At 68.5% G+C, this 57671-nt stretch carries 43 protein-coding genes (2 of these 43 cut by a window edge); 11 read left to right on the forward strand and 32 right to left on the reverse strand.

Going from position 1 to position 57671, the window contains the following annotated elements:
• The 13 genes from SROT_RS11945 to SROT_RS15780 form a co-directional block, all read right to left on the reverse strand.
• Positions 1-26, reverse strand: the beginning of a protein-coding gene (locus SROT_RS11945; protein ID WP_013139285.1) for a hypothetical protein. It extends 1003 nt beyond the left edge of the window; the window shows 26 of its 1029 coding nt (coding positions 1-26); the start codon lies at positions 24-26; its stop codon lies off the left edge, out of view.
• A gap of 3 nt (positions 27-29) precedes the next feature.
• On the reverse strand, positions 30-3578 hold the full coding sequence (locus SROT_RS15770; RefSeq protein ID WP_013139286.1) for an alpha/beta hydrolase: 3549 nt from the start codon (positions 3576-3578) through the stop codon (positions 30-32).
• Positions 3579-3601: 23 nt separating this feature from the next.
• Positions 3602-3922 carry a hypothetical protein gene (locus tag SROT_RS11955; RefSeq protein WP_013139287.1) on the reverse strand — a complete coding sequence of 107 codons (321 nt, stop codon included), beginning with the start codon at positions 3920-3922 and terminating at the stop codon, positions 3602-3604.
• 31 nt (positions 3923-3953) lie between these two features.
• Positions 3954-4451 (reverse strand): YbaB/EbfC family nucleoid-associated protein, encoded by a 498-nt coding sequence (locus tag SROT_RS11960; protein ID WP_013139288.1) that lies wholly within the window; start codon positions 4449-4451, stop codon positions 3954-3956.
• Positions 4448-5701 (reverse strand): hypothetical protein, encoded by a 1254-nt coding sequence (locus SROT_RS15775; RefSeq protein ID WP_013139289.1) that lies wholly within the window; start codon positions 5699-5701, stop codon positions 4448-4450. The genes SROT_RS11960 and SROT_RS15775 overlap by 4 nt, the downstream gene beginning before the upstream one ends.
• Before the next feature lie 9 nt (positions 5702-5710).
• Entirely contained in the window at positions 5711-6214 is a 504-nt protein-coding gene (locus SROT_RS11975; protein WP_013139290.1) for a hypothetical protein, read from the reverse strand.
• Positions 6211-6576 carry a hypothetical protein gene (locus tag SROT_RS11980; RefSeq protein ID WP_013139291.1) on the reverse strand — a complete coding sequence of 122 codons (366 nt, stop codon included), beginning with the start codon at positions 6574-6576 and terminating at the stop codon, positions 6211-6213. Before SROT_RS11980 ends, SROT_RS11975 begins: the two co-directional genes overlap by 4 nt.
• A gap of 46 nt (positions 6577-6622) precedes the next feature.
• On the reverse strand, positions 6623-7909 hold the full coding sequence (locus SROT_RS11985) for a hypothetical protein (RefSeq protein ID WP_041407277.1): 1287 nt from the start codon (positions 7907-7909) through the stop codon (positions 6623-6625).
• The gene (locus SROT_RS11990; protein ID WP_013139293.1) at positions 7821-8552 is read right to left on the reverse strand and encodes a hypothetical protein; all 732 of its coding nucleotides are present in this window, start codon (positions 8550-8552) and stop codon (positions 7821-7823) included. The genes SROT_RS11985 and SROT_RS11990 overlap by 89 nt, the downstream gene beginning before the upstream one ends.
• A complete protein-coding gene (locus tag SROT_RS11995; protein WP_013139294.1) occupies positions 8549-9508 on the reverse strand; it encodes a hypothetical protein in 960 nt (319 codons plus the stop codon). The genes SROT_RS11990 and SROT_RS11995 overlap by 4 nt, the downstream gene beginning before the upstream one ends.
• The gene (locus SROT_RS12000) at positions 9505-9843 is read right to left on the reverse strand and encodes a hypothetical protein (protein ID WP_013139295.1); all 339 of its coding nucleotides are present in this window, start codon (positions 9841-9843) and stop codon (positions 9505-9507) included. The genes SROT_RS11995 and SROT_RS12000 overlap by 4 nt, the downstream gene beginning before the upstream one ends.
• Positions 9844-10092: 249 nt before the next feature.
• Positions 10093-10431 (reverse strand): hypothetical protein, encoded by a 339-nt coding sequence (locus tag SROT_RS12005; protein WP_013139296.1) that lies wholly within the window; start codon positions 10429-10431, stop codon positions 10093-10095.
• Positions 10428-10709 (reverse strand): hypothetical protein, encoded by a 282-nt coding sequence (locus SROT_RS15780; protein WP_148223434.1) that lies wholly within the window; start codon positions 10707-10709, stop codon positions 10428-10430. The genes SROT_RS12005 and SROT_RS15780 overlap by 4 nt, the downstream gene beginning before the upstream one ends.
• Positions 10710-11043: 334 nt before the next feature.
• Between SROT_RS15780 and SROT_RS12020 the strand changes: the two genes are divergently transcribed.
• Entirely contained in the window at positions 11044-11490 is a 447-nt protein-coding gene (locus SROT_RS12020; protein WP_013139298.1) for a helix-turn-helix transcriptional regulator, read from the forward strand.
• Here the strand turns inward: SROT_RS12020 and SROT_RS17165 are convergent.
• The 15 genes from SROT_RS17165 to SROT_RS12100 form a co-directional block, all read right to left on the reverse strand.
• Entirely contained in the window at positions 11487-11939 is a 453-nt protein-coding gene (locus tag SROT_RS17165; RefSeq protein ID WP_049773360.1) for a DUF3263 domain-containing protein, read from the reverse strand. The two genes, SROT_RS12020 and SROT_RS17165, sit on opposite strands and share 4 nt — an antisense overlap.
• A gap of 289 nt (positions 11940-12228) precedes the next feature.
• Complete coding sequence (locus SROT_RS12035) at positions 12229-13365, reverse strand: acyl-CoA dehydrogenase family protein (protein WP_013139300.1); 1137 nt, start codon at positions 13363-13365, stop codon at positions 12229-12231.
• Positions 13366-13376: 11 nt separating this feature from the next.
• Positions 13377-14372, reverse strand: a complete 996-nt coding sequence (locus SROT_RS12040) for an NAD-dependent epimerase/dehydratase family protein (RefSeq protein ID WP_013139301.1) — start codon at positions 14370-14372, stop codon at positions 13377-13379.
• The gene (locus tag SROT_RS12045; protein WP_245535294.1) at positions 14369-15622 is read right to left on the reverse strand and encodes an aminotransferase class I/II-fold pyridoxal phosphate-dependent enzyme; all 1254 of its coding nucleotides are present in this window, start codon (positions 15620-15622) and stop codon (positions 14369-14371) included. Before SROT_RS12045 ends, SROT_RS12040 begins: the two co-directional genes overlap by 4 nt.
• A 362-nt stretch (positions 15623-15984) precedes the next feature.
• Positions 15985-18201 carry an MMPL family transporter gene (locus tag SROT_RS12050; RefSeq protein WP_013139303.1) on the reverse strand — a complete coding sequence of 739 codons (2217 nt, stop codon included), beginning with the start codon at positions 18199-18201 and terminating at the stop codon, positions 15985-15987.
• 10 nt (positions 18202-18211) lie between these two features.
• Positions 18212-18976 (reverse strand): enoyl-CoA hydratase family protein, encoded by a 765-nt coding sequence (locus tag SROT_RS12055; protein WP_013139304.1) that lies wholly within the window; start codon positions 18974-18976, stop codon positions 18212-18214.
• A 9-nt stretch (positions 18977-18985) separates the two neighbouring features.
• On the reverse strand, positions 18986-20140 hold the full coding sequence (locus SROT_RS12060) for an acyl-CoA dehydrogenase family protein (protein WP_013139305.1): 1155 nt from the start codon (positions 20138-20140) through the stop codon (positions 18986-18988).
• Positions 20137-22179 carry an acetyl/propionyl/methylcrotonyl-CoA carboxylase subunit alpha gene (locus tag SROT_RS12065; protein WP_013139306.1) on the reverse strand — a complete coding sequence of 681 codons (2043 nt, stop codon included), beginning with the start codon at positions 22177-22179 and terminating at the stop codon, positions 20137-20139. The genes SROT_RS12060 and SROT_RS12065 overlap by 4 nt, the downstream gene beginning before the upstream one ends.
• A gap of 2 nt (positions 22180-22181) precedes the next feature.
• A complete protein-coding gene (locus SROT_RS12070; RefSeq protein ID WP_013139307.1) occupies positions 22182-23780 on the reverse strand; it encodes an acyl-CoA carboxylase subunit beta in 1599 nt (532 codons plus the stop codon).
• Between the two features lie 34 nt (positions 23781-23814).
• Complete coding sequence (locus tag SROT_RS12075; protein ID WP_013139308.1) at positions 23815-24963, reverse strand: acyl-CoA dehydrogenase family protein; 1149 nt, start codon at positions 24961-24963, stop codon at positions 23815-23817.
• A 16-nt stretch (positions 24964-24979) separates the two neighbouring features.
• The gene (locus SROT_RS12080; protein ID WP_013139309.1) at positions 24980-26677 is read right to left on the reverse strand and encodes an acyclic terpene utilization AtuA family protein; all 1698 of its coding nucleotides are present in this window, start codon (positions 26675-26677) and stop codon (positions 24980-24982) included.
• The gene (locus SROT_RS12085) at positions 26674-27483 is read right to left on the reverse strand and encodes a TIGR03084 family metal-binding protein (protein ID WP_013139310.1); all 810 of its coding nucleotides are present in this window, start codon (positions 27481-27483) and stop codon (positions 26674-26676) included. Before SROT_RS12085 ends, SROT_RS12080 begins: the two co-directional genes overlap by 4 nt.
• Positions 27484-27884: 401 nt before the next feature.
• Positions 27885-28091 (reverse strand): cold-shock protein, encoded by a 207-nt coding sequence (locus SROT_RS12090; RefSeq protein WP_013139311.1) that lies wholly within the window; start codon positions 28089-28091, stop codon positions 27885-27887.
• Between the two features lie 192 nt (positions 28092-28283).
• Positions 28284-29642 (reverse strand): DEAD/DEAH box helicase, encoded by a 1359-nt coding sequence (locus tag SROT_RS12095; protein WP_013139312.1) that lies wholly within the window; start codon positions 29640-29642, stop codon positions 28284-28286.
• 252 nt (positions 29643-29894) lie between these two features.
• The gene (locus tag SROT_RS12100; protein ID WP_013139313.1) at positions 29895-31190 is read right to left on the reverse strand and encodes a PucR family transcriptional regulator; all 1296 of its coding nucleotides are present in this window, start codon (positions 31188-31190) and stop codon (positions 29895-29897) included.
• 261 nt (positions 31191-31451) lie between these two features.
• Here SROT_RS12100 and SROT_RS12105 point away from each other — a divergent pair, with 261 nt between their 5' ends.
• From SROT_RS12105 to SROT_RS12115, 3 genes are read left to right on the forward strand one after another with little or no spacing between them, the layout of a single operon-like run.
• Positions 31452-32423: a fumarylacetoacetate hydrolase family protein gene (locus tag SROT_RS12105; protein WP_013139314.1), complete on the forward strand. Its 972-nt coding sequence runs from the start codon at positions 31452-31454 to the stop codon at positions 32421-32423.
• Positions 32420-33094 carry a VOC family protein gene (locus tag SROT_RS12110; protein ID WP_013139315.1) on the forward strand — a complete coding sequence of 225 codons (675 nt, stop codon included), beginning with the start codon at positions 32420-32422 and terminating at the stop codon, positions 33092-33094. The genes SROT_RS12105 and SROT_RS12110 overlap by 4 nt, the downstream gene beginning before the upstream one ends.
• A gap of 3 nt (positions 33095-33097) precedes the next feature.
• Positions 33098-34909: an FAD-dependent monooxygenase gene (locus SROT_RS12115; protein WP_013139316.1), complete on the forward strand. Its 1812-nt coding sequence runs from the start codon at positions 33098-33100 to the stop codon at positions 34907-34909.
• 57 nt (positions 34910-34966) lie between these two features.
• Here SROT_RS12115 and SROT_RS12120 read toward each other — a convergent pair whose 3' ends face one another.
• Positions 34967-35779 carry a phosphosulfolactate synthase gene (locus tag SROT_RS12120; RefSeq protein ID WP_013139317.1) on the reverse strand — a complete coding sequence of 271 codons (813 nt, stop codon included), beginning with the start codon at positions 35777-35779 and terminating at the stop codon, positions 34967-34969.
• Between the two features lie 90 nt (positions 35780-35869).
• Positions 35870-37294: an MmgE/PrpD family protein gene (locus tag SROT_RS12125; RefSeq protein WP_013139318.1), complete on the reverse strand. Its 1425-nt coding sequence runs from the start codon at positions 37292-37294 to the stop codon at positions 35870-35872.
• A gap of 242 nt (positions 37295-37536) precedes the next feature.
• On the opposite strand from SROT_RS12125, the gene SROT_RS12130 reads away from it, so the two are divergent.
• From SROT_RS12130 to nei2, 4 genes are all read left to right on the forward strand, one after another.
• A complete protein-coding gene (locus tag SROT_RS12130) occupies positions 37537-38586 on the forward strand; it encodes an NAD(P)H-binding protein (RefSeq protein WP_013139319.1) in 1050 nt (349 codons plus the stop codon).
• Complete coding sequence (locus SROT_RS12135) at positions 38583-39239, forward strand: CPBP family glutamic-type intramembrane protease (protein ID WP_013139320.1); 657 nt, start codon at positions 38583-38585, stop codon at positions 39237-39239. Before SROT_RS12130 ends, SROT_RS12135 begins: the two co-directional genes overlap by 4 nt.
• 100 nt (positions 39240-39339) lie before the next feature.
• Positions 39340-43827 carry an ATP-dependent helicase gene (locus tag SROT_RS12140; RefSeq protein ID WP_013139321.1) on the forward strand — a complete coding sequence of 1496 codons (4488 nt, stop codon included), beginning with the start codon at positions 39340-39342 and terminating at the stop codon, positions 43825-43827.
• Positions 43828-43837: 10 nt separating this feature from the next.
• Complete coding sequence (gene nei2 / locus SROT_RS12145) at positions 43838-44602, forward strand: endonuclease VIII Nei2 (RefSeq protein WP_041407285.1); 765 nt, start codon at positions 43838-43840, stop codon at positions 44600-44602.
• Positions 44603-45052: 450 nt separating this feature from the next.
• Here nei2 and SROT_RS12150 read toward each other — a convergent pair whose 3' ends face one another.
• Both SROT_RS12150 and SROT_RS12155 read right to left on the reverse strand, forming a co-directional pair.
• Entirely contained in the window at positions 45053-46831 is a 1779-nt protein-coding gene (locus SROT_RS12150; RefSeq protein ID WP_013139323.1) for an ABC transporter ATP-binding protein, read from the reverse strand.
• A complete protein-coding gene (locus SROT_RS12155; RefSeq protein WP_013139324.1) occupies positions 46831-49431 on the reverse strand; it encodes an ABC transporter ATP-binding protein/permease in 2601 nt (866 codons plus the stop codon). Before SROT_RS12155 ends, SROT_RS12150 begins: the two co-directional genes overlap by 1 nt.
• 446 nt (positions 49432-49877) lie before the next feature.
• Between SROT_RS12155 and SROT_RS12160 the strand changes: the two genes are divergently transcribed.
• The 3 genes in view from SROT_RS12160 to SROT_RS12170 are tightly spaced (at most 8 nt apart) and all read left to right on the forward strand, a layout consistent with a single transcriptional unit that may run on beyond the window.
• Entirely contained in the window at positions 49878-53117 is a 3240-nt protein-coding gene (locus tag SROT_RS12160) for a non-ribosomal peptide synthetase (RefSeq protein WP_013139325.1), read from the forward strand.
• An 8-nt stretch (positions 53118-53125) separates the two neighbouring features.
• Entirely contained in the window at positions 53126-56950 is a 3825-nt protein-coding gene (locus SROT_RS12165; RefSeq protein ID WP_013139326.1) for a type I polyketide synthase, read from the forward strand.
• Positions 56951-57671, forward strand: the start of a protein-coding gene (locus SROT_RS12170) for a type I polyketide synthase (RefSeq protein ID WP_013139327.1). It continues 4322 nt past the right edge of the window; 721 of the gene's 5043 nt are visible here — the first part of the coding sequence; its start codon is at positions 56951-56953; the stop codon falls past the right edge of the window.

A 57671-nucleotide genomic window follows, 5' to 3' on the forward strand; every position in this document is an offset into this window, starting at 1 on the left:
AGCTTCGCGTAGTACTTCGTCGCCATCCGTCAGTCCTTCCAAGGCGTGCCGGGCGGAACCGGCACTTGGTCGAATATAGCTCGCATTATCTGCCTCAGCCGCCGCTTCTCCTCCAAAGGTGTCGAAGGGAGCCGCTCGACCTCGTAGAGCCGGTGGGCCTGCTCAGCCGCGTCCAGGCTCGCCCGCGTGTGGACCTGCACCTCGAACTCCACGTCATCGGGGCCCTTGAAGGTCATGTTCCGGCCTTTGTACCCGTCGCGCGCCCACCCTGGCGGGGACTTCTGTAGCGCGTAGCCCCGGTCGGACAACGCGGTAGCGACGGCGTAGCCGCTCGACCAATACCCCTCGTCTGGCACAACTGCCGTGTAGCGCACGGAGTCCTTGATGCCCGCCTGCACCTTGGCGATCTTCTCGTGGTCGGAAGGGTCCACGAACTCCAGCTCGCCGTCGAGCTTGCGCGCCAAGGAGTGCTCTGTCTTCAACCGGGAATCGAACCGCTCCATGTGTCCGTCCACGGAGCTGACCGCTTCCACGACAGATTTTGAGATCGCTGGCTCCGCCATGGCAGCTCGCTCGTAGATCGAGCGCGCGGCTTCTCTCGCTGTGTCGCTCGCCTCGTAGGACTCGTCGGGCGAGGGATGCGGGGGCTCGGTGTCCGGGGCGCTGTGCGCCCCCTGTTCGGATAGCGGCTCGGGGAGATGGTCGAGCCTGGCTGCGATCTTCCCGATGTTCTTCATCTCGACGCCGCGCTCGTCGAAATACGCGCTGTGGGGGTCGCGATGCTTCGGGCCTGTGGGGTCGAAGCCTGTCGAATGGACCGTGCCGCCGAACTCGTCGTGATGCGGCATGAGCCCGTGCCCGATCCCGAACCGGTCGAGGTGCAGCTTGCGCGCGAGGTCGACGACTCGGATCGGGTCGTCGGGGCGGGTCATGGTGTGCGCGCGCCCGTCGTCGAACGTGAGGCTTTGGCCTTTGAGCTTCACGCCGGTCACGTCGGAGACACGCAGGCCGGGGCTGCCGAGGTTGAGGACGCCGTCCGCGTTGAGCCCGTGCCCGCCTTTCGCGGCTTCGCCGACGAGCACGGTGCCGTAGGAGTGCCCTGCGACCATGAGCTTGTTGCCCTCGACCTCGTTGGTTCTTTGGAGCCGGTCGCAGTGATCCCGCAGCGCCTGCGCGCCCTCCCGCGCGTACCGCGACCTCGCGGCGCCGGGGACGAGGCTCTGCGGCGCGTGGTAGTTCTGGTAGTCGATCACAGAGATGTTGCCGTGGTCTAACTCATCCGCTATCGAGTGCCACATTCGTCGGCTGACTTCCATGTAGCCTGGCCGCTCCGCTCGCTCCCCGAGCCCGAACCAGTTCTTCAGGCCGCGTGGCTCAAGCCTCGGGTTGAGCTTCTCGTGGCCGGTGAAGGTGCCCGGCGCGAAGACGAGGGTGTGGGTGGCTTTGTCCGGGTCGCCGATGCTGGTGATGCTCCGCCCATCGTGCTCGAAGCCGAGGAGGAACCTCGGTGGCTGTTTAGGGCGCTGTTTGACGGATTCGAGGATGTCGTCGAGCGTGTGAAGGCGGTTCCGCTCGTCGCGTGTTAGGCCCTCGCCCTCCTGTTTGGCCCGCAGCTCGTCGCGGAGGGACTCCGCCGCCTGCCGGGCGTGGTAGTCCGCCTCGCGAACGGGTAGCTCCGCGTGCTCGCCGAACATCGGATGCTGCTTGAACAACTCGACGCGCTCCTGGGGGCTCGCGTAGTCCCACATGTCGCGGAGCGCTTGACGGTCGGCAGGAGTGTGCTCGTCGCCAGAGAACAACGGCTCGCCGCCCTCCAGCACATCCTGCAGTCGAAGAGCTGTCTCCGTGGCGTGCTCGCGCGGAGGCAGGTCGCCCCCGCGCTCTCCGACCACGGTGTCGGCGGCGGTCGACGGCGCGGGATCTAGAAGGCCCTCGCCGACGTGTCCGGCCAAGCCTGCAGGGCGCGCGGCATCCACGATATGCGCCTCGCTAAGCTTCGACACGGCGGCCTCGGGGAGCCCGCTCTCACGCCCGGCGAACGCCTTGGCTTCTCCCGCGCCGTGCTCAACGGCTAGCCTCGCCTCAGATTGCCCGGCTGTGGCTCTGAGCTGTTCGCCCGGTTTCGCGACAACGGGCTCAGTGGCTTTGACGGGCGGGAATTCGCGCATGCCAGCGGCTGCGCCCGTGTGCGGTTTATCACCAGCAGTGCTACTGAGGCTTGCGGCGGGCTGCTCCGGCGTTCGTTGGCTTGACGCGGCTGTGGGGCTTTCAACGCCGCTTGTGTTCGACCCAGGTTGGTCGCGGCCTGCCGGTTGGCGTTCCACGCTGGGGGGGCCGCTGCGTGAGGGCTCGCTGCTCGGGGCGGCTCGCTGCTGTTCGGGAGCGGGCTTCGCCTCTGGCGCGGTTTGCCTGGCCTCAGTGACTGGGACTGCTCGCTGTTCGTGTTGCGACTGCGCGTCGCGCGTTGGTGTGGCTGCGGGCTGGTGCCCATGCTCTTGTTGGCCTGTAGCTGGCTCGTGTCCGCCTGTGGTCGCGGCGAGTTCCGGCTTCGGCTCGGCATGGCTCGCGCCGTCATGCTCCAGCTGCTTCCCGTTCACAGCTGCCTCACCGAGCGGCTTCGGCGGACTGCCCTCGATACCGCCGCTGCCAGGGGTATCGATGTGGGGTCGGCCTCGGAATCCCGCCGCCGCGCCCATCCCCGCGCCGAGCCCGACGCCGCTGGCCCAGGTGTGCATGTCGGAGAGGTCGCCGCCTTGTGCTGCTGCCCCGGCCCCCGCTCCGGCCACGCCGCCAGCGAGGCCGGAGATCGCTCCGGCCGCGATCTTCCCGCTCGTGGTCCCGGCGTGCTCTCCTAGCGCTGCGGCGATCCCGTGGCCCGCTCCGCGCCCAGCGAGTCCGCCAACACTGCCGCCCGCGAAGCCCCCTGCGAACGTTTTTCCGGCCTGCCCGAGGTCCACGCCGTGGCGGTGCCCCTCTGCTGTCTGCTGCAGTTGGATGCCGAGGTCGAGGCCAGCGCCGATGCCACCGGCGATCATGCCTTCTTTGAAGCCGATCTTCAAGCCTTGGAGCATGAGCTTGCCGAGCGCTTTCATCCCGGCCTTGGTGACGAGTTCGCGGAAGAACCCCATGATCGCGGCGCGGGTGATCGCTATCGACCCGGCCGCGGCGATGCTGGACGTCCCGAGCGAGCACCACTCCAACGCGAGTTCCGCGCCAAGCTGGACCGCGAGCGCGATGAGCGACCCGATGATCATCTCTTTGGTGTATTCGACGTTGGTGGCGAAGTCGCCGGTCGCTGCGGCGAGCTTGCCCTGGAAATCGCCCTGTTGACGGGCCGCGTCGATCAGGTTTCTCAGGCTCTCGGCTATCGCGTCGTGCGCTTTTCCCGAGATCGCGTCGGCGAGCGCGTCGAGCTCGCGCTCTAGCTCTTGGACGAACGCCTCTGCTGCTTCCTGGTCCTGGCTGTGGTAGCCCGCGACCCGGCGCGCGGCTTCCTCGTCGGCCTCCGGCCACGGCGCGCCGCCGAGGAAGGTGAGCACCCACTGCACCCACCCTGGGATCTGCCGCCCGCCAGCCATAGCCTGTTACCTGGTTCTTCCGCTCACGCCTGCGCGGTGAGGCCCTGCTGGTTCGCGCGCTCCTGCTCCTCTAGCAGACGCGCGCTGTCGGCGAGGTCCGCGCCGAACGTCTTGCCCGCCTCCGCGATCTGCGGGCCGGACTCGTCGCCGCTCACGAGCCCGGTCTTGTAACCGTCGGCGCCGTTGGCGAACTGCTCGCCCTCCTCGCCGTGCCCCCACCACTCGCCCTCGCCGTCGCGGGCGCGCTTCGCGCCATCGTGCCCGGCCTGGTACTCCCCGGCGCGGCCCTTCACCCGCTCCGCTATCGCCTGAATCTTGCCGAAATCCGCTTCCAGATCGCCCATCGCCACTCTGCTCCTATCCGTCGTCGTTGGTCTACTTGTTCCGGCGCAGCCAGCCTGCGGAGTCTTCCGGCTCCTCGGGCGCCGCCTCCGCCTCGCCCGGCCGCGGCGTGGCCGGTGGGACTTGGCCCTCGCGGACCTGCTGGAGGAACTTCTCCGCCTCGTCCGCAGCGCCCGGGTCGACCATCCGCAGATAGTCCACCGGCTGGCGCCCGCCCTCCAGGGGCCCGGCGATCTCGTCCTTGATCGCCTGCTGCTGGGCGCGCAGCACCCCCACCGCAGAGTCGACCGCCTCCTTGACGTCCCTCTCCAGCACGCGGCGTTGCTGCTCGGGCATCTTCGGATCGACCACCCGAGCCTCCTTCACCGTCCCGTTCGCGTTCAGCACCACGACCACGTTCCCGTCGCGCGAGGTGCCCCGACCCGTGGTCTGCACAATCTTCTTGACCGCGTCGCCCATCCCTTCGAGCATGGCGGCGATCCCCGGCTCCCACGAGTCGTTCTCCTGCCGCTTGCCGCCCGGATCGGTCATGCCCTCGCCGCCCCGGACTGCTCGGAGTCGGCGAGTTCGAGCGACTGCTGCTCCCGCTGCTCGACCTCTTGCGCGCTCAGCTCGCCGATCACCGCGTCGACCGCCTGGTCCGCAGGGTTGTCAGAGAGCAACGCCTGGTCTTTCAAATAGTCGGGGACACGCCTCTCCCTCCCGCCCGCGCCTTGCTGCCCGTGCGGCATCCCGCCCATCGGCATCGACCCCATCCCGCCGCCATCGCCCGCAGCGGGGCGCTGGACCTGCTGCGCGGGAGAGGACGGCTGTGAGGCGGGTTGCGACTGTTGCGTGGGCCCGCCGTGCCCAGTCGCGGCCGAGAGCGGGCGCACGGACTCCGCGACGCCCCCACCGCCTGAGCCGAGCCCGCCGACCGGGGCCGCGAACCCAGCCGTGGAGCCCGGCAGGCCGGTCTCCGCGTCGCTCACGTCCAGCGCCTCGCCCGCCCCCGCGCCAAGCCCGTCGCCTTTGGTTTTGAGCGCGTCCGCGAGCCCCGAGGCGAGCTGGGAGGGGTCCATGCCCTTCCCAGCCTGGCCCGCGCTCTGCGCGGCCTGCCCGGCGGCCTGCCCTGCTTGTCCGAGCGCGTCAGTGAGACCTTTCGCCGCTTGGGACGGGTCCGCCCCGGTCGCGGGCGCTGCGGCCTCGTGTCCCGCGCTCGGGGCGTGCTGCGACTCCCGTTTCGCCTGATCGGCGAGGGCTTGGAGCGCCTCCGGTGATGGCGCGCCGCCCGATGGCGAGGAGGCCCCCTCACGGGTCACACCGGACGAGGCGTTCGGGTCTCCGGGGCTCTGAGGCTGCTGGAGCTCGCCGAACGGCGTGGGGTCTGTGTCGTAGAGGGCGTTGAGCTGTTCGCCGATGGCTCGCGCGGCGAGGCGCGCGGCGCCGGGGTTGGGCGGGCTGGTGTTGACCAGCTCACCGGTCGCCTTCACCGCGCTCGCCGCCTGGTCCGCGAACGGGCGCAGTTTCGCCCCGGCGTTCTTCATGGCGTCCGCGTTCGCGTACGCGCACCAGGCGATCTTCCACAAGGCTTCGAGGAACATCTCACGGAACTGTCCGTCGAAGTCGTTGTGGTCGACGGCGGAGCACGCTTTGACGGCGTCGCCGAACGCCTCTTCGAGCTTGCCGCCGTGCCCGGCCATCGCGTCCGCGATGTTCGCTATGGCGAGCGGGTTGATCGATTTGACCACCCCCTGGAGCGTGTCGAACCGCTGGCTCGTGTAGTCCTCGCGCCTGCCCATCGCGACCCCCTACTTCTTGATCCCGCACGCGGGGTTCACGTCGTTCGCCGCGCCGCTCATTGCGTCCGCGTGCTCGTCGAACTCCGAGTTCGAGCCATGCCGCTCCAGGACGTCGGCGAAGCTGCGGACGATCTTCACGTAGGAACGCAGGTTCTCCGCGAGGCTGTCGGCGAGCTGCGGCGTGATCGCGGCCTCGATCTTCGCCGCGCCGTCGCGGAACTCCTTGGCGAGGGCGTCCGCCTTCGGAGCGGCCTGGGGGTCCGAAAGCGGGACGCTCTCGGGCACCTCCTTGGTGAACTGCTTCTCTGCCTTCGCAATCTCGTGGGCGGTCTTGTCGAACACTTCGCACACCGCGCTCGCGGCCTCCATCGCGGACTCGCGCCCGGACTTCGCCGACGATGCGGGCGCAGCAGGGCTCGATGTGGTCGCGGCCTGTTGCGGCGCGGCTGCGCGGGAGCATCCGGCTGCCGCGAGCGGTACGACGAGGAGCGCGAGGGCGCGGCGTGCGTTCACGGCTTGTACTCCTCGTAGGCGTGGATGATCGAGGCGACGTTGTCGTAGTCCTGCTCAGTCAGGTCGCGGAAGCCTTTGTGCGCGATGTCTTTGAGCGCGTCCACCGCCGAGGCGAGCCCTCCCAAGGTCATCACCCAGCTTTGCGGGGAGTTCTCCAGCATATTTTTGATCGCGCCGTCCACAGCGCGCCCGTCCGAGCTCGACCCGCACGCAGGGGTCGAGGACCACTCCACGAGCGTGTTCGCGCCCTGCGCGAGGCCGTCCACCGCGACCGACAACGCGTCGAGCGCTCCGGTGATCGCCGAGACCCCGTGGTCGGTTACCTTCACCACCCCTGTTGCGGTCTGACTGTCGCCGCCCATGCCGTTCTCCTTCCCGCCGCAGTGCGCGGCTTGCCACTAGTATTGTTCATCGCCGCGCGTCCTTCCACGCCAGGCGCTTGGCCCGCTCCACCAATCCTTGCACCAGGTCGAGATCTCCTCCGACCGCGAGCCGCTCGTAGCCCAAATCCGACAGCGCCATGCGCGCCTGCGCCTCGCTCCGCGCGCCCGCTGTGGCGCTCGCGATCAGCACGGAGACCCCCGCCACAAGCATCGAGAACGGCTCGAAGCACGCCTGGACCGCGCCCGCCCGTTCCTCGAGCCCCAGCTGGGCGACCGACTCCCGCCATTCGCCCAGCTCCCACGCGGCCTGACGCACCACGTCCCGAACACGCCCGGCCAGCTCCGCGCCGAACGGCTCCGAACGGCGCAGCACCCCCACCGCCTCCAACAAGGCCGGGCTGTCCTCGGCGTAGCTGTCCTCGACGCACGAGACCGCCAGCTCCTTCGCGACCGGCACCACAGCGGCAGGGGGCAACGCCCCCAAAAACGCCGACACCCCCGGATCGACTGCCTGCAAACGGCTCGCGCCGCCTGAGCCCCAGCCCGGGGCCGCGACAAGTGTGACGGCCTCCCTGCGCAGCTCATCGGTGGGATTTCTGGCGTTGACCCATCGGATCGCCCCGGCCAGATCCTCCGAGACCTGCGCGCTAACCGCGACCGCCACCAACGCCGCCTGGCCTCCCCGCTCCCCGACATGCCAACTCGCCCACGCCCAGGCGTCCGCCGCCGCCTCGGGCCACCCCGAGACCTCGGCAGGAGCGGCCCCCGAGCCCGCCGCGACCCCGTAGGGCACCACAACGCCCGGCGGCGCCCAGTTCAACCCCTCCTCGAAGAACGCCCGGTAGTACGCGTGCCCGCCCTCGTCTTTGAACACCGCGACAGCCGACCCGGTCGGCGGCAGCCCCCACACCGCCCTCGCCGCGTCCAAGCTCCCCGCCAAAGCCGAAGCGCGCGCGACCGCCTCGTCCAACAGCCCTTGGTCCGGGTCCGCCCCCGCGAGGAGATACCCGTCGCGGACCCCGGCTGCCCCTGTGCCACTGGCCCCGAGGAAATGCCCGGACGGGGCGACCCGGTTCGGATCAGCCGCCGACCAAGGCGTGTGGTCCGTGGACATCGGCGGCGGCGCGAGCGCGGCAGCGCCCATCGCGGTCGTCGTCGCGCCAGGGTCCAGCTGCGCTCCCGCGTGGTGGCGCTCGTCCGAACGGTCCTCTTGCGCCTGCCGCTCAGGCGAGGGGCGGCTCGCGGGCGTTTGCGTCCCACCAGCCTGCGCCCCTGTGGAGGTCTGCTTCGGATCTGTCGGGCGCGCCGTCACGATGCACGGGTGCGTCCTCTGCGGCCTTCGGTGCCTCTCCCATGACCCGGCTCTTGGCCTCGTGCTGCTCCGAGGCGGTCGCGACGCCTCCTCCGCGCCGGGAAGCCGCGTCGCTGTCGTCTTCGGAGTCGCCGCCGCTGTTGGACGCGATGGTCTTCGCGGAGTCGCGGAGCTGGTCTGCGAGTTCTTGGCAGGCTTTGCGGCCTTGGGCGATCTGGTCGGCGATCTCCGCGTCGACGAGGTTGCCGGGTTTGTTCTGCAGCTTGGCCCGGAACCGGATCGCGTCCACACGGGACTTCACAGTGCTGGCGACCTGGGCCATCTTGACTTTCGTGGTGCGGATGTCGTCGGCGAGCTTCTGCGCGTGCGCGCGGTCCTGCTCGGAGGCGTCGCTGTTGTCCTCGTAGTCTTTCGCCCGGCGCTCGAGCGCGTCGCGGGCGGCGTGCCCGCCGTCCCCGGTGAACACCTCGGCAAGCAGCCTCGCCTTGCCGTCGAGGGCTTGCGAGCAGCCGAGCTGGCAGTCGCGCACGTCGGCGAAGCGGTCGGCCCATGCCTGGACGAGGAGTTCGCTCAGCTCGACCCACAAGCCGTCGACGACCTGTGCTTCTATCTCCCCGGTCGGGCGCGGGTACCCGGCGCTCACAGCTCGCCCGCCGCCCTGCGCTCGGCCTGCGCCGCGAGCGCGCGCTCGACCTGGTTCTTCTCCGCGTCCCCCGGCGCGAACCGGAACAATCGGACCTCCGGTAAGAACTCCTCGTCGCGCTCGCGCATGTACTCAGGATCGTTCACGACCGGCCAATCAGCGACCCCGTAGGTCAAATCCAGCCCCAGTTCCTCCCCGAACCCCGGCACAATATCCCCGACAGAGGGCACTCGCGCGAGCAGCGGCGCGACGACCTCGACGCACCAGGCTTGCGCCTCGATCCCAGCCTTGCGCAACGCCCACCCGAGTTTGCGCCCCAGCTCGGGCTCGCGCTGCAAGAACACCTCGCGCACCAGGCCCCGCCCGTCGACCTCGACCATCACATCCCCCACCGCAGGCGTGGTGTGCAGCGTGAACCGATACGTCTTTTTGCGGTCGCGGTGCGCCGCGAGGTCGTCCAAATCGCCCTTCCCGCGCCTCGCGCTCGCGCGCTCCAAGAGGAGTTTGAAATCCTCGACCGCGCCCTCCACCTGGTCGCTCACCCGCGCGCCTGCGGGCAGGTACGGCGATTCCCCCGCTTCCGGCGCGGGGACGCCCGGTTCGAGGAACGCGGTCGCGTGCGCGACGCAGCGCCGCGCCAGCCACATCGCCCCCTCGTAGGCCGCGATGACGAACTCGCACCCGCCCACCGTCAACCGCAGCAGCCCGAAGCCGGGGTCGTGGGAGGTGCCGCGCTTGGGAGCGCCCCCGATATCGACGGCCCCGGTGAAGGCGGGCGCCTGGAACGACACCCCGCCGCCCGCGATGAAATTCTCATGCTGGTCGAACTCGGCGGCGAGCCTGTCCCCGGCCTCCGCGAGCTTGACCTCGCTCTCGTCGCGGCCCTCGTACCAGTCGTCGGGCCGCTTGCGGACCATGTATTCGTTCGCGAGCCCCTGCCACACGCCATCGGTCATCTCATGACCTTCCCGATGTCGTCCCCCGAGGCGGTGTCCGTGCCCGTGGTGAGGTCGATGCCCGAGAACGTGGACGCCAAAGTGTCGTCGGCCTTCTCAGAAGCCGCCTCGTCCCGACCCCGCGACCCCTCCAACAGAGCGAGCAGAGCCTCCTTCACCGCGACGCTGGCCTCGTCGGACGCTCCGCCCAGCTCCGGGCGGCGCTCCCGCGCCTCGTGAGAGTCTTTCGAGGCGTTCTTCACCGCCTCCTGCGCTTCCAGCGCGAGCGCACGAGCGCGATCCGGGTCAAGGTACACGTCGGCCGGGTTCGCAGGCGCGGGGGTCGGGTCAGCCATGTGCCGCCCCCCGAGGGGCAGGCGGCGGCGCATGGAGCCTGTGGAGCCGCGCGCCGCCCCCCGACGTGGGGAGGGAAGGGGGCGGCGCGGGCAGACCAAATAGCGGCGCGGGCAATACTGCTGTTCGCGCGGCCATACTTGCTTCTCCCAATGCTTGGGCCGAGACGCGAGGGTTTCCGCTCCCCGACGATCCGGCGTTCTTTCCGAGCACTCTAGCCACCGCCACAGCACCGCGCAAGCCCGGCGCGCTCACCGCAGCGCCCAAGCCAAGCCAGCAGCCACAACCAACGCGAAGCCGCCAGCCGCGAATCCTGTGGACAGCGGTCGGCCGAGGAAGAATTCCGGCAGCCGCTCGACCCCTCCGAGCTGCCACTGCGCCCGGTGCTTCACCAACAACCAGACCGCCCATACCACGGCGAAGAACGCGAGCACGCACTGCGCCACCTCCTCGCCGGGACTGCCCACACCTCGGTCGAGCCGCCAGAAATCGAAAGCCAGGATGAACACCTGCATCACGGCCACCACTATCGGCACCCAGGGGGAATCCCACACCGAGCGCCCGCCGCTTCGCCCTTTGGCCTCGCTCATCCGCAGAACCACGCGACCATCACGGACGGGTAGGAGACCAAGCCCGCGACCGCGAACGCCGTGAGCGCCGGGCGGTCCAAAAAGAAGTCCGGGATCTCGGGAAACACCTCGTCCCTGCCCTCGTCCTGCATCCTCACGAACAGCCACGCCGCCACAGCTGCGAGCAGATAGGCCCAGGCCCAGCAGAACATCGCCACCCACGGGTCGAGCAAGTCGTGATAGAACGCCCACGACTCCCAAAACATCCCCACGCCCATCGCGACGACTATCCCAGCCATCACCACCGGCCAACCCCTCCACATGTGGGTGTCCGTCCGACTTTCCGCTTCCCTCGCCATATGGCTCCGCCTCTCCGTCTCTCCCGCAGGAGTCCCAGTCGTTCTGAATTTGACGCGATCCCCGAGCCGCACGGCGCGCCGAAGCGCCCCGTGAAACGTCACCGGAGAACGCGATTGACAGGGACCATAGCATGCGGAATCGCCCTTGGCTAGTCTCCGATATACCGGAATCTAAATATGGATACTTACACGTAGCCTGATAGACGGAAACTCTCCGGGTTGGGACGATGCTGACCATGCAGCCCCGTCCCAGCACCAACACCACGAGCCGCTGATGGGCCGCAGGGAACTGCGCGGCTTCAACCCCGAGGCGCTCGCCGCCAGGCGCAAGAAGCTCGGCATGGCCCGCCAAGACATCGCCCGCCTCGCGGAAGTCTCCACCAAGACCATCTGGTCATGGGAGACCGGCGCGAAGAGCCCGCAGATCGACCGGCTCGCCCGCGTCGCCAAAGCCCTGCGCACCACCCCCGCAGCCTTCATCGCCGTGCCCAAGGGGCAGCGCACCCTCGCGGACCTTCGCGCGATGGCCGGGCTCACCCAGCCCCAGCTCGCACGAGACGCAGGGATGAGCACCACCGCGCTCCAAGACCTCGAACGCGCAGAGACCCGGCTCACCGAGCATAAGGCCGAACTCCTCGCCCACGCGCTCGGGCTCACGCCCGAGATTGTCCGCGCGGCCTACGAACGGGCCCGCGTCCGCCCGCCAGGGGCTCCCGCCTAAGCCGCCCGCCTGACGCGCTCACGAGCCGAGCGGAGCCTCCGCAGCCGCTTCACCAACACCGGATCCGCACGGTAGGCGGCGGGATCGTCCAACAGCCGGTTCAGCGCCTGGAAATAGGCCACCGGGCTCTCCCCGAATCGAGCCCGGATCGCGGATTCCTTCCCCGCGCCGGTCTTGAACCACAGGCGCTCGAAGGCGAGCCGGTCGGCAGAGAGCGGATCGAGACCAAAGGCGTTCTTCATGCCCGCGATCATCACACCGGCCACCGACAACCCCTGGATTCCAGGGAGCGTGCGTGGAGCAAACGTGGAGCAGAGCCGCGAAAACAGGCCCGTGGAGCAGGAAATGGAGCAACCCGACCTACCCACAGTCGTGGAGAAACGCACAAAGACTGCAATCACGTCCAGCAGCTCATCCCCGAAAATGCACAAAGACTGCACCACGCTCACCCATACTCGCAGGTCAAAGACACACTGCTAATGTGTTGCCCGGGCAACCGGGCCGAGGGTTCAAATCCCTCCGTTTCCGCCAAAACCTCATGCAGAAGGCATGTTTTCGCATCGCCCATTACTCTTGTTCGCGAAGAAGGCTGTTTCGTGGCGCACACGTAGCGCAGAGAGCGCGAGATCCACAGGCCGCGGCGGGCGGGGGCAGGGCGGTTTGATCTGGCAGCGCTTTGCCGGACGGCGGCCCGTCCGGCTGCGACAAAGCGCCGTCAGCCCGAAACCCCGCTGCAGGCTATGTCGCGGTGAGCTCGACTTTGTTCCCGGTCTCATGGTCGACCAGGAAGAGCCCCGATTCGCGCAATGTGGGCGGGTGGAACGAGTAGGCGGCGACGCAGGAGGCCAAGTAGGCGACCTCGGGGTCGGTGGCGAACGCGACCCCGCCGACGCGGGAGACCAGACGCGCCACCGCTGGCTGCAGCGCGTCGCGCAGGCCCAACCGGATCCACAGGAGGTCGGCGAAGAGGTCGTCGCTGCGGTCTCCCCCGTCGTAGCGGGCGGCGATCATGCGCAGCGCCCGCCAGACCCCTTCGACGGGCGAGAGGAGCTCTGCGAAGTCGGCCTCTGAGAATCCGGGGCGGTCGGCGAGCTTGAGCGCGATCCGGGTCGCCGCGCCGATGTAACCCGCGGTGATGAGCAGGCCGAACAGGACGTATCCGGCCTTTTCGCTGACTTCTTCGGGGTCGTCTTGTTCGCTGATGATGAGCAGGTCGTCGGGAACGAAGACGTTTTCGAAGACCACTTCGTCGGTTTGCGCGGCGGCGAGGGGGCTGGTGGTCCAGAGCGGTGTGACCGAAAGCCCTTCGACGCCGTTCCAGATGAGCGCGATCGCGCGTTGCCCTGTGTCGGCCAATTGCGCGCTGGCCATGATGCAGTCCATGCTTTTGGCGAGGCTGCAGGGTTTTTTGCGCCCGGTGAGGGTGTATCCGCCCGATGCTTTGACCGCCTGCATTGTGGGATGGAAGACGCTGCCGGCGATGGTGCCTTCGGAGAAGCCGGACGCGAAGACGGTGCCGTTGCCGATCAACATTTTCACCAGGTTCTTGGTGTCTTCGTCCGCGGTGACGGCGTAATCGACGAGCCCCGCGACGGAGAGGTAGTGCATGGTGGTGGCAGCCGCGAGGGAGGGGCTCAGGTAGCCGACGCCGCGTTGCAGCTCGACCGCTTCCAGGCAGGTGGCTCCGAGGCCGTCGAGTTCTTTGGGCGCCGTCAATCGGGGGCCGCCGTGCTGCTTCCAGCGCCCGATGACGTCGTTCGCCGGGTCTTCTGCGGCAAGAAGGCCGAGGGTGGTGAGTTCGTCCGCCAGTTCGGGCAGGTGGCGGCGGACGGCGGCGAGGTGGTCGAGCTGCGCTGCGAGTCGTGCGCGTTCCATCGGGTTCTCCTTCAGATTGCGGCCGTGCGGCCAGGGGTGCGGGGGCTGCGGCAGCGGGCTGCCCGGTACTGGGAAAAGGCTTCAGCCGAGCTCATCGATGGTCGCCATCCGGTTTGGGAACGAAGTTTCTCCGCGGTGATCAAGGGGTCGCCGAGGGTGGCCCAATGGCCGGAGTAGGGCGTGAGCCGAAGCCGGAAAAGGATGTCCGCCGCCGCTTTGAAGAGGCCGAGCGGGCCGGGGAGCAGCCATGCCTTGGTCTGGGCGCAGATCTCCGCGACGCTGGTGGAGTCGTGGGGGGCGACGTTGTAGAGGCCGGTGAGCCCTTGTTGGAGGATCACGGCGTAGGCGGCCACGAGGTCGGCGTCCCAGAGGAATTGGTAGCGGGAGCGTCGCGGTTCGGGAAAAGCGACAATTTTGCTCAAGAAGGTCCGCAAACCAGAGTTGTCGAAGTGTTCTCCGACGATGTAGCAGGGGCGCACCACCGCGAGTTTGGCGGCGTCTTCTGGCGCGTTGGCCCAGTACCAGTTGGCGAGGTGCTCGAGCAGGGCTTTGTGCTGGAAGTAGTAGTGGCCGTTGTCGGAGTCTCCGGCCGGGTAGTGCGCCTCGGTGGCGTAGTGGCCGGTGCCGCAGGCCGCTGTGCCCAAGGCGTCCGCGCTGGAGGTCAGCACCAAGTGGCGCACGCCCACCCGGTTCGCCTCCTCGATGAGCGCTCTGGTCGCCAAGACGTTGACGCGGTGCGCGAGGCGTTTGTCCCTGGGCTCTTCCACGCAGTAGGCCAGGTGCACGAGGGCGTCGTAGCCCCGGACGGGCTCCAGGTTGATGGCGCCGCCGAGGTCGAGGGCTCCCTCGCGCAGTTTGGCGTGCGCCACCCCTGTCGCGCGTCTGCCGAGCGCGGTCACTTCGGAGATGTCGTCGTTCGAGAGCGCCCAGGAGAGGACTGCGCGGCCGAAGTCGCCTGTCGCGCCGGTGAGCGCGAGGCGGAGGCCCCCGCTGCTTTTCGCGCTCATGCCGGTTCGAAGATCCAAGAAAGCTCGGCGTGGAGCAATGCCGCGCATTGTCGGACATCGTCCTCGCTGAGCTCGGAGTTCATGCAGACCCGCAGGATTGGTTTGCCGAGCGGGACCGCCGGATAGATGGCCGGGGTGACGAAGAGCCCTTGGTCTTTGAGCTGGTTCCAGCTCAAAGCGGTGCGCAGCTCGTCGCGCAACCGGATCGGGATGATCGGGGACCAGTCCGGGCTGCGCTCGTCCGCGCGATGCAGCGCGACGTCCAACGGCGCGAGCAACGCGCGCATGAGACGCGAGTTGCGTTCGAGCCGTTCGCGGCGCTCTTTGCCCTCTTGGCTTCGGATGAGGCCGATCGAAGCGGCGGCGGCGGCGATTGCTCCGGGGGTGCCCGACGTGCTGAACCAGAACGCCCGCGCGGCAAGGCGCACCTCGTCGACGAGGTCTTGTGAAGCTGCGATAAACCCGCCGAGGCTGCCTGCGGATTTCGACAAGGACCCCATGATGATGTCGGCTTTTTCGCGGACTCCGGCGTGTTCGGCCAGTCCGGCCCCGGTCTCGCCGAAGACGCCGAGCCCATGCGCCTCGTCGACGAAAAACAACGCGCCGTGCTCTTTGCAGACCGCGCCGATCTGTTCGAGCGGCGCCGTGGAGCCTTCCATGGAGTAGAGCGAGTCCACGATCACCATCGTGCGGCGGAACGAGGTTCCCGCGTGGGCGCGCAAGACTTCGACGAGCGAGCCGAGGTCGTTGTGCGCGAATTTCGCTTCGACCGCCCGGCTCAGCCGGACTCCGTCGCGGATCGAGGCGTGCGCGTAGGAGTCGACCACGGCGAGGCAATCGGGGCCGAGGAGTCCTTGCAGCGCGCCCACGTTGGTTTGGTAGCCGGTGGTGAAGAGCACCGCGTCCTCTTTGCCCATCCAATCGGCGAGCGATCGCTCGATCTCGGTGTGCATCCGGTAGGTGCCGTTGAGCAAGCGGCTGCCGGTGGTGCCGACGCCGAATTCCTGGGTCGCTTCGACCGAGGCCGCGATGACTGCGGGGTGGGTGGCGAGGCCGAGATAGGAATTCGATCCGAGCAGCACGCAATCGCTGCCTTCGACGTTGACTCTGGGCGCGTGGACTGAGTCGATGCGCCGGAAGAAGGGCAGCTGTCCGATGTCGCGGAAATACCGCATCATCGCCACACGCTGATCGATGTCCTTCGAGATATCACCAGATTCTACAAACTGAACGGCTGGTTCGTTCATCATGCGCGACCTTACTCAGGGCTCAACGGCACACATGCCAAGGAGCGGATGGGGAAGCAAAGACAGCGGCGGAAGATCAGGGCGAATCCATGCCCAGACGCGTCCGTCCTTGCGTCGACGTTTGCTGATGAGCCGCCACGGCGGAAAGCGCTGAGGCTGCTCGGACTGCCAAATCTGCAGATCCGACTTGGCCGAGGATAGCACTGCGCGTATAAAGATTTGATCTCGGAGAGGAAACCGGACGATAACTTTCATCGCACACGATGTTTTTGGTGGGTTTCCCCCGCCGGAAGCGGGCGGAAAAACCCAGCAACAACGGGGCAGGCCCCCGCCCGAACGCCCTCGGCGGCGCCCCGGGACGGGGGTCAGCCCTCCCTGAGCCCGACGCGGCGGTGCAACCGCGCCAACGGCTCGGGGAGCCACCAGTTCCATGTGCCCGCGAGCCGCATGAACGCGGGCAGCAGCACCATGCGGACCAATGTCGCGTCCACGGCGACCGCGACGGCGAGACCAAGGCCGAACATCCGCATGAACGAGACCTCGCTCGTGATGAGCGAGACGAAAACGACGAACATCAGCAGGGCGGCGGCGGTGACGACCCGCCCGGCGCGGGAGACGCCGAGCGCCACCGCTTCGGCGTTGTCTTCGGCCCGGCGCGCGGAGGCAAGCCAGAACTCGCGGATCCGAGACAGCAGGAACACCTCGTAGTCCATGGACAGGCCGAACGCCACGGTGAAGAGGAACACCAACATATCGGAGACCAACGTGCCCGTGGTCGTCGTGCCGAACCCGCCCACATGCCCCTCTTGGAAGATCCACACCAGCGCCCCGAGGGTGGCGCTGAGCGAGAGCGTGTTGAGCACCAGTGCCTTCAACGGGAGCAGAATGCTGCCCGTGAGGAGGAACAACAGGAGGAACGTCGTCACCGCGACGAAGCCGAACACGAACGGCAACTGGCGCATGATCGCGGCGACTGTGTCCTCATTGAGCTGTTCTGTGCCCGTGAACAGGACTTCGACGCCTTTCGGCCGCGGAACCGCCCGCACATCCGCAAGCGCCGCCCTGGACTGTTCGGTGAACGCGGGAGCGCGGAGCACTGCCGTCAACCACACGCTCGCGTCCTTCGTGCCCGCCGCCGCTCCCGAGGGGCCCGCGAGCCCGCCGCGCACATGGGAGCCGTCCGGCGCGTCGACAACAGCGACGCCGGGGACCTTGGAGAGCTCGTCGGCGTACCCAGAAACCTCCTGCGCGGCGATCCCCGACGCGTCAGGGATCACGATGGACACCGGGACTGCCGCGTTCTGCGGGAACTCCGCGCGCAACGCGTCGCCGACCTGGCGGGACTGCGCGGTAGCGGGAAGGACGCGGTCGTCGGGGAGGCCGAATTGCGCGCGCGTGAACGCGGACCCCAGCAGGAGCAAGGCCGCTGTGGCGGCAAGGGCGCACGTCGCCGCGTGGCGCATCACGAACCTCGTCGTCCGATACAGGACGCCGCCCTGCGGGCCGGACTCCGCGGCAGGGGCCGGGTTTCTGCTTTTCCTGCGCAGGAGCCGACGGACGTCCAAGCCGTCGATCCGGTCGCCGAGCAGCATTATCATCGCGGGCGCGACCACCACCGCGTACAGCGCCGCGAGGGCGACGACGGCGCATCCGGCGTAGGCCATCGAGCGCAAGAAGTACATCGGGAAAACCCCGAGGGCTCCCACCGCGAGAAACACCGTGCACGCGGAGAAGGCGACCGTGCGACCAGCCGTGTCGACCGCCCGCCGCAACGCCGCGGCGCGGTCCTTGGTCCTCTCGTGCTCTTCACGGTAGCGGCTGACCAGGAGCAGCGTGTAGTCGATCGCAAGAGCGAAACCCATCGCGGTGGTGAGATTGAGCGCGAACACGGACACATCGGCGAACACGGTGAACAGCCGGAGCGCGCCAAGGGTCGCCGCGATGGACAGCAGCCCGACGACCAGGGGCAACAGCGCCGCGTACAACCCGCCGAACACCCACATGAGCACGAGGAAGGTCAACGGGACGGCCACTGCTTCCGCGGAGACCAGGTCGCGCTCGGACTGCTCGTTGATCTCCGAGAGCACCATCGACATGCCGCCCGCCCGCACGGTGAGCGCGCCGTGCTCACCGGCGACCTTGTCGGACACTTCCTTCGCGTGCTTCTGCGCCTCGCTTTCGCCGCCGGAGACCCTGGCGAGGATCAACGCCGCTTTCCCGTCTGCGCTCACCATGGCGTTCGCCTCGGCGGGAGCGAGCCCCCACGGGTCCAGGACCGACGCGACATGCGGGGCGTGTCGCACCGTCGACACGAGCTCGCGCGCCTGCGCTGCGGCTTGCGGCGCGAAAACACCGTCCGGGGAGCGGACCACGAAGGTCAGATCCGCATCGCCTTGGCCGAATTTCTCAGCGAGAAGTTCCGCCCCTCGGACGGACTGGGAGCCGGGGTCTTGAAAACCCGCCGCGCTGAGGTGCTCGGCCACGGTCGCGCCGTACCCCGCCGCCGCCATGGTGCACACCGCGGCGGCGAGGAGCACCCTCCTCGGCGCGCGGATGGCCAATCGAGACACGTGGCGGAGCATGTGACGGATACTACATCGCCCACCGGGGCTCGCGTTTGCGCAGAAAAGCGGTGACGCCCTCGCGCGCCTCCTCGGACTGGAAGAGCCGGGCGGAAAGGGCAGCCAGGTCCGGCAAGTCGCGGAAGCGCTCGACGGCTTGGGCGTTGACCAGGCGCTTGGATTCGGCCAAGCCTTGCGGGGAGGCTTTGAGCAGGGCGGCTTTGAACGCGGCGAGCTGTTCGTCGTGGTTGTCCTCGGCAGCGGTGATCAGACCGATGCGCTGCGCCTCGCCGGAGCCGAACGTCTCGCCGGTGAGGAAGTACCGGCTGGCCGAACGAAAATCGAGCCGGGGCAGCACGGTCAGCGAGATGACGGCGGGCGCCACGCCGAGCTTCGCCTCGGGCAAGGCGAAACTGGCGTTCGGCCCGGCAACGGCGATGTCCGCGGCGGCGACCAATCCCATCCCGCCGCCCCGGACATGCCCGTCGACGGCGGCGATGACCGGCTTGGGCAACTCGAGGATCTGGCGCAGCAGCTCGCCGAGTCCGTGGGTGGCGAAATCGGCGTGCTCCCCCGAGGCGGACGCGAGGTCCGCCCCGGCGCAAAAGGTTTTCCCCGCGTGGGTCAGCACGACAGCGCGGACCGACGGGTCCTCGCCCGCCGCTTGCAGACCGGCGCGCAATTGTGCGATCAAGGCGGGCGAGAGCGCGTTGCGGTTGTGCGGGGAGTCGAGCGTCAGGGTGGCGAACCCGTCTGCGGTCTCGCTGCGCACGAGGGTGTGCTCGGATGTGGTCATCGCGCCGCCTCAGTAGGACTTGGGCAGGCCGAGTGTGGTGCTGGCGATGTAGTTGAGCGCCATTTCCCGGCTGACCGGGGCGATCCGCATGAGCCGCGAGTTCGCGAGCTGGGTGCCGAGGTCGTATTCGACGGTGAGGCCGTTGCCGCCGAGCGTCTGCACCGCTTGGTCGACCGCTCGTGCTCCCACTTCCCCGGCGGCGTACTTCGCCATGTTGGCGGCCTCTGCCGCGCCCGTGTCGTCGCCCGCGTCATAGAGCGTCGCTGCCTTCTGCATCATGAGTTTCGCGAGCTCCATCTCGACTTTGATCTGCGCGAGCGGATGCGCGATCGCCTGGTGCGCGCCGATGGGCGTTCTGAACACCGTGCGGGTTTTGGCGTAGTCCACGGCGCGGCGCAAGGCGTACCGGGCGGTGCCCACGCCGCCGGCCGCCGCCATGATCCGTTCAGGGTTCAACCCGGCGAACAACTGCATGATGCCCGCGTCGGGGTCGCCGACAAGGGACTCGGCGGGCAGCCGGATGTTGTCGAAGGCCAGCTCGAACTGGTGCTCAGGGATGCGCAACGCCATCTCGATGGCGCGGTACTCGAAGCCAGGGGTGTCGCGGGGCACGATGAACAGCGCCGGTTTGAGGCTGCCGGTTTTCGCGTCCTCGGTGCGGGCGACGATGAGCACGGCGTCGGCGACGTCCACTCCGGAGATGTAGACCTTGCGCCCGGTGAGCAACCAGTCCGAACCGTCGCGCGTGGCGGTGGTGGTGATCCGGTGCGAATTGGAACCCGCGTCGGGCTCGGTGATGCCGAACACGAGGATCTTCGAGCCGTCGCCGAGGCCGGGCAGCCACTGCTGTCGCTGCTCGTCGGTGCCGAATCTGTTGATGACGTTGCCGCAGATCGCTGGCGAGACGACCATGAGCAGAAGGCCGCTGCCTTGGGCGTTGAGCTCTTCGGCCACCAAGGACAGCTCGTACATGCCCGCGCCGCCGCCGCCGAACTCCTCAGGGATGTTCACGCCGAGGAAGCCGAGCTTGCCCGCCTCCCGCCACAGATCCCACGGGTACTCGTCGGCTTTCCAACATTGGTCCATGTACTTCGGGCCGTAACCGGCGGCGAATTTGCTCACCGCTGCCCGGAGTTCTTGGCGCTCCCGCGTCTCCGACGTCATTGCGTGCTCCTTTTCTGTGTTCCTGCCTCTTCGGCGGGGTTTGTTTCTTCGACTCTGGCAAGCATCGCGCCTTGGTTGACCTGGTCGCCGACCGCGACGTCCAGCTCGACGAGCGTCCCGTCGGCCGGGGAGTTGACAGCGTGCTGCATCTTCATCGCCTCCAGCCACAGGATGGGCTGTCCGGCGCGCACGCGCTCGCCGACCTGGGCGCCGAGCTTGATGACCGACCCCGGCATGGGCGCGATGAGCGACCCGGCGACGATCTGGTCGGCGGGGTCGGTGAATGCCGGTTTGCGCCGCAGCGCGACCGGCCCCAGCGGCGAGTCGACGTCGAAAACGTCGTGCCCGCCGTCCGCCGCCGCGCAGGACACCGCAAAACGCCGGAGCACGCCGCCTGCTTCGAAAAGGACTTCGTGCGCGGCGGCGCCGCTGCCGAGACGCACGTCGAGCAGTGCGACGTCCGGGTGCTCGGGCGCGAGGAGGCGGCCGCGCTCGAACCGGTACCGAACGGCGATCTCCTGTCCGTCCGCGGTGATGAACGCCTTCTGGACCAGCTGCGAAGGCAGGTTGCGCCACCCGGTGGGCAGCGCCGCGAGGACAGGGTTGGCGACCTGGTTGGCTTTCGCGTCCGCGACTGCCGCCGCGAGCGCCGACAACGCGATGGCCTGCGCGTCGGCGACCGGCGCGGCGAGCGTGTCGAGGCCGATCCTGTCGAGGTAGCCGGTGTCCGTTTTCCCTTCGAGGAATTCCGGTTCGGCGAGGATATTGGCCAGCAGCTCGCGGTTGGTGACCAGTCCGTGCACTTTGGCGCGCAGGAGCGCCCCGCGCAAAATCCGGGCCGCTTCCCCCCGAGTCGGGGCGTACGCGATCACCTTGGCGAGCATCGCGTCGTAATACGGGCTCACGTGCGATCCCGATGCGAAACCCGCGTCCACGCGCAGCCCGCCCCTCCCGGACGGGCCCTGGAACTGGGCCCCTTCCAGCTCGAATCGCCGCAACACGCCGGTCTGCGGCCGGTAGTCGTTCGCGGGGTCTTCAGCGTAGAGGCGCACTTCGATGGCGTGCCCCCGGGTCTTGGGCGGCTCGGGGCCGAGCGCCTCGCCGTCCGCGACGCGCAATTGCAGCTCGACCAGGTCGAGGCCGGTGGTGGCCTCAGTGACCGGATGCTCGACTTGCAGGCGGGTGTTCATCTCCAAAAAACGCACATCGCCGTTCTCGGAGACCAAGAACTCGAAGGTGCCCGCCCCCTCGTAGCCGATGGCTTTCGCGCCGCTGCGCGCGGCTTCGAAAAGCCGCTCGCGCAACGCGGGCCCGATTCGTTCGACCAACGGAGCCGGGGCCTCTTCGACAACCTTCTGGTGGCGGCGTTGCAGAGAGCACTCGCGCTCCCCCACTGCCCACACCGTGCCGTGCCGGTCGGCCATCAATTGGACTTCGATATGGTGCGCGTTCTGCAAATACGGCTCGCAGAACACGGCGCCGGAGCCGAACGCCGAAAGCGCTTCGGCTGCGGCCGAGTCCACCGCTGCGGCGAGCTCGCCCACGTCGCGCACCACCCGCATGCCGCGACCGCCGCCACCTGCTGAGGCTTTGACCAGAACGGGGAAGTCGGCCTCGGCGACCGAAGCCGGATCGAGGTTCGTGAAGATGGGGACGCCGACCGCGGCCATGCGCTCTTTGGCGGCGATCTTGGACCCCATGAGTTCGATGGACTCCGGGCTCGGCCCGATCCAGGTCAGGCCAGCTTCGCGCACGGCGCGGGCGAAATCGGCGTTCTCGGACAAAAAGCCGTAGCCGGGGTGGACGGCGTCCGCCCCGGCGCGCTTCGCAGCGTCGATGATGAGATCCCCGCGCAGGTAGGTGTCCGCCGGGGCATTGCCGGGCAGGCGCACCGCGGAGTCCGCCTCCGCGACGTGCGGGCTCGCCGCGTCCGCGTCGGAGAACACCGCCACCGTGGCGACGCCGAGCCGACGGCAAGTGTGGAAAACCCGGCAGGCGATCTCGCCCCGGTTCGCGACCAATACAGACGTCATTGCCATGTTCACATCCTGAAGATTCCGAAGCCGTCCGCGCCTTTGACCGGGGCGCCGTGCAGAGCTGATAACGACATTCCCAACACCGTCCTCGTGTCGCGCGGGTCGATGATGCCGTCGTCGAACAACCGCCCGGACAGGAACAGCGGCAACGACTCGGCCTCGATTTGCGCCTCGATGGCGGCGCGGACCGCCGCGTCGGCGGCCTCGTCCACCGCCTGTCCCCTGGCCTCGGCGGCGGCGCGCGAGACGATCGAGACCACCCCGGCGAGCTGGGCGCCGCCCATGACGGCGCATTTCGCGTTCGGCCAGCTGAACAGGAACCGGGGGTCGAACGACCGCCCGCACATCCCGTAATGCCCAGCCCCGTACGAGGACCCTATGAGCAGGGAGATGTGCGGGACTTTGGAGTTCGAAACGGCGTTGATCATCATCGAGCCGTGCTTGACGATGCCCGCCTGCTCGTATTGTTTGCCGACCATGTAGCCGGTTGTGTTGTGCAAGAAAAGCAGCGGCGTGTCGAGCTGGTTCGCGAGCTGGATGAACTGCGTGGCCTTCTGCGACTCCTGGGAGAACAGCACGCCTCGTGCGTTGGCGAGAATCCCGACGGGGTAGCCGAAGATCCGGGACCAGCCGGTGACCAGGCTCGACCCGTAATCCGGTTTGAACTCGTCGAAGTCCGAGTCGTCCACGACTCGGGCGATGACTTCGCGCGGGTCGAACGGGATCTTCAGATCGGCGGGAACCACGCCGAGCAGTTCCTCGCTGTCGTAGCGGGGCGGGACCGGAGCCGCTTGCGGCGCAGGGCCCTGTTTGCGCCAGTTGAGCCGCGAGACGATACGCCTGCCGATGCGGATCGCGTCGAGTTCGTCATGCGCGAAATAGTCGGCGAGGCCGGAGATCTGGGCGTGCATCTGCGCGCCGCCGAGCTCCTCTTCCCCGGACTCCTCCCCGGTCGCCATCTTCACCAGCGGCGGGCCGCCGAGGAAGACTTTGGAGCGCTCCTGAATCATGACGATGTGGTCGCTCATACCGGGGATGTAGGCCCCGCCCGCTGTGGAGTTGCCGAAGACCAGCGCGATGGTGGGGATACGCGCTTGAGAAAGCCGGGTCAGGTCGCGGAACATCCGCCCGCCAGGAATGAACATGTCCTTCTGGCTGGGCAGATCGGCCCCGCCGGATTCGACGAGCGAGATGAGCGGCATCCGGTTCTGCAGGGCGATCTCTGCGGCCCGGAACACTTTGCGCATTGTCCAGCCGTTGGAGGTGCCGCCTTTGACCGTGGGGTCGTTGCCGCTGATGACGCATTCCACGCCCGAGACGTAGCCGATGCCGAAGACAGTGGAGGCTCCGACCGTGTACTCCGACCCCCAGGCCGCGTACGGGCAGAGCTCAAGGAACGGCGTGTCCGGGTCGAGCAGCGCCTCGACGCGCTCGCGGACGAGCATTTTGCCGCGTTTGCGGTGGCGGGCGATTTTCTCTTCCCCACCGCCCGCGAGGACTTTTTCCTGCTCGGTTCTGAGTTCGGCGAGTTTCTCCAGCATCGATTCCGCGGCCTCGTGGTACGCGGGCGACGCGGTGTCGAGCGTGGAGCGCAAGAGTGTCATCTGCTCGCGCCCCTCGTCCTGCGTTGTGCTCTGTTCATGCGGTGTATCCCAATCTTCTCGCGGCCAATGTGGTGAGGATTTCGGTGGTTCCGCCGCCGATCCCAAGAATGCGCATGTCCCGGTACTGGCGCTCGATCTCGCTCTCGGCCATGTAGCCGAGCCCGCCGAAGAGCTGCAGCGCCTGGTTCGCGACCCACTCCCCCGTCTCGACGGCGGTGTTCTTGGCGAAACAGACCTGCGCGATCAAGTCCTGGTCGCCTGAGGCGGCGCGCTCGGCGACGTGGCGGGTGTAGACCTTGGCGACGTCGATCCGCCGCGCCATTTCCGCCAGCGTGTTCTGCACGCTTTGCCGTGAGATGAGCGGGCGCCCGAACGTGCTCCGGTCCCGGCACCATTGCAGGGCGAGGTCCAGGCAGCGCTGCGCGCTCGCGTACGCCTGGACGGCGAGGACGACCCGTTCGGCGACGAACGCGGCGGCGATCTGCGCGAAACCGGTGTTCTCCGCGCCGACGAGGTTCGCGGCGGGGACTCGGACGTCGGTGTAGGACAGCTCTGCGGTGTCGGAGGAGCGCCAGCCCATCTTGTCGAGCGCGCGGCTCACGATGAAGCCCGGCGCGGTTTTCTCCACGACGATGAGCGACACACCGGCGGAGCCTTCGCCCCCGGTGCGCGCGGCCGTCACGACGTAGTCGGCGCGCACGGCGGAGGTGATGTAGGTCTTCGCGCCGTTGATGACGTAGTGGTCTCCGTCGCGGCGCGCGGTCGTGGCCAGGCGTCCCACGTCGGAGCCGCCGCCCGGTTCGGTGATGGCGAGCGAACCGATTTTCGCCCCGGCGAGCGTGGGCCGCACGAACTCGTCGATGAGTCGGGGGTCTGCTGACGCGATGATGTGCGGGACAGCGATCCCGCAGGTGAACAGGGAGGCGAACACGCCGCCCGGCACCCCGGCCTCGTGCAGCTCCTCGCAGACGACGACGCTGTCGGCCACATCGCCGCCGCCACCGCCCGCCGATTCGGGGAACGCCACGCCCAACAGGCCTGCGTCTCCCGCTGCGCGGTGCAGTTCGCGCGGGATCTGCCCGGCTTTCTCCCATTCGGCCGCGTGCGGCAGGATCTCGCGCTCGGCGAAGGCCCGCGCTGTCGCGCGCAGCGCGACGCGCTCCTCGCTCTTCCACATGGTCATCGGACCAGCCCGACGCTCATAGCAGCTCCTGGGGAATGTCGAGCTCGCGCGAGCGCAGCCATTCGCCGAGGCCCTTGGCCTGGGGGTCGAACCGGACCTGTTCGGCGACGCCGCGGCCAAGGATGCCTTCGATGACGAAATTGACAGCTCTCACGTTGGGGAGCACATGCCGGCGCACGGCAAGCCCCGAAGCCTCGGGCAGGAGCTCTTTGCATTTCTCGACGGTCAGTTCGTCGACAAGCCAGGAGAACTGTTGCGCGGTCCTCACCCAGAGCCCGATGTTCGCGGAACCGCCTTTGTCCCCGCTGCGCGCGCCCGCGATCACGCCGAGCGGCAAACGGCGGGTCTCCCCGCCCAGCCCGGGGCGCGGCACTGCCGGCTCGGGCACGTCGGCGAGCTCCTGCGTCGTGGGCGCGGGAGGGATCGAGACCGCAGCGCCGTCGGGCAGCACCGCCTCGTGCGCGACCTCGCCGTGCGCGACGTACCCCGCCGTGAACACGCCGTAGGGGGAGCCGTTGCCGGGCGGGGTGGTGAGCGCGAACCCCGGGTAGCTCGCGAGCGCGAGCTCCACGGCGGCGCTGGAGAACTGTCTGCCGACCTTCTCGGGGTCGGGGTCGCGGACGACGCATTGGAGCAAGGCGCTGGCCTGCTGCTGGGTCGGGGCGTCGGGGCGGTCGACGCGGGCGAGGTTCCACACCACCTCGGCAGGGCGCTTGGCCAAGAGGGATTCGAGCTGGCTCTTCGCCAACGCGGCTTTCTCCTCGATGTGCAGACCGCTGAGGATGAACGTCATCTCGTTGCGGAACCCGCCGATCGTGTTGAGCGAGACTTTGAGCGAGGACGGGGGCGGCTCGCCCTTGACGGAGGAGACGTGCACGCGGTCGGGGCCGTCCTGGGCCAACGCCACCGTGTCGAGCCGGGTCGTGACGTCCGGTCCGGCGTATCGGGCGGTTTGGATCTCGTAGAGCAGTTGCGCGGTCACCGTGCCCACGCTCACCTCGCCGCCGGTGCCGGGGTGCTTGGTGATGACGCTTGTGCCGTCGGCGTGGATTTCCACAATCGGGAAGCCCGCGTGGCGCAGGTCGGCGATTTCCTGGAAAAAAGCGTAATTCCCCCCGGTGACCTGGGTGCCGCATTCGACGAGGTGCCCGGCGACCACCGCCCCGGCAAGCTGGTCGTAGTCTCTCTGCTGCCAACCGAAGCGCCACGCGGCAGGGCCGACCACGAGCGAAGCGTCGGTGATGCGGCCAGTGACCACGACATCCGCCCCGGCGTTGAGCCCCGCCACGATCCCGAACGCGCCGAGGTAGGCGTTCGCCGCGGCGGGCGAGCCGAAGCCGAGTTCGCGGGAGCGCGCGACGAGGTCGTCGCCGCGGACATGCGCGATCTTTGCGGCGAGGCCGAGTCGCTCGGCGAGCTCGGCGAGCTTGTCCGCGAGTCCCTTCGGGTTGAGGCCGCCCGCGTTGACGACGACTTTCACCCCTTTGTCCAGGGCGAGGCCGAGGCTCTCCTCCATTTGCCGCAGGAACGTTTTCGCGTACCCGAGGCCGGGGTCTTTCAGCCGGTCGCGGCCCAGGATGAGCATGGTGAGTTCGGCGAGATAGTCGCCGGTGAGCACGTCGAGCTCGCCGCCGGCGAGCATCTCGCGCACTGCGGAGAACCGATCCCCGTAAAAGCCGGAAGCGTTGCCGATCCGGAAAGCCTCTGCGCTCATACTGGCGCCTTTCGCCGTGTCGTTTCTTGATCTTCGCGGCGCGACCCTGGCGGGCCTGCGAAAGCTTGTGCGACCGTGAGCCAGCGTCGCGCGTCGTCCCCGTCGGCGACGAGGCCGAGCGTGCTGGGCGGGCGGCGTTGGCAGACGAGGTGGCAGAAGTCGAGGGCGCTGCCGGCGACCCGCTGGGCCGCGTGTTCCGGGCCCCAGGCCCACGTCTGCCCGTCCGGGGCGGCGAGCTCGACGCGGAACGGCTCGGCGGGCGGGGTGAGGCCGTTGACCAGGAACGCGTAGTCCCTGGCCCGCACACCGATGTGCGCGACGTGCTGGAGCCTGTTCGTCGCGGGCCACGCAGCCCCGAGCGCGTCGGCGATGTCGAGCCCGTGCGCCCACGTCTCCATGAGCCGGGCGGTCGCGAACGACGCGGCGCTCATCGGCGGGCCGAACCACGGCACGGCGGCCCCCTCGGGCAATGCCGCTATCTGCTCGGCGAGTTCGCGGCGCCCATGCCGCCACGCCTGGAAGAGCTCATGGGGCGGGCGGGCGGCGTGCTCTTGGGCCCCGATGTCCACCATGGCCGCCCCGAGCGCTGCTTTTTCCTGCACGAGCCGCGCGAACCGGTCGGGGCCGGCGACGGCGACAGCGGCGACGGCGTCCGTCCACAGCAAATGCCCGATCTGATGCGCGACAGTCCATCCGGCGGACGGGGTCTGCGTGCGCCACAGAGGCGGCTCTAGGGCGGCGACCAACGCCTCGACCGCATCGCCCTCAGCGACGAGATCGGCGAGAACGGCAGCGGGTGAAACCATAACCACGAGGCTAACAGAGAGTCACTTATCATTGTTATAGAACCCCGTTATAATTTAAAAAGCCTTTTCAGGGGCTATATTTTGTTTATTGTTGAGTTAGATCACAGAAAACGGGGGTGTGGGGTTCGCGCCCACGCCTCGCTGGCATGCCCACGACAGATCGGGCACAGCGCGGCGAAGGCGGACGACAGCGCACTGCTGATCCGCGAGGGACCGCGGGAAGACGCGCGCGGATGGGCCACAGGCCGTGGCGACCCCTGGGAAACCAGGACATCCGCCACAACAGCGCTTCAACAAACAGGGCATAAAACAGCAGAAGAGCATGTCGGGGCTTCACGAAGCTCCGACATGCTCTTCTGGCGGGGACGGGCTGTGTCCCCGTCGATTCGGTTTGCTCTTGGTCAGATCACGGTGACCGAAACGGCCTGAGGGCCTCGGTCGCTGGCCTGAGTCTCAAATTTCACGCGCTGGTTCTCCTGCAACGTGCGGAATCCGCCTTCGCTGACGATCCCGGAGAAGTGGACGAAGAGGTCCTTGCCGCCGTCATCGGGAGCGATGAAGCCGAAACCCTTCTCCTCGTTGAACCATTTCACGGTGCCTTGGGGCATTCTTTCTTTTCCTTTTGTTGGGTTCATAGACATGCGGCCATAGCGCAACCGCATATCAAGAGAGGATGGCCGATCTGTCGATCAGTCCATGACCGCCCTGCTGGATGAAATATCCCCGCGAAAGTCACTGAGGGTTTCAACCGCTCGAATCCTACCAGTTCCGAATGTCCGTCCGCGCGCTGAGTGCCAGACTCAGCGTCCGCCGGGCGCTCGCCGCGCTCCAGAGCGCGACCGGGCGGCAGGGGGCTGCGCGCCGCCGACCGGCGCGGCGGAACCGCGCTTATGCCGAGGAGCCCACCCGGCAGCGGCCTGCCGGACAGAGCGGGTCCGGGCGGGTTTGCGCGGCGTCGAAGGCGCTGGGGCCGCCGCTGCGACAAGCGCGACGCCCGAGGGCTGGCGCGCTCCGCTGACTCGGACTAGCTCCGCGTCGCCAGCGCGAACAGGCACGCCCTTGACGACCACGCCCGCCGCCCGCGCCATCGCCTCCGCGTCTCGCCGCTCGGCAGGGGTCACCAACGTGATCACAACGCCGGACTCGCCAGCCCGCGCGGTGCGGCCCGCGCGATGGAGGTAGTCCTTCGGGTCTGCGGGCGGGTCCACATGCACGACGAGGTCCACCCCGTCGATATGGACGCCGCGGGCGGCGACGTTCGTGGCAACCAGAACCGCGACGTCGCCCGATTTGAACGCCTCCAGCGTGCGAGTGCGATTGTTCTGCGCTTTCCCGCCGTGGATCGCCGCTGCGCTCACCCCGACAGCCCGCAGGCGCTTGGTGAGCCGGTCCGCGCCATGTTTGGTGTGGACGAAGAGGATGGTGCGCCCCTCTCGGGCCGCGATCTCGGTGACGACCAGCTTCTTCTGTTCTTGATCGACGAACAGCATGTGGTGCTCCATCGTCGAGACGCTCGCGGCCGCCGGGGCTGTGGAACACGTCGCAGGGTTGTCGAGGTAGCGCCGCACGAGTTTGTCCACCTGGCCGTCCAGCGTCGCCGAGAACAACAACCGCTGCCCCTTCTTGGGCGTGCGGTCGAGGATCTTCACGACCTGCGGCAAGAACCCCATGTCCGCCATCTGGTCGGCCTCGTCCAATGCGGTGACCGAGACCTCGTCCAGGACCACCGTGCCCTGCGCGAGGTGGTCGGCGAGACGGCCCGGGGTGGCGACGAGCACGTCCACGCCCCGCGCGAGCTCGTCGATCTGGCGCTGCATGGACAGGCCGCCGACAACGCTGGCCGTGCGCAAGCCGACCGACGCGGCGAGCGGCGTGAGCGCGGACGCGACCTGCGCGGCGAGCTCGCGAGTCGGCACCAGGACCAAGCCGCGCGGCTTGCGCGGCTTGCTCGCCCCGTTGGCGAGGCGGGCGAGCATGGGAAGGCCGAAGGTCAATGTCTTCCCCGAGCCGGTGGGGCCTCGGCCGAGCACGTCCCTGCCCTCCAGGGCAGGCGGCAAGGCGGCGGCTTGGATCGGGAACGGCGCGGTGACGCCCGCTTTGGCGAGCGCGCTGACGATGGGCTGGGGCACGCCCAGGCTGGCAAAGGTGGGATCGGACATACGAGAACTGCTTTCAGAAGTGGCGGTTGTCCCGGCGCGAAGATCGAGAACGCCGACGCTGCGCGTCGTTCGCTTTTCGTCGGCGTGGATCTCGCATCGGCTTCGAGGAAAAACCTCGTGCCTGACACCCGCCGCTCTCGCCCGGTTTGGATAACAAGGACTCTAGCACATCGGCCACATCGGCGCCCAGAACTGCGAAAATGAGAGACCCGCGCCGGGCGGCCATCCCCGCCCGCGTGAGCGGCTGAGCGGTCAGCCGACGGACAGAACCCCGTCGCCGAGCATGTCGGCGAGGGCGAGCGCGGCGTGCAACTGCAAGCGGCGTTCCGCAGCGGGAGTTCCTCGCAGCTGCTCGGCCCGCCGCACCCGGTAGGCCACCGTGTTCCGCGCGACGTGCAGGCAGTCGGCGGTCCGAGCCAAACTGCGGTCTCGGTCGAGATAGCACTTCAAGGTGTGGCGCAGCACCGCTGTCGATTCGCCAGGCCCCGCCAGCTCGCCCAGTTCGCGGACGACGAACTCGCCTGCGACCGGCAGGTCGGCGCTGAGCATGGCCACGATATCGACATCGCCGTAAGGAAAGAACCACGTGTCGCGGGCCGTCGACATGACGCCGACGCGCGCGGCGCGGCTCGCTTGGTCGTGGCTGCGCCGAAACCCGTCGACGCCGAAGCCGGGCAACCCGGTCGCGAGGCGCACACCGGGCGAGATCGGGGGCGGCTCCTCGTTCGGCATGGGGGGCTGGGCCGTGCGCGAGCCCCACGCCCAGACCCGCTGGGCGCCGAGGGAGAGCACCGCGGTGGACGCGCATCCCGCCGCTGCCAGAGCGGCGGCGGCGGCTTCCCGCAGCTGCTTGGGCTCGGCGGGCGCGGGGCCGCCGGTCCACGCGATCACGGCGAGATGCCAACGGGAGAGGTCGTACCCCAGCACGCGCACAGCCCGGCCGAGCGGCACATCGGCTCCGCGCAGGATGTCCTCGACAACCTCCATGCGCATCGCGTTCGAGCTGGTCGACCACGCCTCATGCGCTCGCGCGAACTCCATCGACATGTGCGTGTTCATGATGTCGACGATGTGGAAGAGGAAGTCGTTGATCCGCCGCGTCTCGTCAAAACGCCGCGCTTGGGGGACGATGCGCCCCACCGCGTCGATCAGCACTTCGGCAGCAGCGGCGTGGGCGAGGTGGATGCTGCGCAGCATGTGCTCGACGCCAATGCCGCGGGCGACCAATTCCACCGGGCCCGCGAGCACTTCTGGCGCCGTCGCAGACGTCACCTCTGTGTCGCGGGCAAGCGCTGCGAGCACGCCGAGCGCCACCGCCTCGCAGCCCCTGCCCACCTCGGTCCCGACCACGTCGACCGCCAGCTCGGGAATGGCCGAGGTGACGCGGGCGGCCATCGTCGCGCCGAGCTCCACAGCCCAACCGGCGGGGCCGGGCCCCAGCAGCGACGCGAGTTCCTCGGCGCGTTCGCGCAGCAGCGACGAAGCCGGGAACGAGCGGCTGTCAACAGGTTCGAGTTCGGCGAGCCACGGACGCTTCAGAGTGACCACATGCTCTTCCTTTCCGCCGGCTCGGGCCAGAGTCTGACCGTCGCGGCGAACACGCAGGCGGGGAGGGCTGGGGCGCACACCTGCGGCCTCGGCAATCTCGGGGCCCAGCCTTCGCGCGCGAGGAGCGCGACGCAGGAAGACATTGCACCACAATACAAGAGGCGGTGTCGATTTTAGGACTCGAAACCAACATGCGGCGGGCTTCTTTGCCTTTGACTGTTCTTCAACGCCGCACAGAGCCGGCGAACGGAAGGAGAGAGCGTGGTCGTCCACCTCGTGCGCTACCGGCATGCGCAGCGCGTCGCATGGGGCGTGCTCAACAACGGAGCCATCGCGCCGCTCGATGGCCAGTACGACCGTGTGGCCGACCTGATCGAGCGGGGGGAGGCCGACTGGCGCGCGGCGGCGGCCAGGCCTGGGAGCCTTGACTTCGACAACGTGGAGCCGCTCGCCCCGGTCACCTCGCCGTGCCGAGTGATGTGCCAGGGGGCCAACTACCGCCAGCATGCGATCGAATCCGGCATGGACCCGGACGCGCGAGCGTTCAACCTGTTCTTCGACAAGACCGACGCGTCCATCACCGGCCCTGACGCGACAGTCACGCGCCCGGCCCACGTCGCTTTGCTCGACCACGAGATCGAACTGGCCCTGGTGCTGCGCAAAGAAGTCAACGAGCCGACCACGGTCACCGATGACAACCTCCACGAGTATGTGTTCGGCGTGATGATCGCCAACGACTTGTCCGCCCGGGACGTGCAACTCCCCCAAGGCCAATTCCTCAAAGGCAAGAGCTACCGAGGCTTCTGCCCGACCGGGCCGGTGCTGGCCGTGCTCGAACCCGACGAATTCCCCTTGCTCGAAGCGCTCGAATTGGAGCTGCGCGTCAACGGCTCGCCGCGCCAGCGCGACAGCACCGCCAACATGCTCTACAAACCCGCCGAGTCCTTGACCGAGCTCACCGAGTTCTGCAATCTCAGCCCCGGCGACGTGCTGCTGACCGGCACCCCGCATGGATGTGTCGCCACCTCGCCGAAACCGATCGTGCGGCGGATCGCCACCGCGCTGCTGCCCGAAGACAAGCTCTGGGCGGCCTTCATCAAACGGAACAAAAACAAACCCTACCTGCGGCCAGGCGACGTGATCACCGCCTCGATCCGCCACGCGGGCGGCGCTGTGGACCTCGGGACGCAACGGACTGCCATCGCCGCGCCAACGCGGGACGGCCGAGCATGAGCGCCAGCCAGCCAGCGGCGGGGACGACGGACGCCGCCGCGCAAGAGCCTGATCGCGATGCGGCCAGCATCGCCGCGCCGCCCGATTGCATCGCCCACTGGGTCGTGAAGACCGCCCGCGCCGCAGCAATGATCGATTGGTACACACATGTCTTCGGCGCGCGGGTCGCCCACGAAGACGCCCGGATCGCCTTCCTGACGTGGGATCACGAAAGCCACCGGCTCGCCCTGGTCAAGCTCCCCCGCGCCCTGGCCTACGTCTTCCCGCTGTCCCGGTGGCGGCGCAAGGCGTACGGCATCGACCACCTCGCGTTCACCTTCCCCTCGCTGACGGCGTTGCTCGCGACGTACGAGCGGCTCAAGGGCGTCGGGATCACCCCGGTGTGGTCGATCAACCACGGCCCCACCACGAGCCTCTACTACGAGGACCCCGAGGGCATTCGGCTGGAATTCCAGGTCGAGAACTTCCCCACCGCGCAGGCGACAGCCGACTATTTCACGAGCCGGGAGTTCGCCGACAACCCCATCGGGGTCAACATCGACCCTGACTATCTGCTGGAACGCCTGCGCGCGGGCGCCGGAGAAGCCGATCTGCTGACTCGTTGCGCAGGCGTGCGGCCGGGGACAAAGCCGCGGGCGGGCAAACGGACCATCACATGGAAGACGCTGTGACCCGTGTCCGTTGAATCGGTCGTCATCGTCGGAGCCGGAGCAGCCGGGTCCACCCTGGCGTTGCTGCTGGCCCGTCACGGCGTGCCCAGCACGATCGTGGACCAACGAGCCGACACGCGGCTGCACCCCGCCGCCCACGTCATCAACGCCCGCACCCTGGAGATCTGGCACCAGGCCTCCCCCGCCCTGCTCCGCTCGCTCGAATCTGTCATCCCGCCCATCGAGACCGTCAACATCATCCGATGGTGCACCGGCGTCCGCGCCGCCCCGCTGGGCGAAATCGACCTGCTCTCCGAACCGGAACGGCTCGCCGAAGTCCGCGGGCACAGTCCGTTTTTGATCTCGCACATCGGCCAGCACCTGCTCATGCCGGCGCTGTGGGCGGCGCTCGACGAGGACCCATTGATCGACTTCCGCCGAGGATGCCGGGCCGGCCTCGTCCACGAAGCGCTCGTCCTGGAGCAGCCTGGAAAGCCGCCGAGCACGCAGCGGCCGCGCTATCTGATCGCCGCCGACGGCGCCAACAGCGCCGTGCGCGCAGCGGCCGGCGTCGAGATGGACGGCCCTGTCTTGGCGAATATGGGCAGCGTCTTCTTCCACGCGCCGGACCTCTACCCCGACGGCCAGGACCGCCCGCTGCTCAGTTGGATCTACCACCCCCGGTTCAGCGGCGTGCTCATCGCCCACAGCGACGACCACTATGTGCTGATGACCCCCTACCTGCACCAGGGCCAGGCCATCGCCAAACGCAGCCGCGACGACTGGAACCGGCAGCTGCCCGGCGTGATCGGCACACTGGACTACGAGATCCGCTCGACCGGGACATGGACGATGACGTCGCAAATAGCGCGGAGTTTCCGCCGAGGCCCGCTGCTCTTGATCGGCGACGCCGCCCACCGCTTCCCGCACACCGGGGGGTTCGGCCTCAACAGCGGCGTGCAGGACGCCCACAACGTTGCCTGGAAGCTCGCCGCCGTGCTCACCTCCGACGCCCCCGACTCGCTCCTGGACACCTACGAGATCGAGCGGCGTCCGGTTGTTTCGCGGTTCGCACGGCAAAGCACCGCCAACCATTTCAAACTCGACGAGGTCACCGCTCCGCTCGGCATCACCAACACCTCGCTGCACAAGGCCACCGAATTCATGGCCAAGCCTTGGCTGTCGTGGATCCCCGAGCCCGTCATGGCCGCGGTCGCGGACGGCCTGACCCGCGCGCAAACATCACGGACCAAGCGGCTCACCCGGCAAAACCGGCGCGGCGAGCGCCTGCGGCGGCACATAGCCGAAACTATCCCCGGCCAACTGGAGCACTTCGTGGCGAGCGGCCTGGAATTCGGCTATGCCTATGAAAGTCCGCTCATCGACGCCGCCGAAGGCCCATGCCCCGATTGCGACGTGTCCTTCTACGAGCCGACCACGCACCCCGGCGCGCGCCTGCCGCACACCATCGTCCTCGACCAGGAGGGACGGAGCGCGCCCCTGCACGACCTGGTCGAACTGTCCGGGCTGACGCTGTTCACGGCCGCGCCCGCGGAATGGGCCGCGCGCCTGCCCGAATCGCTCGACCACATCCGCGTCACGGTCGCCGCGTTGGTCCCGCCGACCCCCGAGGCGTTGCCGGCGATGCTCCGCCTTTTGGAGATCGGCGAGCGCGGAGCCGTGCTCGTCCGTCCTGACGGGCATGTCGTGTGGCGGGACCGGACCGGCCCCGAGGCCGTCGGCCGATTGGCGGCGTACGCGCTCGGCGCCTGGGCGCCGCTGACCAGCGGCCAGGGAAGCCAAAACCTCGCCCCCAGCAGTCACGAGCATTCCTGAGGCGACAACCCCGGGGCGGCTTGCAGCGGCGTCCCGCGACGATGCGCGGGACGCCGCTCAGAACTGCGGGTTCACGATCCTGCCCCAGGTGCTCTTGTTGCCCCAGATGTTCTGGCGCAGGCCTTCGAGCTGAAGAATCTGCGAGTGGTCGACGAAGAGGTTGACCTCGTTGCCGTAGTTCTTGATGTACCACTCGAACACCAGCGGGTCGGCGGACTCGAACATCACATGCTCCAAACCCACGCCGTTGATGATCTGGGCGACAGCGCCGGTGTTCCAGTTGGCCACGTTCTCCGTGATGCCCTCTGACTCGATCATGATGATGTCCGCCCCGGCGTCCAAGGCGCGTTTGGCCCGTTCGATGAGGTCGCCGACGTCCTTCTTGCCTTCGGCGGCAAGCTCGGCCTCGGTGGAGTCCCCGCCGGAGCCGAACTGGATGCCGAGTTCGGGTTTGGCCTTCAATCCCGCCTTTTTGACCTTCTCCACCAGGCGCAAGAGCCCGGAGGTCGGCACCGAGATGAAGCCCGTGGAGATCTCAATGACGTCGAAGCCGACCTCTTTGGCCTCTTTGAGGTATTGGTCGACGTATTGGACGCCGTAGCGGAGCACCGTTTCGATCCAACCGCCGGAGGAGATGTACGCCCCGTGCTTGTGCGCGATGTCCGAGAAAGCGCGCACCTGCTCTTTCGGCAGCAGGGCGAACGAGCCGCCCGCCCATTTCACGCCGTCGACCCATTCGCCCGCGACTTCGAGGACGTCTTCGAGATGGCGGACGCCGTATGTGGAGTAGTACGGCCCCCTGACCTCGGTGAGGCCGAAGGAGCGAGGCTTGGCGGGGCGGGAAGCGCGCGGGATGAAATCGAATGACATAGCAGTGCTCTTTCTTGTGTTGCAAGGCGGCAGAGCCGCAATGGGGTCGGCGACCCGGCCCGCGTCTCGCAAGACCGGGCCGCCAGGGAATTACGCGTGTGCGAGCTCGCGGTCTCGGACCCTGCTGACCTCGCGCAGGAGCGCGGTCAGGTCCGAAACGGCGTGCTCTTCAAGACGGTGGACGGTGTGCGCGATGCGCTCGCGCAGATCCTCCGAGGCGAAGGGCGCGGCCAGGTGGTCGAACTTGGCCCTGGCCCGCTCCCAGGTCAACGGGTGGGTGAAAAAGCCCTCGTAGTCGTCCCGCGAGGCCGAGAAGCGGGTGCCGTTCGCCAGCACCACTTCGAGCTCGGCTGGCAGCTTCGCCGGGAAGGCGGCGGTCAGCTCCGGGTCGGGCGCGACGGACACCTTCGCGAGCAGATCTTGGACGTCGTCCGCGACGATCCGCTCGGGGGCGTACTGCTCGGGGGTGACCCAGCCGTCCAAGAGCGCGACCGCGATCATGTACGGCAATGAGTGGTCCGCTTCTTCCTTGGTGCGGATGTGGTGTTTGGAGCCTTCTTCCCCGCCGCCGATGATCGCGTAGGCGACGTCGAAGGTGCGCAGGCGCACGGACTGCACTGCGTGCACGTTGAAGCCGTCTTGCGCCCGGATGTCGAGCGCGGCGTCGAGCGCAGACTGGGAATGGATCTCGGCGTTGTGCTTTTTCACGATGGTCTTCAGGACCGCGTCCAGGCCCTCGGAGCCCCAGTCGATCTCGAACGCTCCGGCGATGGAGTCCTTGAACCCCTTGTTGCCCTCGAACACCTCCTCCGGGCCGGTGATGCCCCGTGCGGCGAGCAACGCGGCGAACGCGCCCTCTTTCGCGGTGTTCGGGTACGCCAGCCCTTTCCAGTGGGAGAGGTTGCCGGTGCGGGTCACCCGCAACGCGTTGTTCGCGGTGCCGGAGATGGCGATGGCGTTGCCGATCTGCTCGGCAGGCAGCCGCAGCGCCTTCGCCACCGCGGCGGCCGCCGCGTACGCGCCCTGCGTGGTGTGGTCGAAGCCTTTGGCGCGCACCGGGGCCACATCCGAGAGCCGCACATGGACCTGGTAGGCGACAGCCAGCGCCGTCAGGAACTCCTTGCCGCTGCCTTGGACGGACTCCGCCGCGCCCAACACCGCCCCAAGATTGTCCGAGGGATGGTTCGTCTCCCCCTCCCCGATGTAGGAGTCCATGAAGTCGAGGTACCGCGAAAGCGCCCCGTTGTAGAACGCGGCCCGGTCCAGCGACGCGGTCCCGCCGCCGATCAAGCTGACCGCGGTCCCGCCGAGCGGGCGGTCTGCGTCCAAATCGGACAACAACTCCCGGATCGACACCAGCGGTTGCGCGTCAAGCGCCCCGATCGCGACCCCCAGGGTGTCGAGCACTCGGATCTTCAGCTGCTCCAACGCCTCCGGGCCGATCTGATCGAACGACGCTTCCTTGACGAATTCGGCGAGGGAGAAAACTTCTGTTCGGCCAGGCTCATGGCTCATCGTGGCATTCCTTCTTTCTGAGGAGACCGGCGACGGGCTGCGTGATCGCGCGATATGCGTTCGGGAAGTATGTATTAGGTAAGGCTTACCTAATACATGTGATCGTACGCCCGCGCCTCCCCCGCGTCAAGGGTTTCAGCCGCGCCAGATCGCGCCAACACGGCCGAAGCGGAGCACGCTCGCCCGTGAGCAGGTCCTCGGTGGTTGAATAGTGTGATCGCACACAATCGAAAGAGGTCGCCATGAAGGTTCTCGTCACCGGCGCGGGAGGATACGTCGGCGGTCGGCTGGTGCCCGAGCTGCTCTCGCGCGGGCATTCGGTCCGCGCGGCGTTCACCCAGCCCGCCGCCTCGGAGCGGCTCTGGTGGGCGCAGCGCACGGAGCGCGTGCGGATGGACGTGTTCGACCTGCGCCAAACAGTCGAGGCGCTGCGCGGGGTCGATTGCGTGTACTACCTGATCCACGGGCTGGGCGGGCGGGACTTCCTCGCCGCCGACCGCGCGGCGGCGAAGAACGCCGCCCGCGCCGCCGCGGAATGCGGGGTGCGCAAGGTCGTGTACCTTTCCGGCCTGGTGCCGGACGAGCCAGAGCATTCGCTCTCCAAGCACCTCTCCTCGCGGCTGGAGACCGAGCGCATCCTCTCCGAGCAGAGCAACGGCTTCGACACGATCACCTTGCGGGCCGCGATCATCCTGGGCTCCGCGTCCACCAGCTTCGAGGTGCTCAAACAAATCTGCGAGCGCATGCCAGCCCTGACCATCCCGGCCTGGATGCGCTCGCAGGTCCAGCCCATCGCAGTTGTGGACGTCGTGCAGGCGCTCGCGGGAGCCTTGGAAGCCGAGGTCGGCACCCGGCACTACGACATCGGCGGCCGAGAGCAGATGTCCTACCCGCAGCTGCTGTCCCGGTTTTGCGCGGTCTCTGGCAAGCCCAGGCCGCAGATCGTCGTGCCGCTCGCCCCGGCCAAGATCGTCTCCTTCCTCGCGTCCCGGCTCGTCGACGTCCCGACAGGCACGGTCGAAGCACTGGTGGAAAGCCTCAAACACGACATGGTCTGCGGGGAGGACGACTTCGTCGAGGACCTTTTGCCGCCCGGGCATCAGCTCGTGGAGACCGATGAGGCCATCCGGCGGGCCAACGCCCCCGCCCGCGCCGAGGACCCCGCCGACCGCGATCCGCTGGGCCCGCTGCCGCACGACCCCCAGTGGGCGCAAGGAGGAAAAAGCCTCGCGGGCGCGGCGCTCACGCGGGCCTCGTCCATCCTGGAGAACCTCGCGAGGCCAGCCCGGTGAGCCAAGCGCCGGCCCGCGACCGAGGCCGCTGGTCCCCGACGCCCCCCCAAGCCGCCGTTCTCGCCGCGCTGGCGGCGGGAACGCCCGTGGTCCGTCGCGCCTTGACCCGCCGGCCGGGGAGCCGGGCGTTCACAACATGGGCGGCCATGGTCGCCGCCGTGTGGTTCGCCAGCGGCGAGGCCGCGGACCGGGCGGCGGGCGGCGTGTCCCGCGAGCGTTGGAATCCGCGCGGGTCGGGGCGCGGGGCGGTTTTCGGCGCGGCGCTCGGCGGGCTGTTCGTCATCGTCGCCCCGATCGTGCGCCGTTTCCCTGTGCTCGCGCGCTGGGTGGACGCCGTCCTCGCGCACCGGAGTCGCGCCACCGGCCCCGGCGTCGTGATCCTCGCGCTCGTCGCCGGGGCCGCGGAGGAGCGGTTCTTCCGAGGCCCCGTCTACGACCAAGCGGGCGGGGGGCGGGGGCGCAAGACGCTCGCCAGCACTGTCCTCTACACCGCCGCCACAGCGGGCACCGGCAATCCCGCCCTGGTCGCCGCCGCGGCGGCGCTGGGCCTTGCCGCCGCGGCTGAACGCGGGCGCACCCGCAGCGTCTTTCCCTCGATGGCGCTGCACGCGGCCTGGACCACCACGATGTACTACGCCTTCCCCTCCTCCTGAAAGGAACGCCCCCTGTCCGGCAGCCCCTGGAGAAACAGCGGCGCGCGAGCACGCGGCGCGCGCTCCTGTGGGCGTCAGTGCTGTTTGCGATACTGTGCCCATGGCCCATAAGCCGACCGCGCGCTCCGCCTCGGAGCGTTTCTCGCCGCCCACGCGAGCGTGGTTGCACGACGCGTTCGGCTCGGCGACCCCGGCCCAGGAAATGGCGTGGGAGTCGATCTCGGCGGGCGCGAACACCTTGGTGCTCGCGCCGACCGGGTCGGGCAAAACTTTGGCGGGATTCCTGTGGGCCGTCGACCAATTGCTGAGCGAGCCCGGCAAAGGGACCCGGGTCCTGTACGTCTCGCCGTTGAAATCTTTGACCGCCGACGTCGACCGGAACCTGCGCGCCCCGCTGGTCGGCATCGCGCGCGCCGCGCAGCGGCTGGGCGAGCCCGAGCCCAAGGTCACCGTGGGCATGCGGACCGGGGACACCACGCCAGCCCAACGTCGCGAGCTGGGCCGCCTGCCGCCGGACATCTTGTTGACCACCCCGGAGTCGTTGTTCCTCATGCTCACCTCGGCGGCGAAAGACACGCTGCGATCCGTGCGCACCGTGATCGTGGACGAGATCCACGCGATGGTGAACACGAAACGAGGCGCGCACCTCGCGCTCTCCCTCGAACGGCTCGACAACGCGCTGGAACGTCCCGCCCAACGGATCGGGCTGTCCGCCACCGCCCGCCCGCCCGAGGAAGTGGCCCGGTTCCTGTCCGGCTCGGCTCCGACAACTGTTGTGGCCCCGCCCGCGCACAAACGGGTCGAGGTCTCGGTCTGCGTCCCCGTGCCGGACATGACCGACCTCGAGGACAACACGATATGGCCCGCCATTGAGGAGCGGATCGTCGACCTCGTCGAGTCCCATCGCTCCACCATTGTGTTCGTGAATTCGCGCAGGCTCTCCGAACGCCTGACCACACGCATCAACGAGGTGCACGCCGAACGCGCGGCAGGGCGCGGCGAACCCGAAGCCGCGGAGCGCGCGCTGGCCCGCACGCACCACGGTTCGGTGAGCAAGGAACAACGCGCCCTCATCGAGGACGACCTGAAAAACGGCGTGCTGAAAGCGGTGGTCGGCACCGCGAGTTTGGAGCTCGGCATCGACATGGGCTCCGTCGACCTCGTCATCCAAGTCGAATCCCCGCCGTCGGTCGCCAGCGGGCTGCAACGGGTCGGGCGGGCGGGCCACCAGGTCGGAGAGCTCTCCCGCGGGGTGGTCATCCCGAAACATCGAACGGACCTGCTGCAATGCGCAGTCGCCGCCGAGCAGATGCTCGCTGGCGCGACCGAGCCGTTGCGCACGCTGGCGAACCCGCTCGACGTGCTGGCGCAACACACTGTCGCGGCGGCCGCGATGGAAGACCTCGACGTCGAGCAGTGGTTCGACACCGTGCGGCGCAGCGCCCCGTTCACAACCCTGCCGCGCAGCGCGTACGAGGCGACTTTGGACTTGCTCTCGGGCAAATACCCTTCGACGGAGTTCGCCGAGCTGCGACCGCGATTGGTGTACGACCGCGCCGAAGGCACCCTCGCCGCGCGCCCAGGGGCGCAGCGCCTGGCCGTCACCTCCGGCGGCGCCATCCCGGACCGAGGCATGTTCGCCGTCTATCTCGCAGCGGGCGACGAGGGCGGGCGCCAGTCCCGAGTGGGCGAGCTGGACGAGGAGATGGTGTACGAGTGCCGTCCCGGCGACTTCATCACCCTCGGAGCCACCAGCTGGCGGATCACCGACATAGGCCCAGACCGGGTGCTGGTGCTGCCCGCGTTCGGCGAGCCGGCGAAGTTGCCGTTCTGGCATGGCGAAGGGCCCGGCAGGCCCGCGGAACTCGGCGAGGCGCTCGGCAGGTTCTCCGCTGAGCTGTCCCGTTCGCGCCCCGAGGAGTTCGAACGGCGCTGCGCCGCGGTGGGGCTGGACCAGAACGCCACCGAGAACCTCCGAGCCCTTTTGGACGAGCAGCAGCGGGCCACCGGCAAACTCCCCACCGACACCACCCTGATGGTGGAGCGCTTCCGCGACGAGCTCGGCGACTGGCGGGTGGCGCTGCTGTCCCCCTACGGGATGCGGATGCACGCCCCGTTGGCCTTGGCGGTGGGGGCGCGGCTGCGCGAGCTCTACGGGGTCGAGGGGCAAGCGACCGCGTTCGACGACGGCGTCGTGGTCCGGGTGCCCGACACCGGGGAGAGCGCGCCCGGCGCGGAGCTGTTCGTGTTCGAGCCCGACGACATCGACCCCGTCGTGACCGAGCAGATCAGCGGCTCGGCGCTGTTCGCCGCGCGGTTTCGCGAGTGCGCGGCTCGGGCGCTGCTGCTGCCGCGCCGCGCTCCGGGCAAGCGAGCCCCGCTGTGGTTGCAGCGCCAACGCGCCGCCCAACTGCTCGACGTGGCCCGCAAATACCAGGACTTCCCCATCGTGCTGGAGACTGCCCGAGAGTGCCTGCAAGACGTGTTCGACCTGCCGCAGCTGACCCGCCTCATGGCACGCGTCGCGCGCCACGAGGTGCGGCTGCTCACCGTCGAGACCACTGCCCCGTCGCCGTTCGCCGCGGCGCTCATGTTCGGCTACGTCGGCGCGTTCATGTACGAGGGGGACGTCCCGCTCGCCGAACGACGCGCAGCGGTGCTGTCCTTGGACATGAACCTGCTCGCCGAGCTGCTCGGGCGGATCGACCTGCGCGAGATGCTCGACCCCCAGGTGCTCGAGAAGACCTTCCAAGAACTGCAACGGCTCGCGCCAGGGCGCCGGGCCCGCGACGCGGAAGGCATTGCCGACCTGCTGCGGGTGCTCGGCCCGCTCACGGAGGACGAGCTGCGCGCGCGCAGCGAAGACCTCGACGTCGCTGCCGCCGCGGCCGAGCTGGCCGCGGCGCGCCGCACGGTGGCCATGTCGTTCGCTGGACGGCGTTGGCATGTCGCCGTGGAGGACGCGGGCAGGCTGCGCGACGGGGTGGGCGCCGCTGTCCCGGCGGGCGTCCCCGGCGCGTTCACCGAGCCGGTCGCCGATCCGTTGCGCGAGATTTTGGGGCGGTACGCGCGCACTCGCGGCCCGTTCACCACAGCAGACGCGGCTGATCGGTTCGGCCTCGCGCCCCGTGCGGCAGAGGAGGCCCTGCGTCGGCTCGCCGCGCAGGGCGCGCTGGTCCGGGGCGAATTCGTCGTGGCTGACGAAGCCCAACAATGGTGCGACAGCGACGTGCTGCGAATACTGCGCAGGCGCTCGCTCGCCGCCGCCCGCGCGCAAGTCGAACCCGTCACCGCCGCCGCCTACGCGCAGTACCTGCCCGCCTGGCAACGAGTGGCCGATCCGTCGTGCTCCGGCACGGACGGTGTGCTCGCGGTGGTCGAGCAGCTCGCCGGAGCCGCTGTGCCAGCTTCAGCCCTCGAACCGCTCGTGCTCGGCCAACGGGTGCGCGACTACCGGCCTGAAATGCTCGACGAGCTCTTCGCCGCAGGCGAGTTGTTGTGGTCCGGCGCTGGCACGATGCACGGCAACGACGGCTGGGTCGCCCTGCACTTGGCCGATTGCGCGGCGTTGTCGTTGGCCCCTCCCCCGGAAAGAGAGCTCACCGAAGCCCACCGGGCCATCTTGGACGCCCTCGGCGGGGAGGGCCGCGGCGGCGGGGGCTTCTTTTTCCGCCAGCTCGTGGACGGCGCGACCGAGTCAGCGGCGCGAGAAGCCCTGTGGGATCTGGTCTGGGCGGGCAAAGTCACGAACGACACCTTCGCCCCGGTGCGCGCGCTGCTTGCGGGGTCAGCCCGGAGCAGAAGCGCGCCTGCGGCGCACCGCCAGCGCCGCAGAGGCTCGCCGGTGCAGTTCCGCGCAAGCCGAGGCCCGGCGCGCGCCGCCGATCCTGTCGTGTCCGGCCGGTGGTCGTCGTTGCCGCAGCCGGAGCCGAACTCGACTTTGCGGGCCCATTTTTGGGCAGAGCAGCTGCTCGCCCGGCACGGCGTGGTCACAAAAGGCGCGGTCGGCGCAGAGGGCGTGCCCGGCGGTTTCGCCGCCGTGTACAAAATATTGACCGCGCTGGAAGACTCCGGGCTCTGCCAGCGGGGCTACTTCGTCGAGTCTCTCGGCGGGGCGCAGTTCACCAGCCCCGCCGCGGTGGACCGGTTGCGTTCCTACCAAGAACTCGCCACAGCGCGGGAGAAACCCCGGGTTGCGCACGTCTTGGCCGCGACAGACCCCGCCAACCCGTTCGGCGCGGCGCTGCCCTGGCCCGCTCGCGGCGCGGCGGACGACTCGCCGCCGTCGCACCGGCCCGGACGCAGGCCCGGAGCCATAGTGGTGCTCCACGAAGGCGAACTCGTCTGGTACCTGGAGCGAGGCGGACGTTCCCTGCTCGTGTTCGCGCCCGAAGACGGCCCGCAGCGCGCCGCCGCCGAGGCGTTGGTGGCGCTGGTGCGCTCCGGCCGCCTGGCCGGGCTCGTCGTCGAGCGGGTGGACGGCGCGTCCTCATTGGGAGCGGATCTGCCCGCCGCGGCCCAGCGAGCGGCGCGCGCGCTGCTCGAAGCAGGATTCGCCCGAACCCCGCGCGGGCTGCGGCTGCGCTGAGCGGAACCAGATGCCCGAAGGAGACACCGTGTTCCGCGCCGCGGCGGCGCTGCGTGGCGCGTTGAGCGGAAAAACACTCGTCCGCTGCGACATCCGGGTGCCGAAATACGCCACCGTCGACCTCGCCGGGCACGTCGTCGACGAAGTCCTCTCCCGAGGCAAGCACCTGTTCATCCGAATCGGACCGGCGAGCGTGCACTCGCACCTCAAAATGGAGGGGGAATGGCGGGTCGTGGCGCAAAAACCGCGCACCCCGGTGCGCGACTACCGGGTTCGCGCTGTTTTGGCCGCCGCCGACGTGACCGCGCTCGGCCTCGACCTCGGCGTGCTCGAAGTCCTCGACCGCGCCCGCGACATGGCGGCCGTGTCCCACCTCGGCCCCGACCTCCTCGGCCCCGACTGGGACCCCGAGACCGCCGCAGAGCGGTTGACCGCGCAACCCGACCGGCCGCTCGCCGAAACGCTTTTGGACCAGCGCGTGATGGCCGGCGTCGGCAACGTGTACTGCAATGAGCTGTGTTTCCTCGTCGGACGGCTCCCCACTTCGCCGGTCGGGGCCGCGGGCGATCCGGCGCGCCTGGTCGCCCGCGCCCACGCCCTGCTCCGCGCCAACCGTGACCGAGCCCGCAGAACCACCACGGGCGACTCGCGGCCTGGCCGCGAACTCTGGGTGTACGGGCGACGGGGGTTGCCCTGCCGCCGATGCGGCACGCCGATCCGATACGACCCGGACGGGCCGCGCGTGCGGTACTGGTGCCCGTTCTGCCAGCGATGAGCGAGAGCGATCGGCCCGAGGACCCGGACCAAAACCAGGACGCATGGGCGCCGGAGACCGGCATGGCGCCCTTCGCCTTCGAGCGAAGCCAGAAGGATCGCCGCGGACCGTCTTTCACGAGGGGCATTGTTGTCGGCGAAGGCGTTCCTTCGGCGTCTCACCTGGCCGCAATCTGTTTCTTGCGCCTGCACAAGTGTCTCCAACAGGCGTTTTCCCTTGACCGGCTCAGGAAGGACTGGCCCAGGACGACAGCACGGACAGTGAGCGCCGCAGGCGCATTGCCGCAAGAGCACTCCGCGGCGGAAAGAGAAATCCGTGCCGCGCTCGCGCACGACCCCTATTCCCGAGAGAGGATGCGCTGCGGGTTCCTTTTCGCCGAACGACGACGAGCTGCCGACCAGCTGGCTGGTTCCTGCCCGCGGACGCCAAGGGCGGAGACTCCGCCCATGGCTACGGCGCGTCGTGGCTCGGCGCGCTTGCGCGCGCCGTGTCAGCAGCGATGCGCCAGCGGGAGGAGGATTCCTGCTGGCGCCAGAATTCGGCGAAGTGCCCGCGACGGGCGGTCAGCTCGGCGATGGAGCCTTGCTCCACGATGGACCCTTCGTCGACGAACAGCACATGGTCGGCGTTGCGGAGAGCGCCGAGCCGGTGCGCGATCATCACGCGGGTGCGCGGGCGCGGGTCGTTCCCGATCGCTTCGCTGACCGCGGCTTCGTTTTCAGAGTCCAGCGCGCTGGTGGCTTCGTCGATGAGCAGGATCGGCGCGGGCTTCACCAAGGCCCGGGCGATGCTGACTCGTTGGCGCTCGCCGCCGGACAGGGCGGCTCCTGCCTCGCCGACCCGTGTTTTTTCGGCCTCGGGAAGGCGCTGGACGATTTCATCGACGCGCGCGAGAGCCATGGCGCGGCGGACTTCTTGCTCGCTGGCAGCCGGGTGCCCCGCGAGCACGTTGTCCCAGATGGGCCCGTCGAACAGGTACGGATGCTGGAACACCATGCTGGTGAACGCCCGACGGGCCCCGGCGTCCAGGTCCGCCGCGTCGGTTCCGTCGATCAGAATGTGGCCGCCGACAGGTTTCTGGAGGCCGGCGATGAGCGCCAATATGGTGCTCTTGCCGGAGCCGGAGGGACCGACGATCGCAGTCGTCGTGCCTGGCCGCAGGACGAAGTTGACATCCTTGAGCACCGGTTCCTCGCCGCCGTCGTAGCGGAAACTGACATCCCGGAATTCGATGCGCGGAGCGGGTGTTCCGGCCGACGCGACGGCGTCGCCCGGCGTGTCGCCGACCTCGGCGGTGAGGATCGTTCGCAGGCGCTCCAAGACGCCGCGCGAGTTCTCCACGGCGGTGGCCAGTCCTGCGAGCACGGAGAACGGTTCGAGGAATCGCACCATCACGACCATGAGGGCAACCGCCTCCGGCGCCGCGATCTGGCCGCGGACCGCCAAAAAGATCGTGGTGCCGGCGAAGAGTATCAGCGCGATTTGAATCACGACGCTGAACAGCAGCTGGCCTGGGATTTGGATGAACAAGAGCCGCGTGGTCGCATTGCGCAGCACCGCCACCGCCGCGCCGGCTTGACTGCGCGCGGGGACGACGCGGCGGCTTGCGCGCAGCGCGGCCTGGGTGCGGGCGAATTCCAGGATTCGTTCGGTCAGCGCGCCGTGCGCTTTGCTGTCTGCTTCCTCGGCGGCCCGCACGATGCGGATGCTCGCGAGCAGCGCGCCGAGCAACAGCGGCAGTGTGACGGCAGCCGCGACGCCCAGTTCGACCGAGATGAAGAACAGTCCGACAGTGATCGCGGCGGGAAGCAACATGGCGCCCAGCAGCGGTGTGAGCAGGTTCGCGACGAACCCCACGAGTTCCGGCCCGCCGGAGGAGATCGCCTGACGCGCCATCCCGGCGCGTTCGGCGGTGAACCAGCTCAGCGGGATGCGGGTGAGCCGGTCGGCCACCCGGTTCTGTGAGTCGTTCAGCACTGCGAACCCGATGTTGTAACCAATGCGCGACAGGACGGTGTCCACGGCCCAACCGGCGACTGTGACTGCTGTCAGCGCCCCGAGCCACCGCAGCGCGTCGGACGGTCTCGGGCCGAAGAGCCCGCCGAGCAGGGGCACCAGCAGAAGGCAGCCCGCCGCGCGGAGCGCGACCGAGACCACCGAGAGCACGATGTAGGACCGCAGCAGGGCTCGGCGGCTGGGCGGAATCAGGCGGATGAGTGTGGACAGCATCAGATGTTCTCCCCGGTCAGCACCGTCGATGTGGCTTCAATGCGGCCCTCCCAGAGCCGCCAGTACCGACCGCGGGCTGCCAGGAGCTGGTCGTGGGCTCCGGTTTCCACGATGCGGCCGTGGTCGAGGACGACGATCTGGTCGGCGTCGGCGATGGTGTGCAGACGATGCGCGATGACCAGAACGGTCCGATTGCGGATGAGCTTTCCCAACGCTTGTTGGACCAGGTACTCCGATTCAGGGTCGGCGAATGCCGTTGCCTCGTCCAGGATCAGGACGGGGGTGTCGGCAAGCAGCGCGCGAGCGATGGTGAGCCGCTGTTTCTCGCCCCCGGACAGTTGGGCGTTGTGATCCAGCACCGTGTCGTAGCCGTGCGGGAGCCGCAGGATGCGCTCGTGGATGTGCGCGCTGCGGGCCGCCGCGACGACCTCGGCTTCGGTCGCCTCGGGCCGGGCCAACGCGATGTTTTCGCGCACTGTTCCGACGATCAGCTGCACATCCTGGAAGACGAACCCGACCTTGGTGTACAGCTCGTCCGCGGCGAGGGCGCGGATATCGGAGCCGTCGATCCGAATCGCCCCGCCGTCCACGTCGTGGAATCGGGCCAGCAGCGAAGCCAGTGTCGACTTCCCGGAGCCGGAGGGACCCACAAGGGCGGTGATGGTCCCTGGCAGCAACGTGAGGGAGACGCCATGGATCACGGGGAGGTTCGGCCGGTAGCCGAAGGTCACGTTGTCGAATGACACGGCAGTCCCTCCGACGCCGCTTTCGGGGGCTCGCGCAGCCGCGTCGGGTTCGCGCGCGGCCAGTTCGGGTTCGTCGAGGGCGATGGCGATGCGCCGGGCGGCCGTCACACCGCTGCGGATGCTGCCCAGGCCGTATGCGATCCCCAACAGACGAGAGCCGAAAGTGGTGCCGAGGATGAGGAACGGCAGCAAGGCGGTCGGGCGCATATCCCCGAAGACGATGAGCAATGTGCCCGAGGCGGCGATGAGCCACAGGAAGGTCGTCGGCCGAGTGACCAGGTCCATGAATGTTTTTTGCCCGATGAACGGCCGCTGCCATTCGTTGAGGAACACGAGGTATTCGCCGAGTTTGCGCTGGAACGAGGAGGCGGACGCGCCGCCGAACACCCGGATCACCGGCTGTCCTTCGAGGTAGGCGGTGGACTCGCTGTTCATCCGGTTGCTCCAACGGGAGAATTCGGCGGTCTTCGGGCCGCTTTTGTACACCATCGACGCGACTGTCGCGATGTAGACCAGGATGGGCGCGAGGAGCACGAGCGCCATCCGCCAGTCGACGAGGAACAGATAGACGAGCACGGCCACGGGCCCGACCACGGCCGCGACAGCGTCGGGGATCGCGTGGGTGATGAGGTAGTGCAGGGACAGGGTGTCGTCCTGGATGAGCTTCTTCACCGACCCGGACCCACGCTGGGTGAACCACCCCAAGGGGACATGGGAGAGCTTCTCCAAAAGACGGCGCCGCATCTCCGCGCTGAACCGGATGTCTATCGCCGCGTGCAGCCAAAAGACGAGCGCCGCTGCGAGCAGCGCTCCGAGGACAAGGAGCACCAAGAACACGAGCGCGGTGCGAGACAAACGGTCCTCGCCCGCGCCCGCGAGGAGTTGGCGCGCCAACTCCACGAGCACCACGAACGGCGCCAGTTCGACCAGGGTGATGACTGCCTGCAAGACACCGCCCGCGATCATGCGTTTCTTGATGGGCGCCAAGAGCTCCCCGACTCCTTGGGATCGCCACCGGCCTTTTGGCGCGACGCGGGCAGGGGCGCCGGCCGAGTCCTGGGGCGGCGCGGCCGACGCGGGCCGAGCGGTGTTCGAGGCAGGCTGCGCGCTGGCGCTCCGATTCCTTCCCCCTCGGGGGGACTTCCATGAGGCGTGCGCTTGGAACTCGGTCTTGGGGAAGCCGAATTGTTCGCGCAGGCGCTTGCGCAGGTGTGTGAGCGATCCGGCTTCCGCGCAAGCCCATGCGCGCCAGTCGGACCAGTCGCGGTCCTCGATGGCGGCGGCGAGCGATGTTTCGTCGGCCCGGTCCGTCCAATGCACTCTTCGGCATGGATGATCGCGCAGTTCGATGTGCTCGTCATCGGGGCTCTGACGCTCCAGATACACCTCGACGGGGACCTCGGGGGGCAGGGCGGCCAGGATGGAGTTCATCGCCGGGATGGCCGCGGCGTCGCCGATCAGGAGGAACCCGGCAGGCAGGTCTTCCGGGATTTCGAAGCGCGCCGAGCCGAACGGCGTGACGGCGATGGACGCGCCCGGCTGCGCGGCGCTTGCCCACCGGGCCGCGGGACCAGGGGATTTGTGCAAGAGGACGTCAATGGCGAACTCGCCAGACTCGGCGTCGGCGCGCACGAGCGTGTACGCGCGAGGGAACTCGCCAGAGCCCCCCTCCGGGTCGGGGAACCAGAAACGCGGCGACTCGGCCGGGGCGCGCAGCAGATCCTCGAACAGCGTCGGCGAGGACATGGTGACGCGCGCGCAGTGCGGCGCGACTCGTTCGTTCGCGACCACTGTGGCCACATGGACGCGCGCCCCAAGCGCGCGCAACAACGCGCCCTGAAAACCTTGACCCATAGTGCGCCTTCTTCCTTCCTCGCAGAGTCCATCGGTGCGATGGCGCGCTCGCGTCGCCTCCCAGCCACGGCCAGGCCCGCGCCGCGCGCGTTCCATATTCTTGCCGATCCCCGGCCGACGCTCAGAGCAAGCCAGGCCCTCGGCTGCGCGGAGCGCGCGCAGCCGGGCAAGGCCACCCCTGAGTTAGGGTAACCTACATCAGGTTAGGCTACGCTATGTTATGGTACTCGAAGTTATCTGCCCGGCGCGTCCGACCCGCACGCAGCTTCGGCGCAAACAGTGTCATAACTCGGCTATACCAGGCAAGAAAGAGATCGCCCTTGACATCGTCTCCGATAGGCAGCTCGACCACATCGGACCGCAAGCAACTCCTGCGGGCAATGCTCGCAGAACGTGGGCTCTCGAACTCGTCTTCGAGCGTTTCGAGTGTTCAGGCGCGTGCGCCCATGGCGCAGACCCCGCTGTCGTCAACACAACAGCGCATGTGGTTCGCCCAAGCCCTTTTTCCCGAGGACACCTCCTACAACATGCTGGTCGGCCTGCGGATCGACGGCCCCCTCGATCTTGACGCGCTGCGCGCGAGCGTGGCCGGCTTGTACGACCGGCACACGATTCTGCGGACTCGGTACCACAGCGGCCCCGGCGGCGAAGTGGTGCAGCTGATCGAGCAAAGCCACGAGGTCGCGGTCCCTGTCGTCGATCTCGGCGACACGTCGTCGGCGAGCCTTGAAGAAGCGGCCGAAGCGCTCGCGCGGGAAACCTCCGGCCGGCCGTTCGACCTTGCTGCAGACCCCCCGCTGCGAGCCGTGCTCGTGCGCGCCTCGGCGCACGAGCACGCGCTGATCCTGGTCCTGCACCACATCGCGGCAGACGAGGTCACGTGGGACCTGCTGTTCGCGGACCTCTCTGCGCAGTACGCCCACAAGACTGGGCGGGCCGACTCCCTTCCGGCTCCCCCGGCCCTCGAATACGCAGACTACGCCGTGTGGGAGCAAGAGCGGCTCCAGCGCGGCGATCTCGACGCCCAGCTCGAATACTGGACTGACCAGTTCACCCCCCTGCCCCCGAGCGTCGGCTTCCCGAGCACGGCCCGGTCCCTCGCGCGGCACAGCACAGCAGGCGAACGGCGCCAACACGCCCTGCCGGAGAGCGCCCGCGCCGGCATTCAGGATCTCGCGCGAGCCCATCAGACCACGCCATTCACGGTCGTGCTCGCCGGATTGGCCGCGCTGTTGCACCGATACACCGATGCGACGGATTTGGTCATCGGCATTCCGGTGCTGGTCCGCAGCGCGCCCGAGATCGAAGACGTCTGGGGCAATTTCACCAACACGCTTGCGCTGCGGCTGAACGTGGACGGGCAATCGACGTTCCTCGACCTGCTGCAGAGCACCCGGTCCGCCTTTTTCGAAGCCTACGACAACCGCGACATCCCCTTCGAGACGGTCATCGAACGGGTGGCTCCGCAACGGACAACGGGCCGTTCGCCATTGTTCGAGGTGATGTTCGCGGCGACTCGGCCAGTGGCAACCGAGTTGCGTTTGGCCGGGACGACGACGACCAACCTCGGGTTGCGCGACGAGACGTCGATGTTCGACCTCGCCGTCGACCTGGTCGACGGCGAGGTGCTGGCAGCCACTTTCCAAACATCGAAGCACACGCCGGAGTTCATCGACCAGGTGTTGGAGAACCTTGCCTCGTTGTTGGCACACGGTGTGGCGGACCCGGCGCGACGCGTGAGCGATCTGCCCTTGCTCACCGAGCAGCAAGAGCAGCACATCCTCCACGGCTGGAATGCCACCGCCGACAGCCGCTACCCCGGCGACGTCCCCGTGCACCGCCTCTTCGAGCAGCAAGCGCGCAAGACCCCGCACGCGGTCGCGGTCGTCGCCGAAACCGAACAGCTCAGTTACCAAGAACTGGACGAGCGCGCGACGGCGCTGGCCTCCTCGTTGCGCTCGCTCTCAGTCGGGGCCGAAAGCCTCGTCGGGATCAATATGGACCGGTCCATGGACCGTATGACGGCGCTGCTGGCGACCTTGAAAGCAGGGGCGGCGTTCGTCCCGCTCGAACCGGGATGGCCAGCGAGCCGGATAGCGGATGTGTGCGAGAGCGCCCGCCTGGCAGCGGTGCTCACCCACGGCGAGCCTGCGACACGGCTGCCGGAGTTGCGCATACCAGTGCTGAACCTCGACGAGGAACCCCCCGGCGATCAGACCCTGCTCGATCCGGCCCCCGAAACGCGGATGGACGAGCTCGCCTACGTCGTCTTCACATCCGGCTCCACAGGCGCCCCGAAAGGCGTGATGGTGACGCATGCCGGGATCTGCAACCGGCTGCTGTGGCAGACCTACGACTTCGGAGTCGGACCAAAAGACGCCGCTCTGCACAAATCGCCGCTCGGCTTCGACATGGGGATCAACGAAATCCTCTTGCCGCTCATCTGCGGCGGCAAAGTGGTGCTCACCCGCGCGGGGGCCGAGGCTGACCCAGCGTATCTGCTCGATCAGATCAAGCAGAACGAAGTCACCTTCATCGACCTGGTGCCGTCGTTGCTCGATCTGATCCTGGACCAGCCCGAATTCGCCGCGGCGACTCGTTCGCTGGGGTCGGTGTGGACCGGCGGCGAGGCGTTGACCCCAGAATTGCTCGACCGGTTCCACGCCCGCTGCGCGATCCCCATGTTCCACGGGTACGGGCCCACCGAGGCGACCGTCGCGTGCACGTACGAAATCTATCAGCCAGGCGAGCGCCGGACCGGGGTGACCATCGGCAAGCCGAACGGCAACTGCCAGATCTTCATCCTCGACCACCGGCTGCGGCCAGTCCCGCCGGGGGTGTCCGGGGAACTGTTCATCGGGGGCGCGCAACTCGCGCGCGGATATGTCCACAACCCTGCGCGCACAGCCGAACGGTTTATCGCCGATCCGGTTTCCGGCACGCCCGGAGCCCGGATCTACCGAACCGGAGACCGGGCCCGATTCCTGCCGGACGGCACGATCGAGTTCCTCGGCCGGGTGGACAACGAATTGAAGATCCGGGGCCGCAGAATCGCGCCGGAGGAGGTCGAGGAAGCGCTCATGGCGCATCCGGCCGTGCGTCGCGCGGTGGTGCTGGGGCACGGCGACCGATTGGTCGCGTACTGCGCCTGCGAGCAGCCCGCGCCCATCTGGCAGCAACTGCGGGAGTGGTTGCGCGAGCGGCTGCCCGAACATATGGTGCCGTCGTCGGGGACCATTCTCGACGCGCTGCCGGAATTGTCGTCGGGAAAGGTCGACCGCGTCGCGGTGCGGCACATTCCCGTCGAATCGAACGCCCCAGCAGTCCCCTACCTCGAACCTCGCTATGCCATGGAACGAGCCCTGGCGGAGGTGTGGACAGGAGTGCTCGGCGTTCCCCGTGTCGGCGTGAACGACAACTTCTTCGACTTGGGCGGGCATTCGTTGTTGCTGGCCCGCGTTCAGGCTTTGCTCGCTCGGGAGCTCGGACTTTCCGTGTCGCTGCTCGACTTGTACGCGCATCCGACCATCGCGGAACTCGCCGCGCATGTGAACGGCGACCACGATCAGGCCGTCAGGCCTGGGGCAAGCGGCAACGGCGGGCTCGGCGCTGCCCGCAATCGTGCTGAGCGCGGGCGAGAAGCCCGCGCCCAGCGTTTATCACAGCAAAAAAGAAAAGGGCGGTAGATCAAGCCATGCAGCATTCTTCGACACCGGCGGAGCAGCTTCCACTTCAACGCTCCTGGTTGCGGGGCGGGGCCTTCGACCCCGACGGGCATCCCGCGTTGGTGGTCTTCCCGCATGCTGGCGGCGGGGCCTCGTTCTACCGCTCCTGGTTGGCCAATCCGGATTTCTCGGTGAACATCGTGCAGTACCCCGGGCGCGAGGACCGGATCTCGGAAAAACTTCCGCCGAGCCTGGGAGACCTTGCCGACGGCGCGGCCGAGGCGCTCTTGAGCTTGCCCGACCGGCCGCTGTGCCTGTTCGGGCACAGCATGGGGGCGCTGGTGGCCTTCGAGGTCGCGCGGCGGTTGGAATCAGCGGGCCGCTATCCCCAGCTCCGGTTGTGCGTCTCCTCGTACACGGCGCCCCACATCGTCCGCAGCGCTGGATTGTTGGACAGGAACGACGAGGACTTCGCCGCGTACGGGCGTTCCGCCATGGGCGAGGTGGGGGCAGCCAAGGGCGAGGCCAGCGCGTTCGACATCGAGGCGTTGCGCGATCTTGTCATCAGTGGCATGCGGGCCGATTTCCGGCTGGTCGAAGAGTATCGGACCGACCAAAATCCCCCAGTGCAAGCGCCGGTGCTCGTGCTGTGCGGCGCCGACGAGCCCATCGACCCCGCGGATATGGAAGCCTGGGCGCAGGTGACCCGAGGCGGCTGCCGCACGGCGAAATTCCCCGGCGGGCACTTCTACCTCGCCGCGGAACGCGACGCCGTGCTCGAAACCGTGCGCCAATGGTGCGCGGAGCTCGACAACGGCCCCAGCAGGCTGACGGTCGGCAGCGAGTCCGCGCCCCACCCCGACCACGAGGTCCGCGATGACGACGTGGCGGTGATCGGCCTCGCCGCGCGGGTCCCCGGAGCCAAGACCCTTGCCGAGTTCTGGGCGAATCTCTGCGCGGGCATGGAGTCGAACACGTATTTCACCGATGAAGAACTGCTGTCTGCGGGGTTGAAACCCGCGGAGCTCAAGGACCCCCGACTGGTCCGGGTGCGGCCGATCCTGACCGACGTGGCCGATTTCGACGCCAAGTTCTTCGGGTACGCCCCGAGCGAGGCGCGCTCGATCGATCCGCAGCAACGGCTTTTTCTCGAATGCGCCTGGGAGGCTGTGGAATCAGCGGGTTACGACCTGCAACGCTACACAGGTTCGGTCGGCGTGTTCGCGGGCGGCGCGGGCTCGACGTACTACAGGGCGAACCGGTCGGGGGACTACGGGGACCTGAACGGCGCCGAATACCTCCAAGCGGCGCTGGCCACGGAGAACGACTTCCTCCCGGCCCGCGTTTCCTACAAACTGAATCTGCGCGGCCCCAGCATAGGGTTGGGCACCGGTTGCTCGACAGCGCTGACGGCGGTGCACCTCGCGGTGCAAAGCGTTTTGTCGGGCGAGTCCGACATGGCGTTGGCTGGCGGAGCCTCCATCACGTTCCCGCAAACCGCCGGATACGTGGCCTCCGACAGCGGAGCCATTTCCACCTCCGGCCGATGCCGCGCGTTCGACGCGGCCGCCGACGGGACCTTGGTCGGCGACGGCATCGGCGTCGTCTTGTTGAAGCGCGCGTCAAGCGCAGTGGCAGACGGCGATCCTATTCTCGGGATCATCAGGGGGACCGCCGTGAACAACGACGGCGGGAACAAGGCCGGGTTCGCGGCTCCGAGCGTCGCCGGACAGGCAGACGTCATCGCGGAGGCGTTGGGCGTCGCCGAGACGCCCGCCGAGACCATTGATTATGTGGAAACACATGGCACTGGCACGCCCATGGGCGACCCCATCGAGGTCGCCGCGCTCACGGAAGTCTTCCGCAGAGGAGGCGACACCAGAACGCAGGCCTGCCGTCTGGGCACCCTCAAGCCCAACATAGGGCACACCGGCCCCGCGTCCGGAGTCCTCGGGCTCATCAAAGTGCTGTTGGCGTTTCACAACCAGATGTATCCGCCAGCTGCCAACTTCACCACCCCGAACCCGCAGATCGAATTCTCGAAAAGCCCCTTCTATGTTGGCGCGCGTTTGCGGCGCTGGAACGCGCCCGGCGGCAAGCCCCGCCGCGCGGGAGTGAGCGCCTACAGCATGGGCGGCACGAACGCCCATGTCGTGCTCCAGGAACCGCCCCTTGCCCAGAGGCCCCGACCCGCGCAGGAGGGTCCGCAGCTGCTCGTGCTTTCTGCCCGGACAGCGCCAGCGCTCGAATCCATGCGGAAAAACCTGGCACGCCACCTGGAGGAGCATCCTGAACAGGACCTCGCGGCCGTCGCCGCCACACTGCGCCTCGGACGGCGCGCCTTCCGCCATCGCTTTGCCGCTGTGGTCGCGAACTCGTCAGAGGCGCGGGAAGTGCTCCGCGGCGGGGATCGCGCGCCGTCCCGAGGGGGCGTCGCGACAGACAAGCCTCGGCCGGTCGCGTTCCTCTTCCCCGGCCAGGGCAGCCAGTTCAGCGGCATGGGCGCGCAGCTCTACGCGGCTTCTGCGATCTACCGCCAGCACATCGACGAGTGCGCGGAGCGCTTTGCGCCGCTGATCGGCGTGGACTTGCGCACAATGCTCAACACCCCGGGCAATGACGCCTCGGACGGCGAGCTCATGCAGACCCGGCTGACCCAGCCAGCGCTGTTCACCGTGGGCCACGCGCTCGCGCAACTCCTCATCGCTTGGGGGGCGCGGCCGGCCGCCATGCTCGGCCACAGCATCGGCGAGCTGGTCGCCGCGTGCGTCGCCGGGGTTTTCACACTCGAAGAAGGAATCCAGCTGGCGGCGCTGCGCGGCGAACTCATCCAGCAGTGCGAGCCCGGAGCCATGGCTGCCGTCGGCGCGTCGCTCGAAACCGTCACCGCGATGCTTCCGGCGGGAGTGTCGGTCGCGGCGGTGAACGGCCCGGAGCAAATCGTTGTCTCCGGGGCCGCAGAGGGCGTCGAGGCGCTCCAACGAGCGGCGGCGGACGCCGGTGTGCGCTGCACACGGCTCGCGGTGCACCGCGGCTTCCATTCCGCGCTCGTCGACCCGGCGGTCGAGCGTTTCTCGGCCGCTGTGGCGCAGATGCGGTTGCGTGCGCCGCAGGTGCCTTTCATCTCGAATGTGACAGGGTCCTGGATCACCGGGGCACAGGCCGCCGACCCCGAGTACTGGGGCCAGCAGTTGCGCGCGCCGGTGCAGTTCGCCCCTGGTCTCGCGCGATTGTGCGCCGAGCACCCGGACGCGGTCCTTGTCGAGGCTGGCCCCGGCCACAGCCTGCGCGGGATAGCGGCGGCGAACACGAGCAGCCCCGAGGTTGTTTCGATGCTGGGCGACAGGACCGGTGACGCTGCGACCGTTGCCATGGCAGCGGCCGGGCATCTGTGGGCCGCTGGGGCCGAGCTGGAGTGGCAGCACTTCGGGGAGCCGCTGCGGCGCGTGCCCCTGCCCACCTACCCGTTCGAACGGGAGCGGTTGTGGCTGACTCCGCCGAGTTCTGCCGTCGGCAAGGCCGCCGCCCAGGCCGCTGCCGCGCCAGCCGAGCCGGTGTCGCCCGAGGCGGACGCCGGAGCGCCTGTCGATCTCACGGAAAACGAGCTGATCGCGGCGGTCGAGCAGATCTGGTGCGAGGCGCTCGGCGTGAACAGTGTGGAGCCGCATGACAATTTCTTCGACCTGGGGGGCGACTCGCTGATCGCCGCTCGCATCGTCACCGTGATCGGGCAGCGCTGCGACATCAAGGTCTCGGTGGCTGAGCTGTGGGACCAAGGCGCCACCCTCGCCGATCTCGTGGACCTCGTCACAAGCCGCCACAACAGCACGATCGCCACAGGAGGAACACGCTAAATGAGCGAGAACACCGACCTGTCCGCCGCCGAGGCGGAAACGACCGACATCGCGATCATCGGCATGCAGTGCCGCTTCCCAGGAGCGGACGACGTCGACGCGTACTGGTCCCTGCTCACGCACAAGCGAGAAGGCTCGCGAACGTTGGGCAACCTCGACCCGGAACCGGACCTGGTGCGCAACGAGGCCGCTGTCGAAGGAATCGACCTGTTCGACGCGAAATTCTTCGGTTACACGCCAGCTGAGGCCGCGATGATCGACCCGCAGCAGCGGGTGTTCCTCGAATGCGCGTACCACGTCTTCGAACAGGCCGGTCACGACCCTGACCGCTACCCCGGACTCGTCGGCGTGTACGCGGGGTCAGGCCCATCGAACTATTTCATCACCAATGTCCTCCCGCATCTCGGCATCAGCCCGTGCTCTGCGGAGGCGTTGCCCGCTGGATTCGCCAACACACCGTCGTCGCTCCCGAGCCGGGTGTCCTACCACCTCAACCTGACCGGCCCGAGCATCGCGCTGAACACGGCGTGCTCGACGTCGCTGGTCGCGGTGCACCTGGCATGCCAGGAACTGCTGGACTACCGCTGCGACCTGGCTCTGGCCGGTGGCGTGACCGTGAACCCCCAGCCAGGGCAGGGCTACAAGCACGTCGAGAACGGCCCCCTGTCCCCTGACGGCCGCTGCCGGACCTTCGACGCCGACGCAGCAGGCATGTTCCCCG

This window comes from Segniliparus rotundus DSM 44985 (assembly GCF_000092825.1).
GTDB classification, from domain to species: Bacteria; Actinomycetota; Actinomycetes; order Mycobacteriales; family Mycobacteriaceae; genus Segniliparus; species Segniliparus rotundus.

What these genes read in the sequence shown, in the direction of transcription:
- SROT_RS15770 (WP_013139286.1), bottom strand. Translation starts at nt 3,578, where the DNA reads ATGGCTGGCGGGCGGCAGATCCCAGGGTGGGTGCAGTGGGTGCTCACC.
- SROT_RS12045 (WP_245535294.1), bottom strand. Translation starts at nt 15,622, where the DNA reads ATGATGAACGAACCAGCCGTTCAGTTTGTAGAATCTGGTGATATCTCG.
- nei2 (WP_041407285.1), top strand. Translation starts at nt 43,838, where the DNA reads ATGCCCGAAGGAGACACCGTGTTCCGCGCCGCGGCGGCGCTGCGTGGC.
- SROT_RS12005 (WP_013139296.1), bottom strand. Translation starts at nt 10,431, where the DNA reads ATGAGCGAGGCCAAAGGGCGAAGCGGCGGGCGCTCGGTGTGGGATTCC.
- SROT_RS12140 (WP_013139321.1), top strand. Translation starts at nt 39,340, where the DNA reads ATGGCCCATAAGCCGACCGCGCGCTCCGCCTCGGAGCGTTTCTCGCCG.
- SROT_RS12070 (WP_013139307.1), bottom strand. Translation starts at nt 23,780, where the DNA reads ATGACACTCTTGCGCTCCACGCTCGACACCGCGTCGCCCGCGTACCAC.
- SROT_RS12160 (WP_013139325.1), top strand. Translation starts at nt 49,878, where the DNA reads ATGGCGCAGACCCCGCTGTCGTCAACACAACAGCGCATGTGGTTCGCC.
- SROT_RS11980 (WP_013139291.1), bottom strand. Translation starts at nt 6,576, where the DNA reads ATGGGCGGCGACAGTCAGACCGCAACAGGGGTGGTGAAGGTAACCGAC.
- SROT_RS15775 (WP_013139289.1), bottom strand. Translation starts at nt 5,701, where the DNA reads ATGGGCAGGCGCGAGGACTACACGAGCCAGCGGTTCGACACGCTCCAG.
- SROT_RS11960 (WP_013139288.1), bottom strand. Translation starts at nt 4,451, where the DNA reads ATGACCGATCCGGGCGGCAAGCGGCAGGAGAACGACTCGTGGGAGCCG.
- SROT_RS12020 (WP_013139298.1), top strand. Translation starts at nt 11,044, where the DNA reads ATGGGCCGCAGGGAACTGCGCGGCTTCAACCCCGAGGCGCTCGCCGCC.
- SROT_RS12050 (WP_013139303.1), bottom strand. Translation starts at nt 18,201, where the DNA reads ATGCTCCGCCACGTGTCTCGATTGGCCATCCGCGCGCCGAGGAGGGTG.
- SROT_RS12125 (WP_013139318.1), bottom strand. Translation starts at nt 37,294, where the DNA reads ATGAGCCATGAGCCTGGCCGAACAGAAGTTTTCTCCCTCGCCGAATTC.
- SROT_RS12150 (WP_013139323.1), bottom strand. Translation starts at nt 46,831, where the DNA reads ATGCTGTCCACACTCATCCGCCTGATTCCGCCCAGCCGCCGAGCCCTG.
- SROT_RS12090 (WP_013139311.1), bottom strand. Translation starts at nt 28,091, where the DNA reads ATGCCCCAAGGCACCGTGAAATGGTTCAACGAGGAGAAGGGTTTCGGC.
- SROT_RS12155 (WP_013139324.1), bottom strand. Translation starts at nt 49,431, where the DNA reads ATGGGTCAAGGTTTTCAGGGCGCGTTGTTGCGCGCGCTTGGGGCGCGC.
- SROT_RS12130 (WP_013139319.1), top strand. Translation starts at nt 37,537, where the DNA reads ATGAAGGTTCTCGTCACCGGCGCGGGAGGATACGTCGGCGGTCGGCTG.
- SROT_RS15780 (WP_148223434.1), bottom strand. Translation starts at nt 10,709, where the DNA reads ATGGCTGGGATAGTCGTCGCGATGGGCGTGGGGATGTTTTGGGAGTCG.
- SROT_RS12095 (WP_013139312.1), bottom strand. Translation starts at nt 29,642, where the DNA reads ATGTCCGATCCCACCTTTGCCAGCCTGGGCGTGCCCCAGCCCATCGTC.
- SROT_RS12040 (WP_013139301.1), bottom strand. Translation starts at nt 14,372, where the DNA reads ATGAGCGCGAAAAGCAGCGGGGGCCTCCGCCTCGCGCTCACCGGCGCG.
- SROT_RS12060 (WP_013139305.1), bottom strand. Translation starts at nt 20,140, where the DNA reads ATGACGTCGGAGACGCGGGAGCGCCAAGAACTCCGGGCAGCGGTGAGC.
- SROT_RS12000 (WP_013139295.1), bottom strand. Translation starts at nt 9,843, where the DNA reads ATGGCTGACCCGACCCCCGCGCCTGCGAACCCGGCCGACGTGTACCTT.
- SROT_RS12035 (WP_013139300.1), bottom strand. Translation starts at nt 13,365, where the DNA reads ATGGAACGCGCACGACTCGCAGCGCAGCTCGACCACCTCGCCGCCGTC.
- SROT_RS12085 (WP_013139310.1), bottom strand. Translation starts at nt 27,483, where the DNA reads ATGGTTTCACCCGCTGCCGTTCTCGCCGATCTCGTCGCTGAGGGCGAT.
- SROT_RS12165 (WP_013139326.1), top strand. Translation starts at nt 53,126, where the DNA reads ATGCAGCATTCTTCGACACCGGCGGAGCAGCTTCCACTTCAACGCTCC.
- SROT_RS12075 (WP_013139308.1), bottom strand. Translation starts at nt 24,963, where the DNA reads ATGACCATGTGGAAGAGCGAGGAGCGCGTCGCGCTGCGCGCGACAGCG.
- SROT_RS12055 (WP_013139304.1), bottom strand. Translation starts at nt 18,976, where the DNA reads ATGACCACATCCGAGCACACCCTCGTGCGCAGCGAGACCGCAGACGGG.
- SROT_RS12120 (WP_013139317.1), bottom strand. Translation starts at nt 35,779, where the DNA reads ATGTCATTCGATTTCATCCCGCGCGCTTCCCGCCCCGCCAAGCCTCGC.
- SROT_RS12110 (WP_013139315.1), top strand. Translation starts at nt 32,420, where the DNA reads ATGAGCGCCAGCCAGCCAGCGGCGGGGACGACGGACGCCGCCGCGCAA.
- SROT_RS11955 (WP_013139287.1), bottom strand. Translation starts at nt 3,922, where the DNA reads ATGGGCGATCTGGAAGCGGATTTCGGCAAGATTCAGGCGATAGCGGAG.
- SROT_RS12065 (WP_013139306.1), bottom strand. Translation starts at nt 22,179, where the DNA reads ATGGCAATGACGTCTGTATTGGTCGCGAACCGGGGCGAGATCGCCTGC.
- SROT_RS12080 (WP_013139309.1), bottom strand. Translation starts at nt 26,677, where the DNA reads ATGAGCGCAGAGGCTTTCCGGATCGGCAACGCTTCCGGCTTTTACGGG.
- SROT_RS11995 (WP_013139294.1), bottom strand. Translation starts at nt 9,508, where the DNA reads ATGACCGATGGCGTGTGGCAGGGGCTCGCGAACGAATACATGGTCCGC.